60 protein-coding genes and 5 pseudogenes (1 of these 65 running past the window's edge) are annotated in these 57671 nt (G+C 33.0%); 16 read left to right on the top strand and 49 right to left on the bottom strand.

Annotated elements, in window-relative coordinates; translation table 11 throughout:
• The coding region (locus J5Y03_RS08380) for an IS3 family transposase (protein ID WP_209405270.1) at positions 1 to 87 on the top strand (87 nt) is incomplete at its 5' end.
• 118 nt (positions 88 to 205) lie between these two features.
• Here the strand turns inward: J5Y03_RS08380 and J5Y03_RS08385 are convergent.
• The gene (locus J5Y03_RS08385; RefSeq protein WP_209405272.1) at positions 206 to 766 is read right to left on the bottom strand and encodes a class I SAM-dependent methyltransferase; all 561 of its coding nucleotides are present in this window, start codon (positions 764 to 766) and stop codon (positions 206 to 208) included.
• 322 nt (positions 767 to 1088) lie between these two features.
• Between J5Y03_RS08385 and J5Y03_RS08390 the strand changes: the two genes are divergently transcribed.
• Together J5Y03_RS08390 and J5Y03_RS08395 are read left to right on the top strand one after the other, a co-directional pair.
• Positions 1089 to 2978: a S53 family peptidase gene (locus J5Y03_RS08390; protein WP_209404542.1), complete on the top strand. Its 1890-nt coding sequence runs from the start codon at positions 1089 to 1091 to the stop codon at positions 2976 to 2978.
• 320 nt (positions 2979 to 3298) lie between these two features.
• Entirely contained in the window at positions 3299 to 5011 is a 1713-nt protein-coding gene (locus J5Y03_RS08395; protein ID WP_209404545.1) for a methyl-accepting chemotaxis protein, read from the top strand.
• Between the two features lie 142 nt (positions 5012 to 5153).
• On the opposite strand, the pseudogene J5Y03_RS08400 reads toward J5Y03_RS08395, so the two are convergent.
• The 4 genes and pseudogenes from J5Y03_RS08400 to J5Y03_RS08415 all read right to left on the bottom strand — a co-directional run bounded on the left by J5Y03_RS08400 (position 5154) and on the right by J5Y03_RS08415 (position 8298).
• A pseudogene (locus J5Y03_RS08400) lies at positions 5154 to 6241 on the bottom strand (MFS transporter).
• A 157-nt stretch (positions 6242 to 6398) separates the two neighbouring features.
• A complete protein-coding gene (locus tag J5Y03_RS08405) occupies positions 6399 to 7025 on the bottom strand; it encodes a TetR family transcriptional regulator (RefSeq protein WP_209404546.1) in 627 nt (208 codons plus the stop codon).
• Positions 7026 to 7283: 258 nt separating this feature from the next.
• On the bottom strand, positions 7284 to 7667 hold the full coding sequence (locus tag J5Y03_RS08410) for a DnaJ family domain-containing protein (RefSeq protein ID WP_209404548.1): 384 nt from the start codon (positions 7665 to 7667) through the stop codon (positions 7284 to 7286).
• Positions 7668 to 7722: 55 nt separating this feature from the next.
• Positions 7723 to 8298, bottom strand: a complete 576-nt coding sequence (locus J5Y03_RS08415) for a GNAT family N-acetyltransferase (RefSeq protein WP_209404550.1) — start codon at positions 8296 to 8298, stop codon at positions 7723 to 7725.
• A gap of 221 nt (positions 8299 to 8519) precedes the next feature.
• Between J5Y03_RS08415 and J5Y03_RS08420 the strand changes: the two genes are divergently transcribed.
• Positions 8520 to 9701, top strand: a complete 1182-nt coding sequence (locus J5Y03_RS08420; RefSeq protein WP_209404552.1) for a chromate transporter — start codon at positions 8520 to 8522, stop codon at positions 9699 to 9701.
• Between the two features lie 130 nt (positions 9702 to 9831).
• On the opposite strand, the gene J5Y03_RS08425 is transcribed toward J5Y03_RS08420, so the two are convergent.
• From J5Y03_RS08425 to J5Y03_RS08440, 4 genes and pseudogenes are all read right to left on the bottom strand, one after another.
• On the bottom strand, positions 9832 to 10182 hold the full coding sequence (locus J5Y03_RS08425) for a YkgJ family cysteine cluster protein (protein WP_209404554.1): 351 nt from the start codon (positions 10180 to 10182) through the stop codon (positions 9832 to 9834).
• 375 nt (positions 10183 to 10557) lie between these two features.
• Positions 10558 to 11005, bottom strand: a pseudogene (locus tag J5Y03_RS08430) (tetratricopeptide repeat protein).
• Between the two features lie 109 nt (positions 11006 to 11114).
• Positions 11115 to 12905 carry an ABC transporter ATP-binding protein gene (locus tag J5Y03_RS08435; RefSeq protein ID WP_209404556.1) on the bottom strand — a complete coding sequence of 597 codons (1791 nt, stop codon included), beginning with the start codon at positions 12903 to 12905 and terminating at the stop codon, positions 11115 to 11117.
• Entirely contained in the window at positions 12902 to 14641 is a 1740-nt protein-coding gene (locus J5Y03_RS08440; RefSeq protein WP_209404558.1) for an ABC transporter ATP-binding protein, read from the bottom strand. The genes J5Y03_RS08435 and J5Y03_RS08440 overlap by 4 nt, the downstream gene beginning before the upstream one ends.
• Before the next feature lie 237 nt (positions 14642 to 14878).
• On the opposite strand from J5Y03_RS08440, the gene J5Y03_RS08445 reads away from it, so the two are divergent.
• On the top strand, positions 14879 to 16012 hold the full coding sequence (locus tag J5Y03_RS08445; protein ID WP_209404560.1) for an SLC13 family permease: 1134 nt from the start codon (positions 14879 to 14881) through the stop codon (positions 16010 to 16012).
• Positions 16013 to 16063: 51 nt separating this feature from the next.
• Here the strand turns inward: J5Y03_RS08445 and J5Y03_RS08450 are convergent, their stop codons facing one another.
• The 3 genes from J5Y03_RS08450 to rluF all read right to left on the bottom strand — a co-directional run bounded on the left by J5Y03_RS08450 (position 16064) and on the right by rluF (position 17850).
• Positions 16064 to 16387: an MGMT family protein gene (locus J5Y03_RS08450; RefSeq protein ID WP_209404562.1), complete on the bottom strand. Its 324-nt coding sequence runs from the start codon at positions 16385 to 16387 to the stop codon at positions 16064 to 16066.
• 25 nt (positions 16388 to 16412) lie between these two features.
• Complete coding sequence (locus J5Y03_RS08455) at positions 16413 to 16955, bottom strand: GNAT family N-acetyltransferase (RefSeq protein WP_209404564.1); 543 nt, start codon at positions 16953 to 16955, stop codon at positions 16413 to 16415.
• Positions 16956 to 17133: 178 nt separating this feature from the next.
• A complete protein-coding gene (gene rluF, locus J5Y03_RS08460) occupies positions 17134 to 17850 on the bottom strand; it encodes a 23S rRNA pseudouridine(2604) synthase RluF (protein ID WP_209404566.1) in 717 nt (238 codons plus the stop codon).
• A 654-nt stretch (positions 17851 to 18504) separates the two neighbouring features.
• Between rluF and J5Y03_RS08465 the strand changes: the two genes are divergently transcribed.
• The gene (locus J5Y03_RS08465) at positions 18505 to 19230 is read left to right on the top strand and encodes a nucleotidyltransferase domain-containing protein (protein ID WP_209404568.1); all 726 of its coding nucleotides are present in this window, start codon (positions 18505 to 18507) and stop codon (positions 19228 to 19230) included.
• Between the two features lie 89 nt (positions 19231 to 19319).
• Here the strand turns inward: J5Y03_RS08465 and J5Y03_RS08470 are convergent, their stop codons facing one another.
• Both J5Y03_RS08470 and ggt read right to left on the bottom strand, forming a co-directional pair.
• Positions 19320 to 21176, bottom strand: coding sequence for a CocE/NonD family hydrolase (locus J5Y03_RS08470; protein WP_209404570.1), 1857 nt, complete (start codon positions 21174 to 21176; stop codon positions 19320 to 19322).
• A 118-nt stretch (positions 21177 to 21294) separates the two neighbouring features.
• On the bottom strand, positions 21295 to 22911 hold the full coding sequence (gene ggt / locus J5Y03_RS08475) for a gamma-glutamyltransferase (protein ID WP_407648414.1): 1617 nt from the start codon (positions 22909 to 22911) through the stop codon (positions 21295 to 21297).
• Between the two features lie 280 nt (positions 22912 to 23191).
• Here ggt and J5Y03_RS08480 point away from each other — a divergent pair, with 280 nt between their 5' ends.
• From J5Y03_RS08480 to J5Y03_RS08495, 4 genes are all read left to right on the top strand, one after another.
• A complete protein-coding gene (locus J5Y03_RS08480) occupies positions 23192 to 23386 on the top strand; it encodes a cold-shock protein (protein ID WP_209404572.1) in 195 nt (64 codons plus the stop codon).
• A gap of 288 nt (positions 23387 to 23674) precedes the next feature.
• A complete protein-coding gene (locus tag J5Y03_RS08485; protein WP_209404574.1) occupies positions 23675 to 24193 on the top strand; it encodes an AAA family ATPase in 519 nt (172 codons plus the stop codon).
• Between the two features lie 24 nt (positions 24194 to 24217).
• Positions 24218 to 24778, top strand: a complete 561-nt coding sequence (locus J5Y03_RS08490; protein WP_245208826.1) for an endonuclease/exonuclease/phosphatase family protein — start codon at positions 24218 to 24220, stop codon at positions 24776 to 24778.
• Positions 24779 to 25098: 320 nt separating this feature from the next.
• The gene (locus J5Y03_RS08495) at positions 25099 to 26559 is read left to right on the top strand and encodes a nicotinate phosphoribosyltransferase (protein ID WP_245208827.1); all 1461 of its coding nucleotides are present in this window, start codon (positions 25099 to 25101) and stop codon (positions 26557 to 26559) included.
• 70 nt (positions 26560 to 26629) lie between these two features.
• On the opposite strand, the gene J5Y03_RS08500 is transcribed toward J5Y03_RS08495, so the two are convergent.
• From J5Y03_RS08500 to J5Y03_RS08515, 4 genes are all read right to left on the bottom strand, one after another.
• Entirely contained in the window at positions 26630 to 27166 is a 537-nt protein-coding gene (locus J5Y03_RS08500; RefSeq protein ID WP_209404576.1) for a P-loop NTPase family protein, read from the bottom strand.
• 150 nt (positions 27167 to 27316) lie between these two features.
• Complete coding sequence (locus tag J5Y03_RS08505; RefSeq protein ID WP_209404578.1) at positions 27317 to 27784, bottom strand: DUF523 domain-containing protein; 468 nt, start codon at positions 27782 to 27784, stop codon at positions 27317 to 27319.
• Between the two features lie 84 nt (positions 27785 to 27868).
• Complete coding sequence (locus J5Y03_RS08510) at positions 27869 to 28600, bottom strand: hypothetical protein (RefSeq protein WP_209404580.1); 732 nt, start codon at positions 28598 to 28600, stop codon at positions 27869 to 27871.
• 136 nt (positions 28601 to 28736) lie between these two features.
• On the bottom strand, positions 28737 to 29138 hold the full coding sequence (locus tag J5Y03_RS08515; protein ID WP_209404582.1) for a hypothetical protein: 402 nt from the start codon (positions 29136 to 29138) through the stop codon (positions 28737 to 28739).
• A gap of 133 nt (positions 29139 to 29271) precedes the next feature.
• Here J5Y03_RS08515 and J5Y03_RS08520 point away from each other — a divergent pair, with 133 nt between their 5' ends.
• Positions 29272 to 29742: a VOC family protein gene (locus J5Y03_RS08520; RefSeq protein ID WP_209404584.1), complete on the top strand. Its 471-nt coding sequence runs from the start codon at positions 29272 to 29274 to the stop codon at positions 29740 to 29742.
• A gap of 194 nt (positions 29743 to 29936) precedes the next feature.
• Here J5Y03_RS08520 and J5Y03_RS08525 read toward each other — a convergent pair whose 3' ends face one another.
• Positions 29937 to 30539 carry an MFS transporter gene (locus J5Y03_RS08525; RefSeq protein ID WP_245208828.1) on the bottom strand — a complete coding sequence of 201 codons (603 nt, stop codon included), beginning with the start codon at positions 30537 to 30539 and terminating at the stop codon, positions 29937 to 29939.
• A gap of 87 nt (positions 30540 to 30626) precedes the next feature.
• On the opposite strand from J5Y03_RS08525, the pseudogene J5Y03_RS20105 reads away from it, so the two are divergent.
• A pseudogene (locus tag J5Y03_RS20105) lies at positions 30627 to 30722 on the top strand (GNAT family N-acetyltransferase); the annotation flags it as partial.
• Positions 30723 to 30922: 200 nt separating this feature from the next.
• On the opposite strand, the gene J5Y03_RS08530 reads toward J5Y03_RS20105, so the two are convergent.
• The 3 genes from J5Y03_RS08530 to J5Y03_RS08540 all read right to left on the bottom strand — a co-directional run bounded on the left by J5Y03_RS08530 (position 30923) and on the right by J5Y03_RS08540 (position 32306).
• Positions 30923 to 31231 (bottom strand): hypothetical protein, encoded by a 309-nt coding sequence (locus J5Y03_RS08530; protein WP_209404586.1) that lies wholly within the window; start codon positions 31229 to 31231, stop codon positions 30923 to 30925.
• A gap of 123 nt (positions 31232 to 31354) precedes the next feature.
• A complete protein-coding gene (locus J5Y03_RS08535; protein ID WP_209404588.1) occupies positions 31355 to 31774 on the bottom strand; it encodes an NUDIX hydrolase in 420 nt (139 codons plus the stop codon).
• A 40-nt stretch (positions 31775 to 31814) separates the two neighbouring features.
• Positions 31815 to 32306, bottom strand: a complete 492-nt coding sequence (locus tag J5Y03_RS08540; protein ID WP_209404590.1) for a GNAT family N-acetyltransferase — start codon at positions 32304 to 32306, stop codon at positions 31815 to 31817.
• 152 nt (positions 32307 to 32458) lie between these two features.
• Here J5Y03_RS08540 and J5Y03_RS08545 point away from each other — a divergent pair.
• A pseudogene (locus tag J5Y03_RS08545) lies at positions 32459 to 33160 on the top strand (class I SAM-dependent methyltransferase).
• Between the two features lie 91 nt (positions 33161 to 33251).
• On the opposite strand, the gene J5Y03_RS08550 reads toward J5Y03_RS08545, so the two are convergent.
• The 13 genes from J5Y03_RS08550 to J5Y03_RS08610 all read right to left on the bottom strand — a co-directional run bounded on the left by J5Y03_RS08550 (position 33252) and on the right by J5Y03_RS08610 (position 43859).
• Entirely contained in the window at positions 33252 to 34097 is an 846-nt protein-coding gene (locus J5Y03_RS08550) for a hypothetical protein (RefSeq protein WP_209404592.1), read from the bottom strand.
• Positions 34098 to 34136: 39 nt separating this feature from the next.
• Positions 34137 to 34703 carry a DJ-1/PfpI family protein gene (locus tag J5Y03_RS08555; protein ID WP_209404594.1) on the bottom strand — a complete coding sequence of 189 codons (567 nt, stop codon included), beginning with the start codon at positions 34701 to 34703 and terminating at the stop codon, positions 34137 to 34139.
• Positions 34704 to 34881: 178 nt separating this feature from the next.
• Positions 34882 to 35646, bottom strand: a complete 765-nt coding sequence (locus J5Y03_RS08560) for an SDR family NAD(P)-dependent oxidoreductase (RefSeq protein ID WP_209404596.1) — start codon at positions 35644 to 35646, stop codon at positions 34882 to 34884.
• 290 nt (positions 35647 to 35936) lie between these two features.
• Entirely contained in the window at positions 35937 to 36878 is a 942-nt protein-coding gene (locus tag J5Y03_RS08565) for a hypothetical protein (RefSeq protein WP_209404598.1), read from the bottom strand.
• A 29-nt stretch (positions 36879 to 36907) separates the two neighbouring features.
• Positions 36908 to 37390 (bottom strand): GNAT family N-acetyltransferase, encoded by a 483-nt coding sequence (locus J5Y03_RS08570; protein WP_209404602.1) that lies wholly within the window; start codon positions 37388 to 37390, stop codon positions 36908 to 36910.
• Positions 37391 to 37421: 31 nt separating this feature from the next.
• A complete protein-coding gene (locus J5Y03_RS08575) occupies positions 37422 to 37763 on the bottom strand; it encodes a cupin domain-containing protein (protein ID WP_209404604.1) in 342 nt (113 codons plus the stop codon).
• A 516-nt stretch (positions 37764 to 38279) separates the two neighbouring features.
• A complete protein-coding gene (locus tag J5Y03_RS08580) occupies positions 38280 to 39143 on the bottom strand; it encodes a Cof-type HAD-IIB family hydrolase (protein ID WP_209404607.1) in 864 nt (287 codons plus the stop codon).
• Between the two features lies 1 nt (position 39144).
• Positions 39145 to 39924: a DeoR/GlpR family DNA-binding transcription regulator gene (locus J5Y03_RS08585; protein WP_209404609.1), complete on the bottom strand. Its 780-nt coding sequence runs from the start codon at positions 39922 to 39924 to the stop codon at positions 39145 to 39147.
• A 153-nt stretch (positions 39925 to 40077) separates the two neighbouring features.
• Positions 40078 to 41310 carry an MFS transporter gene (locus J5Y03_RS08590; protein ID WP_209404611.1) on the bottom strand — a complete coding sequence of 411 codons (1233 nt, stop codon included), beginning with the start codon at positions 41308 to 41310 and terminating at the stop codon, positions 40078 to 40080.
• Positions 41311 to 41369: 59 nt separating this feature from the next.
• Positions 41370 to 41840, bottom strand: a complete 471-nt coding sequence (locus J5Y03_RS08595; RefSeq protein ID WP_209404613.1) for an ArsR/SmtB family transcription factor — start codon at positions 41838 to 41840, stop codon at positions 41370 to 41372.
• Between the two features lie 251 nt (positions 41841 to 42091).
• The gene (locus tag J5Y03_RS08600; protein ID WP_209404615.1) at positions 42092 to 42349 is read right to left on the bottom strand and encodes a DUF4190 domain-containing protein; all 258 of its coding nucleotides are present in this window, start codon (positions 42347 to 42349) and stop codon (positions 42092 to 42094) included.
• A gap of 27 nt (positions 42350 to 42376) precedes the next feature.
• Positions 42377 to 42850: a GNAT family N-acetyltransferase gene (locus J5Y03_RS08605; RefSeq protein ID WP_209404617.1), complete on the bottom strand. Its 474-nt coding sequence runs from the start codon at positions 42848 to 42850 to the stop codon at positions 42377 to 42379.
• Between the two features lie 49 nt (positions 42851 to 42899).
• Positions 42900 to 43859: an acetamidase/formamidase family protein gene (locus J5Y03_RS08610; protein WP_209404619.1), complete on the bottom strand. Its 960-nt coding sequence runs from the start codon at positions 43857 to 43859 to the stop codon at positions 42900 to 42902.
• 189 nt (positions 43860 to 44048) lie between these two features.
• Here J5Y03_RS08610 and J5Y03_RS08615 point away from each other — a divergent pair, with 189 nt between their 5' ends.
• On the top strand, positions 44049 to 45152 hold the full coding sequence (locus J5Y03_RS08615) for an AbrB family transcriptional regulator (protein WP_209404621.1): 1104 nt from the start codon (positions 44049 to 44051) through the stop codon (positions 45150 to 45152).
• 98 nt (positions 45153 to 45250) lie between these two features.
• On the opposite strand, the gene J5Y03_RS08620 is transcribed toward J5Y03_RS08615, so the two are convergent.
• Both J5Y03_RS08620 and J5Y03_RS08625 read right to left on the bottom strand, forming a co-directional pair.
• A complete protein-coding gene (locus J5Y03_RS08620) occupies positions 45251 to 46294 on the bottom strand; it encodes an oxidoreductase (RefSeq protein ID WP_209404623.1) in 1044 nt (347 codons plus the stop codon).
• A complete protein-coding gene (locus J5Y03_RS08625) occupies positions 46281 to 47069 on the bottom strand; it encodes a DeoR/GlpR family DNA-binding transcription regulator (RefSeq protein ID WP_209404625.1) in 789 nt (262 codons plus the stop codon). Before J5Y03_RS08625 ends, J5Y03_RS08620 begins: the two co-directional genes overlap by 14 nt.
• Positions 47070 to 47304: 235 nt before the next feature.
• Between J5Y03_RS08625 and J5Y03_RS08630 the strand changes: the two genes are divergently transcribed.
• Both J5Y03_RS08630 and J5Y03_RS08635 read left to right on the top strand, forming a co-directional pair.
• The gene (locus tag J5Y03_RS08630) at positions 47305 to 47703 is read left to right on the top strand and encodes an SET domain-containing protein (protein ID WP_209404627.1); all 399 of its coding nucleotides are present in this window, start codon (positions 47305 to 47307) and stop codon (positions 47701 to 47703) included.
• A 120-nt stretch (positions 47704 to 47823) separates the two neighbouring features.
• Positions 47824 to 47964, top strand: a complete 141-nt coding sequence (locus J5Y03_RS08635; RefSeq protein WP_209404629.1) for a hypothetical protein — start codon at positions 47824 to 47826, stop codon at positions 47962 to 47964.
• Between the two features lie 177 nt (positions 47965 to 48141).
• On the opposite strand, the gene J5Y03_RS08640 is transcribed toward J5Y03_RS08635, so the two are convergent.
• The 12 genes and pseudogenes from J5Y03_RS08640 to J5Y03_RS08695 form a co-directional block, all read right to left on the bottom strand.
• Positions 48142 to 48870: a gamma-glutamyl-gamma-aminobutyrate hydrolase family protein gene (locus J5Y03_RS08640; protein ID WP_209404631.1), complete on the bottom strand. Its 729-nt coding sequence runs from the start codon at positions 48868 to 48870 to the stop codon at positions 48142 to 48144.
• Between the two features lie 42 nt (positions 48871 to 48912).
• Positions 48913 to 49149: pseudogene (locus J5Y03_RS08645) on the bottom strand (polar amino acid ABC transporter ATP-binding protein); the annotation flags it as partial.
• A gap of 339 nt (positions 49150 to 49488) precedes the next feature.
• Positions 49489 to 50829, bottom strand: coding sequence for a D-serine ammonia-lyase (locus J5Y03_RS08650; protein ID WP_209404635.1), 1341 nt, complete (start codon positions 50827 to 50829; stop codon positions 49489 to 49491).
• Positions 50830 to 50919: 90 nt separating this feature from the next.
• Positions 50920 to 51234, bottom strand: coding sequence for a DMT family transporter (locus tag J5Y03_RS08655; RefSeq protein WP_209404636.1), 315 nt, complete (start codon positions 51232 to 51234; stop codon positions 50920 to 50922).
• Positions 51235 to 51245: 11 nt separating this feature from the next.
• On the bottom strand, positions 51246 to 51605 hold the full coding sequence (locus tag J5Y03_RS08660; RefSeq protein WP_209404638.1) for a DMT family transporter: 360 nt from the start codon (positions 51603 to 51605) through the stop codon (positions 51246 to 51248).
• A 71-nt stretch (positions 51606 to 51676) separates the two neighbouring features.
• Positions 51677 to 52549 carry a Cof-type HAD-IIB family hydrolase gene (locus J5Y03_RS08665; RefSeq protein ID WP_209404640.1) on the bottom strand — a complete coding sequence of 291 codons (873 nt, stop codon included), beginning with the start codon at positions 52547 to 52549 and terminating at the stop codon, positions 51677 to 51679.
• A 379-nt stretch (positions 52550 to 52928) separates the two neighbouring features.
• Positions 52929 to 53711 carry a DeoR/GlpR family DNA-binding transcription regulator gene (locus J5Y03_RS08670; protein ID WP_209404642.1) on the bottom strand — a complete coding sequence of 261 codons (783 nt, stop codon included), beginning with the start codon at positions 53709 to 53711 and terminating at the stop codon, positions 52929 to 52931.
• A 132-nt stretch (positions 53712 to 53843) separates the two neighbouring features.
• Entirely contained in the window at positions 53844 to 54857 is a 1014-nt protein-coding gene (locus J5Y03_RS08675) for an ABC transporter ATP-binding protein (RefSeq protein WP_209404644.1), read from the bottom strand.
• On the bottom strand, positions 54857 to 55732 hold the full coding sequence (locus J5Y03_RS08680) for an ABC transporter permease (protein WP_209404646.1): 876 nt from the start codon (positions 55730 to 55732) through the stop codon (positions 54857 to 54859). Before J5Y03_RS08680 ends, J5Y03_RS08675 begins: the two co-directional genes overlap by 1 nt.
• Entirely contained in the window at positions 55729 to 56487 is a 759-nt protein-coding gene (locus J5Y03_RS08685; RefSeq protein WP_407648418.1) for an ABC transporter permease, read from the bottom strand. Before J5Y03_RS08685 ends, J5Y03_RS08680 begins: the two co-directional genes overlap by 4 nt.
• A 203-nt stretch (positions 56488 to 56690) precedes the next feature.
• On the bottom strand, positions 56691 to 57524 hold the full coding sequence (locus tag J5Y03_RS08690) for an alkaline phosphatase family protein (protein ID WP_209404651.1): 834 nt from the start codon (positions 57522 to 57524) through the stop codon (positions 56691 to 56693).
• Positions 57514 to 57671, bottom strand: partial view of an ABC transporter substrate-binding protein gene (locus J5Y03_RS08695; protein ID WP_209404653.1) — the 3' portion only. It continues 955 nt past the right edge of the window; only the last 158 of its 1113 coding nucleotides appear in the window; its start codon lies off the right edge, out of view; its stop codon occupies positions 57514 to 57516. Before J5Y03_RS08695 ends, J5Y03_RS08690 begins: the two co-directional genes overlap by 11 nt.

The following is a 57671-nucleotide window of genomic DNA, read 5'->3' on the forward strand; positions in this document are numbered from 1 at the left end:
ACCTATTACAATCATTACAGATACCAATGGAATCTAAAAAAGATGACCCCTGTTCAATACAGAGATCATCTTCTTAAAGTTGCCTAGGCTTTTTTTAATGTCCTTTACAAAGGGTACATTTTATAAGTCCACTAGACACTTTTTACGTTTAATTCTTTATTAGTGTAGTATCTCTTTACAATGTATAATCTCCATACAATTTCAATCAATCTATTTTCATAGCATCCACTATTAATGATACACAGATCAATTCTCCATCTTTATTACGATGATCATAAGGCAAGGAACGGTAAATTACTCCATCTTCAGGCTTCCATGAAACTGCATGAAATTCACCTTGTTCATCGCAATATTCTAGTAGTTTTACTGTAAACCCTGCACTTTCGAACATTGATATAATTGTTTGATAAGAGTAAACAATTTTATGTGATGCCGCTGGATGATCGAGAGGTCCAGGTCCTCCAACTTGAACAACTTTTTGATATTCTTCATTTGGAAAATATGCATCAGGAACAGCACAACGTATATAACCATTTGGCTTCAAAAACTCATAACATATTTTTGCTGCCTCAATTCCTTCTTCAAATGTTAAATGTTCCCATACATGCTCGGCTAAAATAGCAGTTATTGAATCTGGAGAAAACATTTTCTGCCAGTGTTCCTTCTTTAATAAATTTAGCTCATCTTCTTGTGTATACAACCAACCAGGATTATTTATAAATTCTCCAGCTCCAATAACTACTTTTATGTCTTTATCTACAATCATCAAATAACTTCCACTCCTACTATTCATTTGTTCATTATCAAAAAAAAGCATCATCAAAATATGCTCTTCTCTTTCATTGATTAATACTTTCTACCAAACTAGTCAATCCCCTCTAGTATTTAATGTTTTATAAATCGAATTAAAAAAAATGTCTTTTAACATCGAACTTTTCCGAATAAGCAGAATATTATAAATATTTAATTTGTATCTAATGATATTCTCTCTAAAAATAGTATATTTTCATTTTAAATGCTTTGTGTAAACACGAAGTATTTCAGCCACGAGAGTTTTACATAAATAAAATTATTAGGAGGGATTTTTTTTGAAAAATTGGAAAAATAATTTATTGACTGTAGCGGCGGCAAGCTCTCTATTATTTGCCGGCACACCTTCTTTAAAGGTTGCAGCAGAAAAAAATCAAGTAGTTCCACAAGGGACAGGTGCTGCAATTCTTCAAGGAACCAATTATTTTGGCGATATGGATCCAAATGAAGTTGTAACAGTAGATTTTGTCATGAAGCTTCAAAATAAGGATGATTTAGAAAAGTATATTAAAGAAACCGTCACACCAAACTCACCACATTTCCGGAAATACCTCAATGTCAATGAATTTAAAGCAAAATTTTCACCTAGCACAAGCTTTATCAATTCCGTTACCTCTTTCTTAAAAAGCTATGGCATAACTACTAATGTTCATCCCAATAATTTAATTATTACCGCTACTGGAACTGTTGCTCAATTAAATAATGCGTTAAATATAGAATTGCAACATGCTAGTTATAAAGGAAAAAAAATCCACGCGACTAAGAAAAAACCTGAACTTCCAAAAAAAATAGCAAATAATATTTTATGTATTTTAGGATTAAATAATTATTCAAACCTAGAATCAAGAGCTGTCAAACAACCAGTGGCTTTAGATCCTAATGACGTTCCAAAAGGACCGTTAAGTCTTTTACCAAAAGACCTTCAGAATCATTACAATGTTACTCCTCTTTACCAAAAAGGAGCAACCGGGGCCGGCCAAACAATCGGCATTGTAACATTAGCAGAGTTTAACCCAGACGATGCGTATAAATTTTGGGACAATGTAGGGATCCCTACAAAGCCTAATCGGATTAATGTTTCAGATGTTGACGGAGGATCCGGCTTTAATGGCTATGACGAAACAACACTCGATGTAGAACAATCAGGTGCAATTGCTCCACAGGCTGACATACATGTGTATGTAGGACCGAATACTGATACTGGATTCATCGATGCATTTTCAAAATCAATTAATGATAACGAAGCAAAACAAATTTCTGTTAGTTGGGGGCAAAGTGAACTAAGTATCGACTCTTATGTACAACAACAACTAGAAGCTCCAGAATACGAAGAATCCTTTAATCAATTATTTATGCAAGCAGCTGCGCAAGGGATTTCCATGTTCGCATCAGCAGGTGATGCAGGTGCATACGATGAAACAAGAGGAGAAAATCCAGTATATAAACTTACAACCGACTTCCCGGCTTCAAGTCCTTTCATTACAGCGGCAGGCGGAACGACACTACCTTTCCAATTCCATTCTAGTTCTACAGGAATTGATGTGAAGGTAAGTGAAGAAAGAGCATGGGGATGGGATTATCTTCATGATTATTTCACTGCAAGAAATAGACCTGACGCATTCTTATTCAGTGGCGGAGGAGGAGGTTTCAGCAGCTATTTCAGCACACCAGATTATCAAAAAGGTGTAAGTGGTGTAAATACCTTCTCAGCTGTTGATGAATGGAATATTAGTTCCGATTTATCGAATGCTACATTTAAACAGCCTACGAACGTATCAGGAGTTGGAACAGGAAGAAACGTTCCAGATCTTTCAATGGCTGCAGACCCATACACTGGATACGCTGTTTATTTTAGTGATCCTGGTCAACCTGGGACAAATGCTGGTTTTGCTACGTACGGTGGAACAAGTTTTGTAGCTCCACAATTAAATGGGTTATCAGCTTTAATTAATAGTGCAGACAATACACAAGTAGGTTTCTGGAACCCACAAATTTATCGTTTTGCTGGGCAAGCATCTTCACCTTTTACACCATTAAATAAACAAGGCGCAGATAACGATAATCTATTCTATACTGGAACACCTGGTACTATTTATAATCAGGCAACAGGATTAGGAATTCCTGATGTTACAAAATTAGCGGAACAATTTAAACCTGTAAAAAAATAATATTTTCCTTTTTTAAAAAAGTCGCTTTTTGGCGACTTTTTTTATTTTTATTGGAAAATTATCGAAATTATATCCGATAGAAAGAAAGAAGCTTGGATTCTCTGATTTTCTTTTCAATACTAAACATTAAAATTTTTTTAATAATTTAAAAACTTTTACATACTTCGACTTTTTTACTTTATAATGGAAAATGTTGTAAAATTTGGGATTTGTAATCTAGGAGGACTCATAACTTTAACAAGTAAATCATTGCATAATTATTTAAGGTTTAGAATGAAAATGCTCTCTCTATAGAAAACATGAATTGGAGGTTAGAATATATGAAATTTCTACGTAATATTACAATTGGAAATAAATTAACTGTATTAATTTCTATTGCAGTCATCGCGTTATTTGTAGTAGGCTTTTCTGGCTACAGAAATATGAATACAATGGCGCAAAAATCTAATGATATGTATAAAAGTCATTTATTACCTATATTATGGTGGGGTAAAATAGCAACTAACACTCGAGCTATTGACCAATATACATTAGAATTAATGCTCACAACTGATCCGTCTCTTAATAAAGACTTAAATGATAAAATTTCACAAAATATCCAAGAAGATAGTGATTTATATAATTCTTACAAGAAAATAAAGTTAACTCGTGAAGAAACGAATCTATTAAATGAGTATGAAGCAAATATTGATAAACTTAGAACATCTCGTCAAAATGTATTAGACTTGGCTCTTCAAAATAAAAATACAGAAGCTTATTCAATGTATGTAAATATCGTTAAACCACAGAGACAAGAAGTCGAAAAAACGATTGATAAACTAGTTAGTATTAATCAAACGGTTGCCCAAAATTTAAATAAGCAAAATCAAAGCGATTTAACTAATGCTTCTATATTCCTTATGATAATCATATTAGCTTCAATTACTCTTTGCATTACTGTTGGAATCCTCATAACTAGAATGATTGTAAATCCTGTGAAAGACATTCAAAATTTAATGAAACAAGCCGAGGAAGGCGATTTTACTGTTCAAGGTAACTATCAATCTAAAGATGAAATTGGATTTTTAACAAACTCCTTTAATCATATGATTAACGGTGTAAGAGAAATGATTCACAACATTACTTTTACTTCCCAACAAGTTGCAGCTTCTGCCGAAGAGTTAGCAGCAAGTGCAGAGGAAAGTAGTGCAGCAAATGATGAAATGTCAAGAACGATCCAAGAATTATCTGCAGGCTCTGAAGAACAAGCAAAAGGAACAGAAGAAACATCTAGAATTCTTAATGAGATAGCAGTAAGTGTAAATCAAGTAGCTCAAAGTACTAAATCAGTAACAACAACAGCATTACAAGCTTCGGATAAATCAAGTGAAGGTACTAAAGTAATCGAAACCTCAATAAATCAAATGAATAATATCAATGTTAATGTTACTCAGCTTTCTGATGTAATAAAAAATTTAGGTAGTCGCTCAAAAGAAATTAGTAATATTACAAAAGTAATTTCAGATATCGCTAGCCAGACAAATTTACTTGCGTTAAATGCTGCTATTGAAGCGGCAAGAGCTGGAGAAAATGGCAAAGGTTTTGCTGTAGTAGCTGATGAAGTTCGTAAATTAGCAGAACAATCATCTCAATCATCACAACAAATTTCCGAACTAATTTTTGCAATACAAGAAGAAACTACTGTAGCTGTCAAATCGATGGAAGAAACGGCAAAAGAAGTTAGTGATGGAATTAGTCTTGTAGGAACAGCTGGAGAATCGTTTAAGTTAATACAAAACGCTATACAAGATGTTTCAAATCAAGTTGAGGAAGTATCTGTGGCAATGGAACAAATGTCAGCTGGAGCTGAACAAGTAATCGAAGCAATTAACAAAGTATCTCAAATCGCAGAGGAATCAGCAGCTGGATCACAAACCGTTTCAGCTTCTGCTGAAGAGTTGGCAGCTTCATCTGAAGAAGTCACCTCATCTTCTACGAACTTAGCAAATATTGCAGAAGAGTTACAATCGACAATCAGCAAATTTAAAATATAAAGACTCTTAAATAAAAATCGAGGGATTAGGTCACTGCACCTAATCCCTCTTAATTTTTTAATACCATCTTTTAAATCCAGCAAATACCCTAATTTAATAAGGAATGTTATTCTCTAGAGTTTCTTTTTTCACTCGAAATTATCTATTCCAAAGCAACACTCTCTCCCACTTCTGCTTGATGTTTCCGATTTAAAGATGGCAGTACAAGCCAGTAAAATATACCGACTACCAATAGTAATATTCCGATCAATAGATAAAGTACATCAAGGGTGATCAACTTTGGAAAGGCAAGTGCAATTAATCCAAGGGTAGCAGATTGGCCTAACATCATTAGGGGTTCGATCCATGCGCTGACCCTACCCATATTTTTCGATTCCACTAATTCTGGAAGCCACCCTCCAAGGACAACATTAGCATCCCAAGAAAGATTGTGAAAAGTGAGGAATATAACTGGTAGTGGTCCGGGCTTAGTTTGTATTTCATCGTAAAAATTGGAAGTATAGCAAACACACCATTAACCACACCAAAAATGAGAAATCCAGCGATGATCGAACGAAGTAGTTGATGATTTTTTATATAAAGAAAACCCTCGCCAAAATCAGCCACCATTGAACGAAATTTAAGATCACGTAGATGAATTTTTCCATTCGGCTGACGTACTTCAGGAGAAAAATGACAGGACATTAGTAAAATACCAGAGATGATAAAGCTTATTCCATCAATTATCACAGCCCATTCAATCCCGAGATAATGGTAGGTTAAAGAACCTAACCCCATGCCAAAGAGCATAAATAATCCTGTTATTGTTTGGGTTAATCCAGCAGCTTGAACATACTGCTCTGAACTCATAATGCCTTGTAGTAGACTCATCTCAGCAGGTGCAAAGAATTTTGAAACGGCACTTCGCAGAAATAAAAGCACGAAAGCAGGAATGATCCAGTTCCAATGTACAGCAATCAAGAGGAATACGGATAAGCCAGCTCTAATCCAGTCACTATTGACTGTTATCTGTTTCCGGTCAAGTCGGTCAGCTATGACACCGACAAATAAGAAGACCGCAAGAGTTGGTAAAGAATACATCAGTTCAGCTAAAGTTGCATAATATGGTTGGCTACTAAACCGATCTAGCAGATAAAAAGCAAACGCCATATTCCCTACAACAGTCCCAAGTTGAGAGGCAAATGTCGCAAGAAACATTTTAGTAAACGTGACATTTTTAAATAATTGCATTTTTAAACCTCCACTTTCATATTAATTTTTTTATTAAAGTGAATCTTCCATCAATGGTGTTTTTATTCCCACTGATGGCTAGTTGAACCAATTAGGTTTTACAGGCAGTTTTGATCCACCCTTCTTCTTCTCATCTCTGAATCTAGAGGTGAGGGTCTTACTGCTCTGTGCTGTTTACGCCTAGTAGTAACTTGATATAAGAAATCAACGCATCAATCTGACTTTCTGATTCCGACTTTTCTGAACCAACTGCCATTGCGTGTACCATTATCCCTTCAATATGGGAAGCAATGATTTTCGCAAGGAGCGGTAACGGCATAGTAGGTACGAATTCCCCTTTCTCTACACCAATCTGCATCATCTCTTCTAATTTATCGACGGCTTTCTCAAACCGAAGTGACAAATGTTTTCTACGATTTTCATCACGCCAACCAGTAATGAAGTATTCGTAAAGAGCTGGGGCCATGGATTTTGTAATGGAAGGAAAATCCTTTTTTTGCTCAGTAAAGATCGTTTCAATAACTGGCCATATCTTATGTGAATTTTGAAGTAACTCATTTATCGCCTGAAAGTTTCCTTGATCAAATTTTTCCATAAGCGCTAAGAAAATTTCCTCTTTCGTTTGGAAATAAAGGTAAATCCAACCTCGGCTCATTCCAGTCTCTTCTACAATATCCTTAAGCGTTGCAGGTTCGTAACCAAGGCGAATAAAGACGCGCTCTGCTGCCTCAAGTATTTGCTGCTTTCTTTTTTCTTTCAGTTCTTCCGAAATTTTTGGAGACATAAAGACACCACTTTCTCTGTGAATAAAAAATAAATGAACTGTGTGTCATTATTATAAATGACACGCGATTCATTTTACAAGTTTAAATTTAAAAATATTTCTAAAAATTTCAAAAACTGTTTATTGAATTTACCTTTCTAAATAAAAAAAGAAAGTCTATTCATTTTACAGACTTCCTTTGTTTCAATTTATTATTATTCTTATTACGTCTAGATACAAAAGTTCCAGTTATTAATAATAATAGACTCATTAAGTATTCTATTGTTTCCAAGCTGAGAAAAGGTGTTCAATATTTTCCTTATCTACGTTCATTCTCTGTAGAATAGTAGGACACAGTCGATTATATTTCTTTATTTTCTCGTTAATTAATACTAATTGTTCCTCTACTTCTTTCGGTTTACTATTTGTATGAATCAGTGTAAGACACTTTTCCATTTGTTGATGTATTTCTTTTTGAAGTTTAATCCAATCTGGAAGAAATCCAGCTTCTTTTAATATCCCTGAAAATATATCTCCCTTTAAAACACTTTTAGGAAGAGGCTTTCCAAACCAAGATGGCTTCTCATCTCCAGCATTTTTTTCATAAGTTTTATAGACATCATCCATCCAGTGAATATGTTCATTCTTTTTATCTTCAGACATCAACCTCTCCTCCAACCCATTCATATTATGTTTACTTATATGAGCAATTACTTTATTACATACTAAAGTTATTTAGTTTATAATCTTTTTTACTGCTTTGTTCCCATTCTTCACGTAATAATCCCATTCGAATAGAATCATAGTAAACTCCACCATACAAACGACACTTACGGAGTCTAGCTTCCATCGTCATTCCTAACTTTTCTCCAACTTTGATCATTCGCTCATTACCTGACCATGTTGTATATCCGACTCTTACTAATGGTAAAGTAGTAAACAGATGATCGATCCACAGACTTAAAGCTTTTGTACCGTAACCACCATTCCAATAATTAGGGTTATAAATAACAATCCCCATTTCTAACCAATTCGATGCTTTATGCTCCCAATAATAAATAACAGTTCCGATAATCTTCCCGTTTACCTCAATGATTCGTTGATTATCTTCTACGATCATTTGCGTTGAGCTTTCTACATACTCTTCAAATGGAATTTGGATAAGCTCATAATATGGTGCATCCCACTTTTTCCATTCTGGTGATTTTTCTTTATAGCGAAGTTGCCATAATATAGGTATGTCCACTTCTGTAATTGGTCTAATTACTAAATCTTCAACTGTGTCTTTTATCATTTTTATACACCTCTAAATGGTTCTAATTGTATAAATAAATTCGACATGTTTTTTTATTTCCCCTCTTTCTAGTTGTTTTCAAAACAAATGTAAATGTTTTGTAATTTTCTTTCTCTAGTATTGAAAAAATAAATTTCTACATGTTATCTTGAGATTATTACGTTTTATTAGAAACTTTATTCTGTATAGATAATTAAGTAGTACAACAAAGGATAGATGATATGAAAAAAGTAAACATCAAGGCACTTATAGAAATACTTTTCGTTTCGACTAAACTTGGTTTAACATCATTTGGTGGGCCAATTGCGCATTTAGGATACTTCCATGAAGAATATGTTCGTAGAAGAAAATGGATAGACGAAAAGAGCTATGCCGATTTAGTAGCTTTATGTCAATTCTTACCCGGACCAGCTAGTAGTCAAGTTGGAATAGGAATTGGGGTGTTACGCGGGGGCATTATTGGCGGGGTATTAGCATTTTTAGGTTTTACACTTCCTTCCGTAATTGCACTTATTCTTTTCGCACTTCTTATGCAAGGAACGCATTTAAGTGGAGCAGGCCCGATTCATGGTTTAAAAATCGTAGCTGTGGCAGTTGTAGCACAAGCTATATTAGGTATGGCTCAAAAGTTAGTCCCTGATTTACAAAGAAAGTCAATTGCATTATTCGCTTTAGTTGGCACCTTACTATGGCAAACAGCCTATACTCAAGTCAGTGTCATATTACTTTCTGCTTTAGCAGGTTTTTTGATTTATAAACAACATAATGAAAGTGAAGAATCCAATATACAGTTTCCAGTGTCACGTGGTTTTGCCATTTTTTGTTTAAGTCTATTTTTTGGTTTATTAATTATCCTCCCAATTTTGAGGGGAATATCTTCATCTCACTGGATTGCGATGTTCGATAGCTTTTATCGATCAGGATCATTAGTGTTTGGTGGAGGTCATGTAGTATTACCTTTACTTGAACGCGAATTTGTTCCAACTGGATGGTTAAGTAAAGAAACATTCCTTGCTGGTTATGGAGCTGCACAAGCCGTACCTGGTCCGCTCTTTACATTTGCTGCGTATTTAGGTACTGTTTTCAACGGATGGTTAGGTGGTTTATTCGCCACATTCGCTATTTTCTTACCAGCATTTCTTCTTATCGTTGGTACTTTACCTTTTTGGAATACTTTACGTCATAATCCAAAAATTAAAGGGGCATTAATGGGGGTAAATGCCGCAGTTGTAGGGATATTAATTGCAGCATTTTATAATCCAATCTGGACGAGTTCCATCTTCACATCAATTGATTTTGCTTTCGCAGCAGTATTGTTTAGTATGCTTGTTTATTGGAAATTACCACCGTGGGTTATTGTTATTGTCGGGATCATTGGCGGATGGTTATTGAAATTCCTTTAATATTATTGTAGAAAAGGCTACTTTAAGATAATCTGACCCATTACATAGACTACTAGTAACTATTTTTAAAAACAAAGACTTGAGATATCTTAGTCACAAGTCTTTGTTTTAATATTATCTAAATCACTTATTACTTAAAATCTTTCCAAGTAAAGTCCATTGAGAGAATGCCAACATGTGATTCACTGCTTGTTTGATCTAAATTTTTCGTAGCTAATTCTGGTTTTCGAAAACAAACTAATTCTTTGTAATAACCAAACTTACGGCAAATATCAGGTCTAACAGAATGAATTCCACACCGATCTTTCTCTAAATCATAAAAAATACATGTACCATAATATCTAGTTTGATTTTCTAAATCTGATCTCATTTTAGATGGCATTGATTTTATTTTCTTTTTAATTTTCTTTAGTTCCATTTCAGTCACTGGAACTGGACCACAACACAATCCCTTACAGCCCTGGCATGGTAAAGTTTCCAAAACTATCACCACCTTCAATACAAATATTCATTCTACTAGTTTGCTATTATACTTTTCTTTATCTTTTATGGAGCAAGTTTATTCAACCGTTTTTGATGATAAACCAACCATCTCCACTATCTTTTTGTCTAGCTTAAGAAATATCAGTCAGTCCTATCATTTTATCAGTCATCTCCACCAAAATATCAGTCGTTTCCTGCAATTTATCGGTCATTTTTTCAAATATATCAGTCACTTGCTCTATTTTATCGGTCATCACATTTTATATGGTCCACTTTTCATATTATATGGGCCGTTTCCTCACTTTTATGGTCCACTTTCTCAGTTTAATGGGCCATTTTCAAATATGTCCATCCCTCTTAAAAGGTAAATATGTTACTTAAAAATATCATTTAAGTGATGCTGATAAAAACCAATTGCTTTTTCGAATTTATTTACACCCTCTACTTTTACAACGATTGATAGTAATAACTTCATAGCCTCTTCATATTCTTTTAAATTATATTTCGTCATCGCAAGAAATGTTTTTAATCCATCGTTTTCTTCAAACTTTACTAGAGCCTCGCTGAAAACAACGTTAGCTTTCTCATATTGTCCTGTACAACGTAAGGAGCTACCTAACCCAATGTAACAACCTAGTAAACTATCTCCAGATAATCCTAAAGCGATTGCTTTTTCATAATAAACAATTGCATCTGACTCTAAACCATGAATCGTGAGTCCATGCGCATTGGAAAAATACTTCTGGATTAGTTGAAGTTTCAACTAAATCTAATAGAATCCCCTTCGACTCTTCGTATTTTCCTATTTCCCTGCAATCAATAGCATGTTTTTATTTGTTATCCATCAACAAGCCTCCCCATCCTATTTTTAAAGGTTATAGTAAAAAAGCAAACAAAAAGTACACATAAAATTTGTGTACTTTTTATGTGTTAACTGAATGTTTGAATAACATGTTCACCTGTTTCAGCCTCACGTTTAAACAGTCGATTATACACGCCAGTTTCTTCATTAATTAATTGTTCATGTGTTCCTTTTTGGACTACTGCCCCATTTTCGATTACAACAATTTCATTAGCTGATAAGACCGTAGATAGTCTATGTGAAATGATGATAATTGTTTGATGTGACATTCTCTTTTGGATCGCTTCATTAATTTGAGTCTCAGTTATTGGATCAAGAGCAGAGCTCGCTTCATCTAAAATTAATATTGGCGCATTTTTCAAAAGTGCTCTTGCTAGTGATAATCTTTGTTTTTGTCCTCCTGATAGCAAACTACCTCGTTCTCCAACATTCGTGTATAATCCATCTGACAAAGATTCCAAGTAATCTAGTAAACCACTATCTTTTATAGCTGCAATTAGCTCATCGTCAGTAGCATTTTCATTCCCAATTCTAAGGTTATCTGCTAAGGTTCCATTTCGTAATTGAATATCTTGAGATACAACTGCTATTTGTTGACGCAGCCACCCAGTATCAATTTCTTCAATATTTGTACCATCCACAAAAATTGTTCCTCTATCAAGATCATAAAAACGAAGCAACAAATCTACAATTGTAGATTTTCCAGATCCACTTGGTCCAACAATTGCCACTGCTTTACCAGCTTCTACTTCAAAAGATAAATTTTGTAGTACGTTTTCCAATTTTGAAGGATAGCCAAATTGAACGTTTTTAAATGCTATTTTTCCTTTTAGCTCATTTATTTTTATTCCTTCATTTGTTTCCGCTTGTGAAGGCTTTTCAGATAGTAATAATTCAGATCGATCTAATGCTGGACCTGTTCTTCTAACAGATAACCAGTTTCTCAGCATTCTTTGCATTTCATTTGCTGCAATTGTAACAAGGCCGCCCGCTGTCAACATTTTCCCTGTAGTCATACTACCGTTTTGAATTAAGTAGTAACTAATTGAATAAACAATTGCTAACGCTACCCCATTGTAGCTTCCAACTACAACAATAGACTTCATTCTTGCTTTCAACTCATTCACAGATTGTTTCACAAAAGATTGACGAATTTCAGAAACACTTTCTACTTCAAAATCTGAAACCCCTAGAACTCTAGATAAGTGAATACCAGTCACAGATTCTCTTAATCTTTCTAAATATCGGGAGGCTTCCTTTCTTGCCTCTGCAGAAGAATTTCGTGTGCTTTCTCCAACTTTATTCGAAGCCCAATAAAAAATAATTCCTAAAACAATACTCGCTAACATTAAATATGGGTGAATCCACAAAAGTACTACGCTATAGATAGCAACGCCTTGTACTGATGCCATAAAGGTTGAGCCTTCCCATGCAAGAAAATTATGCAACGTATCTGGATCATCTGACACTCTTGCCAGCATTTCACCAGACTGATTTTGATGAAAAAATGAATAAGGTAAAATATGTAGGTGACGGAATAACCTTAGCTTTTGCCAATTTGTTACTGACTTAGCTACATGATGACAAAAATATTCATCGATAACCATTAAAATTAAGTCAAGAACTGCTGCAAATAGCATTAACCACATTAATCCCCATAGCAATGTGCTTGAATGATTTGGTACAATCTTATCTACAAACCATCCCATCGCGAGAGTCGGAATGAGTGCACCACACACTTGACTAAGGGCAATGACAAAGGAATCTGCAAATACCCATTTACGATGAGGCTTCAAAAAAGCTAAAACTCTTCTGCCATCTCTATTTTTATTTGCCTGTGAAGAAATAGATTGACTCATCCTACTCTCTCCTTTTCTAATTCACTATATTGAGCCATATAAAGTTGATAATATTGCCCTTTTAGAGAAAGTAGTTCCTCATGTGTACCTTCTTCAGCGATTACTCCTTGATCTAAGAGAACAATTTTATCTGCATCTTTTACAGTAACTAGTCGATGAGCAATCGTAATCGTTGTTCTTCCAGGGATTAATGCTTCAAGTGACGACTGTACTTTTTCTTCCGTTTCTCCATCTAAAGAAGAGGTTGCTTCATCAAAAATCATAATCGGTGGATGACGAAGAATCGTCCTTGCTAAGGCAACACGTTGACGTTGTCCTCCGGAAAGCTTTAATCCTCTTTCTCCAACAATCGTTTCAAATTTTCCCGGTAACGAATGAACCCACTCTAGCAATCCAGCAGCTTCCACTGCATCTACAAGTTCTTTTTCTGAGGCATTTGGATTTGCATACAATAAGTTTTTTCGTAGAGTACTATTTAATAAGAATGTTTCTTGAGAAACAACTCCTACTTGTCTTCTAAATGAATTACACTCAATTTCTTTTAGATTCTGTCCATCAATTGTGATGAATCCTTCTCTTGGCGGATATAAACCAAGTAATAATTGGATCAGTGTACTTTTCCCACCACCACTAGTACCAACAATCCCAATATGTTGTCCAGCTTTAATGTTTAGGGATACTCCTTTTAAGACATCTTCGTTTGTATCAGGATAGCGAAAATACAAATTTGATATTTCAATATCTCCTCTAATATTTTCAATTAAAGGTAAATTCTCTTCTTGCTCACTTGGCAACTCAAAATATTCATAAATTCGTTGTAATGCTGGAATTGCTTGTTGGATGGTTAATGCATTTTCAGCTAGTGAACGAATAGGAAGGAACATTGTTGGTATGAACCCTAGACAAGCGATAATAGTTCCAATAGAAATGTCACCTCTCCATATTGCAAAACCTCCCAGGAGCATTAATACACCTGGAGCACCATTATTAAAGACATTTCCTAATCTCCAATTAAATTTACCAATTAAAGCAGCTCGAATGGAAAAACTCTTCCAATTTGCTAATTTTGTTTCTTGTTTTCTCATTTCATGATGCTGAGTTTGAAATGTACGAACTAGACGAACAGATTCAATACTTTCCTGTAAGTGATGATACATATCTGCACTCATTTCACGTTGGATTGCACCCATTTTCCGGACTTTTTTACTGATCATAAATGAAGGGATTAAATAAATGATAAATACAATTAACATGAGGACAGCTGCCGGCCAATAAAGTGATATAACGGCTACAAATGCTGCAATTGCACCGATGATTTGCTGCAAGAATCTTGGAATAACTGTATTATTTAAATTCTGAATCGATTCTACATCATGTGTTAAACGGTACAACATATCACCTCTAGGTGTAGTCGTAAAAAATGACATTGGTGTCTTATGTAATTTTTTAAATGCTCTTAATTGCATATCAGAAATGACATCTAGACCAATTTTAACTTGAGTAAATTCCTGAATTGATTCAAAAATAACTTTAAAAAGGAAACAAACCATAATCCCAATAATATAAAGCGATAATCGGTTTATATTCCCTTTATCTAAAATAAGATCAACAATTTTACCTGTTAAAACTGGAGGAATGATTGTAAATACACCCGCGATCCCTGAACAAATAAGTGCAAACAAAAGACCTTTCCAATAAGGCTTAAAATGATTAATGGTTTCTTTAAATAATTTCATCGTGGTCCTCCTTTCGACAGTTTCTATATTTTACCATAAATTCTTAATTTTTTAACTCTTTTAATTTTTACCTATTTTCGCATTATTGTTATTTTACAATGGAACAAAATCTAAGAAGACAATAATCTTTTTGACAAGAGCCTATTTTTAATTTTTCCCTATCTATATATTTTTTGAGAGTGATTAATTTTGAGTATGGTATAATACTGTGTTAGCTTAACAATTCGGAGGAACTATATGGGAGAATTACTTTATAGACTTCAAGAGAAAATCCCACTTTCAAAAATAAATATTTTTAAAAAGGATATTGTTTTTACTTTATCTCTTGTATTAGCTTTGATGAGTTGTATGTTCTATACTCCACAACTTCATTTTATAAATTTTAAAGTACTTGTTAGTTTGTTTAATCTAATGATTGTAGTAAAAGCTTTCGAGGAATTAAAATTATTGGATCGGCTAGCAATTGTTATTCTGAATAAATGTAGTAATAGCCGTAAAGTTTCGATGATGTTAATTTTATTATGCTTTTTTAGTTCTATGTTGGTAACAAATGATGTAGCACTTATTACTTTTGTCCCTTTGACGCTCATTATTAGTAAAAAAACAAACATTTTAATGCTTGAGACTATAATACTTCAGACAATAGCTGCTAATATCGGTAGTAGTCTAACACCAATGGGTAATCCACAAAATCTATATATTTATTCCCATTACAAACTTGAACCGATTGAATTTTTTATGACTGTTTTTTTATTATTTTTCTTTGGGGTTCTATTACTTTTTATTCTTAATCATAGACTTAACAATAAATCATTAGAAATAGAGCTACCAGTTTTAAAAATACACAATCCAAAAAAGTCTATCATATGGATGATTGTATTTTGTTTTATTACAGCTTCTATACTTGGCGTGTTAAATTATAAGTTGGCATTAATCATTACCTTATTAACTGTTTTTATTCTTGATCGAAAACTACTATTTAAAATTGACTATTATTTACTGATTACTTTTATCTGTTTCTTTATTTTTATAGGAAATATTTCCAAGTTAAAAATAATCAGCCATTATATGATTGATCATTTAAACAGTACGACTTCAGTTTATTTTAACTCGATTTTTTTTAGTCAATTTATAAGTAACGTACCGGCATCAATTCTTTTATCTAAGTTTACCGCTAATTGGAAACCATTGTTATTAGGTGTTAATTTAGGAGGGCTGGGTACACTTATCGCTTCTCTCGCTAGTGTAATTTCATATAAACTATTTATTAAGGAGCATCCACAGGAGAATAAAAAATATTTAATAAAATTTAGCCTATATAATTTTTTTGGATTACTCACATTAACATTTCTAACTTATTTAGTATTTTAGTGAATCATATATTAACAAAAGCTACTGATAGATTTCAGTAGCTTTTGTCTTTTATTCATACTCAATTAGTCCTGGATGATATTGAAATAATGAAAGATCAATTTGTCGTTCTCCACTAAATTCAACCCCTTCACTCTCAAGGGTTAATCTTTGAGTATTAAAACTCTCGTCATCTTGTAATCCAATTTGACCTTTTGAATTAATCACCCGATGCCATGGAAGGTTATGCTTTTTACTCATTGAGTGCAAAATTCTTACGACTTGCCTTGCACCCCTAGGACTTCCTGCCAAACTCGCAACTTGACCATAAGTCATTACTTTCCCAGGCGGAATATTTTTAATAACTTTAATCGCTCTTATTGTAAAAGTTTCCATCATGTATTCCTTTTATTTTTAATCCTTAATTTCGATCTTTTCGTAATAGACTATAATTCACTAAATCACAGTATTTCCCATGAAGGAGCTGCGCTTCTCTAGTTATCCCCTCTTCAACAAAACCTATTCGAATTGGAATGCCTCTACTTTTCGTATTCTCATCAACGGCTCTAATCATTATTCGGTTTAACTCAAGTTCTTCAAAACAGTAATCTGTTAATTTTTCAACCGTCTTTGTCATTATTCCTTTTCCTTGGAACTTTTCACCTAGCCAGTATCCCATTTCAGTTGTTTTATTGTTCCAATCTATGTAATGAAGCCCAATCATTCCAGCTAGCTCATCATTAACAAAAATTGCAGCTTCAAACCCATTATTATTTGCAAATTTTTGTAACCAAGTAGGAATTATCTCTTTCTTGTAAACGTCAACTGTTGGCAAATTAACTGCCCAAATTAACCACTGCTTAATCTGTTCTTGATTTTCTTTTAAAGCTGATACTAATATTTCAGCGTCTTTCGGAAGCATTAATTTAAGATAAATAGAATCATTAATTGGTAATCTAAACATTTCCTATTTCTCCTCTCTATATTTAACTTTTAACTAGCTCATAATATATTGAATATTTAAATTATATTGCAAACTAATAAGAAAGGATACTTTTTTAGAATACAAAAAACCGCCATTTGAAGGCGGTATACAGATAAGACTTCAATTATTCAATGAAGAAATGGACTTTTATTCTATTTTACCATTCATTTGGTTCATAGTTTAAGTCTCTGAATAATTGAGTTTTTTCTTTCTTTGTTAAGTCTCTCCACTGACCAACAGGTAAGTTGTTCAAATGAATGTTCATGATTCGTGTACGTTGAAGTCTAAAAACTTCGTATCCTAATGCTTCACACATGCGACGAATTTGACGATTTAGTCCTTGTGTTAAAATGATTTGAAAATCATATTTTGAAAGTTGTTTTACTTCACAAGGTAGAGTTTTTGTACCTAAAATTTTGACTCCTTCAGACATTTTTTTTAGGAATTCAGGCGTGATCGGCTTATCTACTGAAACAATGTATTCTTTTTCATGTTTATTTTCTGCACGTAAAATTTCGTTTACAATATCTCCATCGTTTGTAAGAAGAATTAAGCCGTCGGAATCTTTATCAAGTCGTCCAATATTAAAAATTCTTAAAGGATGATTTACTAAATCAATAATATTCCCCTTAACATTCTTTTCAGTTGTACTTGTTACACCAATTGGTTTATTCAATGCAATATAAACATTATTTCGAGCTAGTCGAATATGCTCACCATTTACGATCACTTCGTCACCAGGCTCAACTGTATCACCAATTTTAGCAACTTTTCCGTTTAATTTAACTCTACCTTCACTGATTAATTTATCTGCTCCACGTCTAGATGCTTTTCCTGATTCACTAATAAATTTATTTAAACGAATGTTAAACAACTCCTTATATTCAAAAATTATATGTTTAGAATAACATAAATCACTTTTTAAAGAGATTATAACTTGAAGATCAAATAAAAATTTGTTTAAGAAGATAGTAATAGAAAGAAATACGACTGTCTAATTTTTTTAGAATGCGTTAGTTTATTACAACTCCAGGTTGCTCGCTTTCCGTGGGGCGTGAGCTGAGCCTCCTCGTCGCATACGCTCCTGCGGGGTCTCAGCCTTCCCGCTATTCCCACAGGAGTCTCGCACCTTCCGTTGTAATCAACTTTTGTCTTTAAAGTTACAAATCTCAAAAACAACAATCTTTTAAAGTATAACCGTTTAAATTAATTTTTATAATAACACAAAGTTTACTCAAAACTAGCATTTAAAAATAGAAACTATTAAAAAATGCCAATGACTTTTGTTGCTATTCATACATAGTTAATTCTAGATGATATTGAAAGATGTTGAGGTTAAATTAGATTCATTGATTGGTAATCTATACATCTGTATTCCCCCTCTTTATATAAGCTTACCTAAAAAAAATAGTACTTATTAAATTTCGAATATTTGAATATTATTATAAATTTATTAATTAAATAAAAAGGGATTCTACGGATTTAAAAAGAATGTATTTGAAAAATAAATTTGAGGAAGGTGAAGGAAATGGAAAAGAGTATGAAATTAAAACCAATTGAAGCAGCTAAACTGTTTATTGAAAAGCACTTTCCAAACTGCCACGGTGCGATATTAGCAGGTAGTGTTGTAAGAGGAGAAGCAACAGAAACGTCTGACCTTGATATTGTCATCTTTGATAAAAGTTTACCCTCAGCATATAGAGAGTCAATGATTGATTTTGGTTGGGCAATTGAGGTTTTTGTCCATAATTTGACATCTTATAAACACTATTTTGACTCAGATTATCAAAGGGCTAAACCTTGTTTACAAAGAATGATTTTTGAAGGGATTATTTTAAAAGATAATGGATTTATAGGCGCTATAAAAAAAGAAGCTAAAGAGATGTTAGAGAATGGTCCTGAAAGATGGACTGAAGACATAATTACGACAAAACGATACTTTATAACGGACGTCCTAGATGATTTAATCGGATGTAAAAGTCGACAAGAAGAACTCTTTATCGCAAACTCGTTAGCAGTGCTTATTCAGGAATTTGTTTTAAGAACGAATAATCGTTGGATAGGGTCTTCAAAATGGTTCATTCGTTCTTTGAAGCATTTTGATATAAAGTTTTCTGAAGAATTTGTTGCAGCCTTTGAAGCTTTTTATAAAACCGGTGAGAAAAACAAAATTATTCAACTGACTGAAAAAGTTCTTGAACCATACGGGGGGCGATTATTTGAAGGTTATTCTTCGGGTAAAGAAAAACTTTAAGAACTAAATCCAAGCTAATATTGCGGAAAATAAATTCACCCCAAATTGTTTTCACGTCAAACAATTTGGGGTGAATTTCTATTAATTAATCAGTTATTTACAATCGGTAATGTAACATACGATGGATGAACAGAATCATGATAAAGTGTATTCAATGCTTTTACGAATACCTTATCTGTCTCAGGACTGTTACCTGTATTTGTATTTCGATCAAATTTTGGATAGTTAGAGCTTGCAACATCAATTCTAATGCGATGTCCCTTTTGTATTACATGACTGATAGCTGTTAAATTAATCTTCACTTGATATATTTTTCCCTTTTGCAGTAAAGCTACCTTATTTTGCCCATTTCTAAATTTAGCCCGAATGATTCCGTCCTCAAGTAAAGTGGATGTTCCTTTAGAATCAACATCTGTTACTTTTACTGTAAAATCTGTATCTAATTTATTCGATGAAATATATAAAGTTGCAGAAGCTGGGCCTTCAATTTTCATCTCTTTTGACATTGGTTTAGATGTAAAGGTTAAGACTTTGTTTTCAACAGGACGTTGATCCATTGGTCCACTTGGGATAATTAAATTATTTCCACCAACAGTCTTTGTTGGATGAGCAGGATCATATTCATACGTATTCGGTTTTTCATTTTTCTTTGGTAAAGTTGTTGATAAACTACCGTCGTTTAAGGATTTAATTGTCCCGCTATGTTCTTGATTAAAGTAAAAATTCGTTTGTTTTACGTTTTTAACTGGCCAAGTTGGACTTGTTTCCCATTTATTTTCACCAGTTACATAATACTTGACTGCTGGCTCTTTCATAATATTGTTATCGATCCCTTTTAACCAATAATCAAACCAGCGAACCGCTTCTTTATTTAAATCTACTTCAACATTTTTTGCTGATAAATAGGTTGGATTTTGACCAACATTTTGATGTACCCATGGTCCCATCAATAATTTTTGGTTTCCTCTTGCGCCCATACCACCATTATTTTGTAACCCTGTAAATGCATTTAATACTCCAGCTTCAAATATGTCATAAAAACCACCTACATGATAAACAGGTACATGAATTTTATCTAATTTATCCATAATATTGTTTGCTTCATATAAATCCCAAATAGGATTTTGTTTATCAATTATGTTCATATTTAACATATCTTGATAGGCTGGCATGTATTTTTCATTTAAATTTGGAAACGATCCTAGTGGCAATTCTAATTTGTTAAATTGTTTCATTAAGTTATTACTATCCAATAAAGAATACGAGTTATTTAGCGCATTAAAGTTAGTTGGATCGACTCTTAAGATTTGATAAATATTTTGTGCATTTAACCAACCTTGAATTAACGCTTGATTTAATACTCCTTGTCTATATACAGCTTCATTAAAGAAATCAGCTGTATGCACTAAACTAAACATAGCTTTTAAATGTGATGGATTTTCAAGCGCTGCTGCATTTTGTGAGATTCCTAATGCAGATGGCCCAAATGTTCCTACTTTCCCATTACTCCATAGTTGTTTTGCTGCCCATTCAATTGTGTCATATCCATCCTTCCCATCATCTTTAAAAGGATAATAATCTCCTTTTGAGTCATAACGCCCTCTTACATCTTGAATGACTACAGCGTATCCATTTTGGGCTAAATATGTCGCTTGCGTTTTCATATCTTTTTTGCCATATGGCGTACGAGCAATTAACGTCGGTAAATCTGTACTATTTTGTGATGGCAAGTAAATATCCGTAGCAAGCTCCGTATTATCTCTCATTTGCACCATTTCATTTTGTTTTACATAAACACCGTCAGTATCAGATGGTTTTTGAATATCCTGTTTCACTATTTTTTGAGTATGTGGAGCAATCTCAATTGTTTTGGCATTACTAGTCTGAAAAGTTAATAAAGTACTAGCCATCGAAACCAATAAAGCTGCTTGAACTAACTTTTTCATGGTTTCCCTCCTAATCTATTAAAAAATAATCTACCTATATTATATGAAAGCACTTAAAGGGTCTCTTGCTATTTCGTTTGACAAAATATGCAAGAACTACGAACCTTTCCCATGATATTTACCAACTAGCAATGGTTCCGTCAGCTCTTGACTCTGTCCCTCCAATTAAAACTCCAGTTTCTTCATCTTTCCAAATAATTTGTCCACGACCAAAACCACCGGAGTTTTTTGCAACTTGAATATCATGTCCTTTTGCTTTTAATTCTGTCACAATATGTTCTGGAAAATTTGGTTCTACTTCAACTGTTTTCCCTTCAATCCATTGCCACCTTGGTACATCCAAAGCTGCTTGTGGATTCAAATGAAAATCAATACTACTCATAATGACTTGAAGATGCCCTTGTGGTTGCATATAACCTCCCATTACTCCAAAAGGTCCAATAGCTTTATCATCTTTTGTTAAGAATCCTGGAATAATGGTATGGTACGTTTTTTTCCCGCCAGCTAATGCATTTACATGTTGCTCATTTAAACTAAAATCATGTCCTCTATTCTGCAATGCAATACCTGTACCAGGAATGACAATCCCCGATCCAAAACCCATGTAATTACTTTGAATAAAGGAAACCATATTTCCTTCTCCATCAGCTGTTGCTAAGTAAACAGTGCCACCGCTATGAGGTTTACCTGGCATTGGATCGCAAGCAGTTTCCGTAATCTCAGCATATCTCTGTTTTCCATAAGAAGAACTTAAAAGCTCTTCAATTGTAAGTTTCATATAGTCAGAATCCGTCACATATTCCTTACCACATGAAAAAGCTAGTTTCATTGCTTCAATTTGTTTATGGTATGTATACACACTCTCTTTTTCTGTAAAGTTATCATTCTTTAACATATTTAACGCCATTAAAGCAACAATCCCTTGACCATTTGGAGGTATTTCCCAAACGTCAAAACCTCTGTAATTTACACTAATTGGTTTTACCCATCTCGGGCGATAGGATGCTAGGTCTTCTTTCGTTAAATAGCCACCATATTTAGTAGAAGAATCTACTATTTTATTTGCAAGCTCTCCAGTATAAAACGCTTCTCCGTTTGTATCGGCAATTTTTTCTAAAGTTATTGCATGATCTAAAGAAGACCATACTTCTCCAATCTCAGGAGCACGCCCTTTTGGAGCAAACGTTTCGAACCAGGCATTAAATTCTTCTCCAACTAATTCCTTTTTAAAAATCCCAAATGCTCTCTTCCAAAACCTTCCTACTGTTGGAGAAACGGGATAACCATTTCGTGCATATTCAATAGCTGGTTGCAAAACTTCTTTTAACGGTAAATTACCAAAGCGTTTTGATAATTCAACCCATGCAGCAGGAGCACCAGGTACTGTTACGGGTAACCAACCATACTTAGGAACTTTATCATATCCTTGATTTTTCAATTTCTGAATTGAAATATTTTTAGGAGCTGGGCCACTTGAGTCTAGTCCATATAATTTTTCTTTCATCCAAACTAATGCAAATGCATCGCCACCAATCCCATTTGAAGTCGGTTCAACAACAGTCAAACAAGCTGCCGTTGCAATAGCAGCATCAACTGCATTTCCCCCTTTTTTCAATATATCTAATCCAGCTTGAGCAGCTAATGGCTGTGACGTTGCTACCATTCCATTTTTTGCATGAATTACGTTTCTTTGAGATGCATAAGAAGTGTCGAGCATTTTCATTTTCGAAATCATCTGATTCACTCCTATTTATTTTGAAGTATGACAATGGTTTGGACATTTTGTTAATTTCTTTACCAATTCGACAATTCCCTTCACTTTCCCTACAAAGAATATTAATTTTATTCTCTTAGGTCTTTTGATTGAAAAGACTAGTCTTCTACGAAATTAGAAACACCACAAAACAAAATAGCTTTTCTTATTTTGTAGAATAAATGATTGAATGATGTGGCATGATAAATAATAATTCGACTTGTTGATGTGGTATAATACAGTAAAGGAGTGGTGAAAAAGTATGTATAATCGAAAAAGGAATGAAGAACCATTACCAAAAGTACAAACATCGATTTGGGATTGTGAGTCTGACGATTGCATAGGATGGATGAGAAAAGATTTTTCTTTTGAAACTGAACCTACTTGCCCTTTATGTGGATCTAAAATGAAATCGGGAGATCGACTTCTCAACCAAATTGAGACAAATCAGTTTTAGTTTATTTTTTTGTGACTTATTTCTTTAAATAAAATAACTCTAACAAATTCTGGGTTTATATTCTTTCTAAAATGAACTACTTTTTCACAGTAACGAAAATAACTATTTATATGAACAACTACAATTCAAACAATATATCTTCAAGAGGCTGACCTAAAATAAAAATACATTTTTGGGTCAGCTTTTTTTCTTGTAATGAATTGTGCTTTAACTTATGAAGAAGCTGGGCAAGCTATTGAAGGCCCGATTCTTCATTGAATTGATAGTAGAGATAGGGAGAATAGTTCAATGAAGGGGAAAGTATTTATCATTTCAGGACCAGCAGGAGTTGGTAAATCAACAACAGCAAAAAACTTCGCTGAGAGGCTGAAAAAAAGTGCATATATTTCAGGGGATATTATTAGTCATATGCCCGTTTCAGGACGTAAGAAGCCTTGGGAATCCGATATTGCGAGGGAGCTAGTTTGGAAAAACATCGTGTCGTTGTGTAATAATTTTTTAGACGCTGAGTATGACGTCATAATCGATTGGGTTGCATTTTGGGATGACGTTAAGAAGTACACTACACAGTGGATTAAACAAGGTATAGAAGTTCGTTATGTCATTTTATGGGCTGACGAAGAAATTCATTTGAATCGTGACCTTCAAAGACCAACTGAAAAACAAATGGGAGAAAGAGTACAAATACTCCGAAAAGAGTTTCTTCATTCTGATACTCCTTCTTATCTTTTTCTTGATAATACATCCGTTAATCCAGAAAACATCATTCAGCTCATTCAAGAAAAGAGCCAGTTTTTACTAGTTTGATATTGGTAAAACGGGAGGAGAACAATGAGAATCGCTACTTTTAACATTTGGAACAATCAAACATTGTGGGTTGAACGATTAGCAGCAATTTGTGAATTAGTTAAAGATATTGATCCTGACGTTCTTGCGCTCCAGGAAGTCAGAAGTTCTATTGATGTTGAAAAGGGAATAAATGTAGCCCAACACATCGCGAATCAAGCAGGTTATCCATTTTGCATTTTTAAAGAGTACCCCGATTCTCCAGATGAAGGACTAGCATTTTTAAGTAAAATTCCAATTTCTACTGAGGATGTTATTTGGCAAAAAAATACTAAGGAATCAAATTACTGTGCAATTAGAATCACTTTCAAAAATGGAGATTATGAATTTGGCATAACAAATGTTCATTTAAATTGGAAATCTACTATGATAAGAAAAGAACAAATTAGAGCAGTACATAATTGGATTTTTGGAGAAAATAATACTAAACCCTATGAAATTCTTTGTGGAGATTTTAATGATGAACCAAATTCAAGTATTCATCACTATTTAACAGATCATCATTGGATGGATGTAGCGCAGTCTAAAGAAAACCGAAAACCATAATAATATTAAAGCTCAACCCACTCTAGACTATATAAATAATATTAATATAAAAAGCGAATCAAATTTAAAGTTACAAGTCCGATTTGATTGGATTTTAATTCATAAAAACACGAACTTGAATCTTCCATCAATCGATAATGTGGAAGTGTTTGGGAATACTCCACTTACAAAAGCGTTAATATTACCAAGTGATCATTATGGGGTTTTGATGGATATCACATAGATATATATTTATTTTATCCAAAGAAGAAAACTAGTCTTTAGGCCAAGTTATAAAATACATTAGGTGCGATTGTTGTTACAAACTGGGAGGAATTTCAATGAGAATGAATACCAAAAAAGTAATCTCTTCTTTACACACAGATTTTTACCAAATCAACATGGGAAATGTTTACTTTAATGATGGAATACATGAAAAAAAATCGGTTTTTAATGTCTATTTTCGTAAGCTGCCATTTGGAAATGGATATGCCGTTTTCATGGGGCTTAGGCGTGTTCTCGAATATTTAAAAAACTTCCACTTCACAGATGAACAATTACATTATTTACGTGCCCTTGGTTTTAAAGAAGATTATTTATCCTATTTATCAACAATGAAATTCACAGGTACTGTTCGAAGTATTGCTGAAGGTGAAATTTGTTTTGCAAATGAACCAATTTTAACGATTGAAGCACCTTTAATTCAAGCTCAGTGGGTTGAAACAGCCATCTTAAATATAGTAAATTATCAAACACTTGTTGCTACAAAAGCATCTCGAATAAGACATGTTGCTGGTAATGACGTTGTGATGGAATTTGGAACAAGACGTGCTCAAGAAGAATCCGCATCACTTTGGGGAGCTCGAGCAAGCGTTCTTGCAGGTTTTGATGGAACAAGTAACGTACAAGCCGGTTTTCAGTTTGAATTACCTCTTAGTGGTACTCACGCTCATGCGCTTGTGCAAGCTTATGGAGATGAATTAACTGCATTTCGTAAGTATGCAGAGACTCATCAAGACTGCGTATTTTTAGTAGATACATACGATACTCTGCGTAGTGGTGTCCCAAATGCAATTAAAGTGGCTAAAGAATTTGGTGAAAAAATCAAGTTCAAAGGCATCCGATTAGACAGTGGTGACCTTGCCTACTTATCGAAAGAAGCACGCAAAATGCTAGACGAAGCTGGATTCACTGAAGCAAAAATTGTAGCAAGTAATGACCTTGATGAGGAAACCATCATTCATTTAAAAATGCAAGGTGCAAAAATAGATGTATGGGGAATTGGAACAAAAAACATCACATGTTATGATGATCCAGCACTTGGCGGTGTGTATAAATTAGCTGCCATCGAAAATGAAGAAGGAATAATTGAAGACCGTATTAAAATTTCAAGCAATCCAATAAAAACAAGTACACCTTCGTCCAAAAACTTATATCGTTTATACGATAAAGACAATGGTCATGCATTAGTTGATGTCATTACAACTATTGATGAAAAAATAAACGAAAATGAACCGATCACTTTATTTGATCCAACACATACATACTTAGAGCAAACATTTGAAAACTTTACCGTTCGTTGTTTATTGAACGAATATGTAAAGGATGGCGTAGTTATTGAAACATATCCATCCAACGAACAAATCAAGAAATTCAATCAAGATGAACTCACTTGTTTTTGGGAAGAAATAAAACGTACTCAAAATCCACATAATTATTATGTAGATTATAGTGCTCAATTATATGAACGAAAAATGAACGCAATTAAGGTAGAAAGAGAAAAAATTCAAAAGAAAAAATAAGATAAAGTATACATAGGGGCTTAGTAAAAAAGACTACGGCCCCTTTTATTTTTACTAACCCAATAAAAAATCAATTTTTATTATATTCCAAAGAAAGTTTATCTAAGTAGTCTTGTATTTCTTTTTTCGATTTTAAAATAACGATTTTGTTTTGAGCATCTTTTTTCAGAAAATAATCTAACCGCTCTCTCATTACAATTTTCCGATTTTTATACGTAGTCAGGATAAACTTAATAAACTTCCAATCTAGCTTTTCATCACATCCGATTGTCATATCTGGTCTTGTTTTACCAATATGTTGAAAAAATCTTTTGAAAACTCGATAAAGGCAGACGTAAAGTGGTAATTCTAAATAAATAATCGTATCCGCTTTTTCAATCCTTACTTCATATGTATTAGTATAATTTCCTTCAATAATCCATTGCCGGTTTTCAACAACTTTTTTCTGAACACTTCTAAACTCATCAAGCGAAGTTTCAATCCAACCTGGTTTCCAATACATCGTATCTAAGTGATAAACATTTATTTTTATAATGTCACTTAGCCTCCGAGCAAACGTAGATTTTCCAACACCAGGTGATACACCAAGTACCATAATCCGATTCAAATTTATCCCCTCCTATTTAAAAATTAAACAGAAAGAGATTATATCATGTGTTAATCAGAAATTTCAAACTTATTAAAATTAAAAGACTACATTAAATTTGTAGTCTCCGCTTTGTCTATCTTATTGACCATTCCGTTAACTTAAGTAAATTTATATTTTCCCAAGAAGATAATCAGCAAGCCCTTCTTCTGACATTACTCGAATCCCGTTTCTTTTAAGTAAAGCACTTGTTACTCCATCTCCAACTATTTTCGTACCTTTAAAATCCCCATTATAGATCATTGAACTACCACAAGAAGGGCTAAACTCTTTAAGAACAACCACTTTAGCATTCACTTCTTGAGCAATTCTTAAAGTAGAATAAGCCCCTTTTACATACATTTCTGTAACATCTCTTCCGGATTTCTCGACCACTTTTGCTTTACCATCTAGGACATCTTCTCCGTTTCCGCCAACTATCTCAGCAGGTTCTCTCGGAGTTAAAAATCCACCAAGTAATTCTGGGCAGACAGATATTGCCTTGTTTTCTTCTATTAGTTGACTTATTTTTTTATCTAAACAGTGTGTACCATTGTATCTTACTTCTAAACCTGCTAAACAAGAGCTTACTAATATCATTGTTATCCCCTCAATCTATTAATTTCCATTTCCCTTAATTCATCTGTTACCCCAACCAAAAGGAACAAAATATAAATAGAATTACTACTTCCATTCCCCATGTAAACTCCATTTTTTCTTTTCGTAATTTAAATATAAACTGTTCGAAAAAACATTTTTCTTCCTATTAAATACTTCATGAATGGTATCATAATTTCGATAATCACCTATCTTAAATAAGCTGACTCCTGTGCTACCGTGGATATTAATAACATTCTCAAAATCAATATAGAGTCCATATTCAGCTCCTTTAAAAATTACTTCTACTATTTCATCTGGAATATCCTCTATTGTTCTCTTCCGACCTTTTAATTCTTTTAGAATTTTACCTTTAATCACATTTCTATAGTCACTAATATCTTTCATATACACTCTTGTCCACCAAAAATCATCATGAGCTATATAAGTGTAACGATTATTAAGTTTTGACGAAAAAGGTGATTCTAATGGTTCATGTCTATGTACTAAGTAAAGTAATTCAGATAATTCTCTTGGTGTTATATTGTCAATCTGGTTCTTACTTTTATAGTCCATCCAACAAAAATCCCCATAATTATAAACATTATCATTTATCAAATCTTCTAAATTCTTTTTTTCAACATATTCAAATCCCGTTTCCAAATGATATTCTCCACCAAAATATTCCCCATCCATCAATAATATGTTGTCAGGTTGTACTGATATATTCCTCATAAAATCCTCGAAAGGCATACCGCAGCTAAAGATCATATTTTCTTGTTTATTAATTTTAATATAACAAAGGTTTCTTATTTTCATTGTTTCTCCTTCAACCATTCTTCATAAGCTATAACAATATTTTTAAATTCTACATGTGATTCACACATCTTGACTTGTTAATGTACGAAAATGTTTAGACATACTTTCCGATTTCATCTATTAAATCCTCCATTTATTACTTTGATAACAATAGTTTAACTAAAGTTCGTGCATCTTCTTTTGAAATATCACCCAGACCTTGGGCCATGCTTAAAATATTACTTACTTTTGAATTGTACCAAAATTGATATTTATTACCGACTTTTGCCCCTTCTACATGTACCCAAAATTCAACGTCCGGATATCTCGCCATTTTTGGATATGCACGAGTCCATTCTATTGATTTTAAGACTGCTTGAATTGAACTAACTTCCTTTTTATCTTTAATCACCTTCGTTTCACTTAATGAGCCATCCTTTGGATTCACCAATTGAAACATAATTTCTGTTTTTCCTGTTTCCTCAGTTTTCTTGTTAATACATCCAGAAAAGCCTGCGATTATTGATAAAGCAATCAAAAAGACAATCGCTCGTTTCATTTCGTAACCTCCTAGAAAATTAGTTATCTCAAACTAAAGTTGTACATTCCCTCAGTCAAAATTCCGGTTTCAAAAATTCTTTTATTTTTTACACTAGAAATATAGAAAAAGAGATTATAGGAGGAATGAATTTATGAAAAACGCTAAATTATATGAAACGCATGTTTATACTAGAAACTTAGAAAATGCAATTTCTTTTTATCAAAAGTTAGATTTAGAATTAGCTTATGTCATTAACGAAAGAAGAGTAGCTTTCTTTTGGCTAGGTGATGAAGCTATCAAAGAACAAATGCTAGGTGTTTGGGAAATTCCAGCTGAAGAATTCAGAAGATCACATTTCGCATTTTATGTAACATATGAAGAGTTAGTAAAAGTTCCTGAATTTTTAGCTCAGAAAGGAATTCAATTAAATCCTAGTTTTGGATTAGATCCAACTGAGCCAATTGTTCATACTTGGATGCCAGCTGCAAGCTACTATTTTTCAGACCTAGATGGAAATTCCTTAGAATATGTCACTGTTCTTGATGGTGAGCCTAAACCGGAAATAGGCGCAGTACACCTAAGTACATGGAGAAATGCAATAAACAAAGTAGGAAATAGATGAATATAAAATTAAACACACGAAAGCCAGGTAGATACATCTGGCCTTTATTTGTACATTTATAAAGTTATTTCCTCTGTTCCTCCATCTTTTAACCCCTACTTACCTACAGTCATAGAAAAAGTAATCGGAAAGGATGGCATACTATATTCCATCCTCTCTTATTCTTCTATTTACATCAAAATAACTCTTTATAGTCAACCTATTATTTGTTTTTTCCTTACGTTCATGTTATTTTCAGGTCGAGAACCAAAAAGATAAAACAATCCAGGCAAAACTATTATTAACCCAATAATTCCATACGTTTGTCTTTTGCTTAAACCTAAAAATGATAATGAAGCAAAAGCAATTCCAAAAGGCATGCTAACTCTAAAGAAAAGCAATCGAACTGCACTTAACTGGGCCAAACGTTCTCTAGGAACCTCTCGTTGAAAGATTGCTGCACTTCTAGCATTGAAAAAAAGAAACAGGATTCCACCAAATAACTCACATAGCCATGCAAAAGGAATTGAGTGAACAAAAAATAGAAGTATGAATGAAAGTCCTCCCCCTATCAAACCAAAATGCATAGTGTAATAGTTTTTTTGTATTTTAGTAAGTAGTATCATTCCAACGAAGTACCCTATTGAAAAAGCTCCTGAAAATATTGAATATTCCCATGAATGACCTTTAAGATTTCCGCGTATAAATGGCACACCTAAAACCATTGTTGCTCCAACAGCAAACTGAACTGTAGATGATAGAAGTGTAAGTCGTAAAAGATATGGATAGTTAAAAAATGTACGATATCCCTCTTTCATTTCTGCCCACCAAAACTTTTTCGTCCACGTTGCTATTCTTTGTGTACTTGATTGAGGAATTCGCGAAAGTGAGAGAAGTCTGGCTAACGCAAAGAAGGAACATTGAGACAGAATAGACTTTTAATAGATACATATGAAGACGTTTATGTTTACGGAATTTTAAAAACAGAATATACGTTTTGAATCCCAAATAAGATTGGTAGTATGATGACAAAAGGAAAACCTTCAGAACTTGGTTTCCTTTTGTATTTCTCAAAAATCAACATTGTAGTTTATTAGAGTCTTGATAATAAAAAAGAATGGTTGCCAAAAATAGACAGCCACTCTTTTTTGTACTTTATAAACCTCTATGTTCTCTTAGTTATGTATTCTGATTGAATTCATTAATAATTTCTCCAACCACTTTCTGAATGAACTTGAGTTATTTTACTATTATTCACAAACTCAATCTTTTTTCCATCTACTTTGTACTTTGTTACTTTATATTTAATCTTAGCTGAATCGTACTTAGGATGCTCAAACATAAAAGAAAAGTTTTCCCATAACTTGTCAGATTCACTCCCAATTTCTCTATATAACCAAAATATTTTCCACTCTTTAAATTTTTCAGAAAGTTCATTTTGCTTAACTAGAAGGTCCAAAATTTCATTTGCAGTTAAAGTTTTTGTAATAGTTGACTCTTTTTTCGTCATTTGAACAGTAAATTTATTATACTCATTTTGAATTGAACGAAAGTTTGCTGCTAGAAAGAAAGCAACAATAACAAATATAAAAATCAGTAATTTTTTATATTTAATAATTATTCTCCTCCATTTCTATTGCTTTTGATAATTTTTTTCTTGTATGAAACTAATTAAATATTCTCTATCCTCAGGAAAGGATAAATCCAGTTCCTTTAATTCATTAACAGATTTCCATGACACCTCATAAATCAATCCATCTGGATCTTGTATTTTACATTCCCCACCAACAACCTCAACTTCAAAATAGTGAACTATTACGTCAAATCCATATGAATTGCCTTCTTTTACAAATAAGGATTTAACAATCCCAACCTCATATCCAGTTTCTTCACTAATCTCTCTAATGCAACATTCTTCATATGTTTCATTTAACTCTTTTCCTCCAGAAGGAATAGACCATACCTTCTTCTTATGTGGCTGTCCTTGTAAAACCATTAACATCTCATTTTTCTCATTTACACAAATACCCGCTGAACCTATCCATTTCTTCACTTTTATATCCCCACTTTTTCCATCTAGAATAATAGTATTCTTAATTAACAGTATTTATTTGCTTAAATAACACTTTTTGAGGACCACTTCTTCCTTCTGCTTTTTGACCTCTATCAACGAACCCTGATTTTAAATAAAGACTAGTTGCTACATTGTTTCGATCATTAACAGCTAGGACAATCTCTGTATAGTTAGGCAATAATTTTGAAACAAGCTGATCCAATAATTCCAATGATTGTTTCCCGAACCCTTTTCCTTGTTGATCTGAATTTATTGAATAAGATCGAAGTAGAATTGCTCTTTCATTTTCTGTATACTCTTTAACTGATTCTCCGATTTGTAATACAAAATATCCCACAGGTAAATCATGATTTAAGATGACAATCCTATAGCAATCAGGATTGTTTATTGAAACTCGTATTGATTCAATTGGTAATCTAGTAAACTGTTCCTGTCCTTCTACTAATTTAAATAATTTTAGTTGGTCATAATACTCTGGTTTATATAATGAAAGACTAACTTTTGAATCCATAAAAAATCCTCCTAAAAATGGAATCTCCGTCTCTTTGTAAAATTCCACAGAAACAAAGATTATCCTTTTAGACCTTTTGCTAAGGTAGGAAAAATGGGATTAGATAAAGAAAACTATTAAAAAGATATTTTTTAATAATTAGGGGGAAAACGTTGAATAGAATAGAAATGATTCGAAATGAGGAGAGAAAATATCACGATTTTTGCTACGAAAACTATCGTTTATTTGAAGAAGGCTCTTGGTTATCTAACCCTGTAAAAACTGTAATAGATTTACTACCATTATTTAAAAACAATATTAACTTACAAGTTCTAGATATAGGTTGCGGAGTAGGGAGAAATAGTATTCCGATTGCCGAAGTGATTAAACAAAAGAACGGGAAAATTGCATGTGTTGATCTATTAGATTCCGCATTAAATAAGTTAAAACAGTATAGTAAAAAAATTAAAGTGGAAGATGTCATTCAACCGGTAAAAGCTGACAACGGGAACTACGAAATAAAACCAAATGAGTTTGATTTTATTGTTGCAGTATCAAGTTTAGAACATGTTGATTAAGAGGATACTTTCGAAAAGGTTATCTATAAAATGGCAAGTGGCACAAAGAACAAAGGGATAAATTGTATTATAGTGAATTCCGAAGTTGAAGAAATTGATATAGAAACGAATAGAAAGCTAGAAGCCCAAATGGAAATAAATCTATCCACAGAGAACATGTTGAATAAATTGAGCAGTATTTATGTAGGATGGGAAGTATTAACTAAACTTGTAAAACCATTAGAATATAATAATACTCGAGGCGGAAAACAAATATTACTAAAAACAAATGCCGTCACGTATGTTGTAAGAAAATAGATTGAATCCTTCTCTACTATATTCATATATTAGGTAAACTTTTGCAAAACGACTGTCAATTGACAGCCGTTTTTTACCTAACTCCTTTCCCCTAGACTGACTTCCATTCTTTCCAGGCCTCTAAATACATAGGTAAATCAGCCGGATGATGTTTAATACAAGTTCCAATTCGACAATACAAGTTAACAATTACTTCTTCTTTTAAAGATTGAGCACAATCTAATATTTTTGCCGCTTCAACAATTGTTTCCATATTTAATAATTCTGGTGAAGAACAAAATGCAAAGCTAAGTTCATGTATCACTGGACCAATCGTAGGGATCGGATCAATCACTCCAACTAGATCAGACGATTCGTTAAATAAAAAATTATGGAACCCACAATCACCATGTAATAAGTAAGGTTTATAATTTTGCGTAGTACAAAGTCTATTGACTATCTCCATTACCATCTTAAACTCTTTTTCTGACAAAATATCACCAATTGTGTTTCTACTATAAGTTATTCGCTCTTCCTGAAAATCAAACCAAGATGAAAAAGGAGTATCTAAGTTTCCCCATTGAGAAATATCACTGACAGGCTTCAATTGGCTTAGCACTTTTGTAGCCAGTTGATTTATTATTTTCTTCTTATTCTCTCTTTTAAAGTCTCCACTTCCATTTTGGAAATCATAAACAAGAAATCCTTTATCCGAGTCAGCATAGACAAACTTAGGAAAAAGAGAGATAGATTGATACTCGTTCATAAAATTCTCGACTAAATTGATGTATTGACTATCATCTGTTTTAACAATGACACTCGGCTCTCCCTCATTATTGAGAAGTACACCTATCACACTATCAGTCGTTCCATTAAATTGTTTAAAATTATCATATTCTCTATTTATTAATTTCTTATTATGTAAAATTTGAATAATTTCTTGTATGTTTCCCCTCATATTATCACCCATAAGTCTTTAACTGATTTTAAAACAGTATTATGAAAGTCCCTTACAAAATTTCAGTGCATTCTCTTTTTGATGTTCACTACTCCACAGTTTAAGTGTATCTCCTACTGCAATTGTAAATTCTGCAAATGCTGTCCCTTTTGCTGTAATGAGTCCATCTGAAACACGGATTAGTTCTCCAGTATAATTAGCATCTAAAAATACATCTTGAAAGCTTTCAACTGTATTAGGTAAACATGTAAAACTCTTTCTTTTTAATAAACCCGCTTTCCCTAAAAGAGCCGCTGATGCACAAATTGCAGCAATCGGAATTTTTAGACTAAAAGCATTTTGTAGCAGCACTACCAAACTTTGTTCGTCTAACAGCTCTCTAATTCCATCTCTACCTGATATTAAGACTAAATCATAATCCCTAACATTTACTTCTTCAATCTTTACCTGCGGGCAAGTAATTAGCCCTCCTAAGCTAGTAACATTTTCTCCTAAAAGGGTAGCTGTTTCGATTTCATACTTCCCTACTTTTTTAACAAAAAATAATGTATTTGCAATTTCAAAATCTGCATATTGATTGTATGCAATGAAAAGGATTTTTTTCATTTTTTGATCTCCTTCTATATAAAATGACATGAATGATATGAAGTTTTTCATTACTCTATTCTATATTTACATTGATTTCCCTTCATTTGAACTTTCTTTGTATCGAGACCTAAACAAAAAAGCTAACAGTCATCGTTAGCTTTCTTATGTCACATATTTAATTTATTTATAAAAGGATTTACTTTTCCTGTCCCACATACTTAGCAATCTTTGCCGAAATGCTTCTTGGGAAAAATTTTGCTGCATATGCACCTAAAGAATTTAGTGTTCCAGTAATAATAACTCGTTTTCCTTTAAATAGAGCACTATATCCTTGTTTTGCTACAACTTCAGAAGACATAGCTTTACTAAACATTTTTGTATTCTCAACATTTGCAACTGAACCAAAGTTTGTTTTTGTAGCACCAGGACACAGCGTTGTTACAGTTACATTGCTACCTCTCAATTCCTCAACTAATGCTTCTGAAAATGATAAAACATATGCTTTTGTAGCGTAATAAACTGCCATTAACGGCCCTGGCTGAAATGATGCTGTGCTTGCAACATTTAAGATCCTTGCTGACTTTTTCTTTTTCATTTCATGTAAGAAATAATAAGTTAGCTGAGTAAGTGCCGTAATATTTAATTGAATCATTTCCGTTTGTTTTCTTATATCTAATTGATCAAAATTGCCTAATAATCCAAATCCAGCATTATTGACTAATATATCAATGTCAATGTCATGCTTTTTTACCTCTTCATAAACTTCTTTAGCTGAATCTGGTAAACTTAAATCCTTTGGAATTATTGTTACTTCCACATTTTGAAACTTCTCTTTTATTTCCTTCATTTTTTGCTCATTTCGAGCAACTAATACAAGATTAAATCCATCATTTGCAAACAACTTTACGAATTCATATCCTAAACCACTAGTCGCACCAGTTATCAATACAGTCTTAGACATTATTTATCACTCCACAAGTTTATATGTTTAAATGTTTAATCATATGATAACAATAAACTATTTTAGATTCAAATAATTACTTCTAAGTTGAAATTTTTAGAAATACAATGGTTTCGTTCAAACGAATTGCAAAACTGGAGGAATGAAACATGTTACATGATAAAAAAATTGTGATTATTGGTGGAATTTCTAGAGTTGGTTGAGAACAGCTAGATTGGATTTTGAAAACTTAAAACGACTGTCATAATGTGAATTAACAATAGACAGTCGTTTTATGATTAAATCCTACATTATTTTGTAGCAGATGTATTTTTTACATAGTTTGGAAATTTATTTGGAAGATTTTGTTGGTATTGATCAAGTTCAGCTAGTAATTGGTCAATGGAACTATTAGCAATTTCTAGTTGCTTCATAGCCAGTCCAATGGCAAGTTTAGCTTTTCCAACGTCTCTTTTTTTAATCGCATCAATTAAATCGTCATTTTTAACGGTGCTTACTCCCAATACAGATTGATATTTTCCCATCATTTTTTCAATGTCATCCTGTATTTGCATTTTAATAGTGAAGTTCATATTTAATACTTGATATGCTTGATTTAAAATATCTTGTTCTTTCAAAAACACATCCATCATTCGTGAGAAGGTTTTTATTGATGCTGTTTGATAATTCCCATATTCAGTTGGAATCATACTTTGGATATAGCTTTCATTTTCTTGTTGAAATTGAAATTCAACTTCTTGTGTGTATTCATTAATGGCGTTCTTCAGTTCATCTTGTTGATCTAGCACTTTGAGTAAGAATGATCTTTGTTTTGTATAATAAGCATTCGCATTTTTGGCATCATTTTTTTTGAGATATGTATTAAAAGTTGCAGTCACCTTTTTCATATCGACCAAGCCATTATCTTTTCGCGTTTTATCAATTTTTGTTTTAAATGTAGCTGTTTTATATTTTAACTCATCTACTCCTGTATAGTTATACTTTACGAAATCTTTCACATAGGATTGCAATTTAGTATAGTTTCCGTACAAAACCGAATCATTTAAAGCAAATTCTTTTTTTAATATGTTTAATTGTTTTATATAAGTACTAATTTGATTTTTTAAAACACTTTGCGTATTCGTTAGTTTGGATGATGCTGCGAATATCGAAGCAGGTGTTGATCCAAGTAATAGAACCCCAGTTAATGTACTTACCAGTGAAAATGAAACAATTTTCCGATTAATTTCCATAAATTATCTCCTCATTTCATATTACTATTTTAGTTTATTAACCTTGTATCAAATTCTTGAATTGACTTTCTATTTTCGTCATATCTTTCTTTAAAATGGTCATTCGTATAGTTTGAGATTGTACTTCTCCAAAATCCTTGAGCAGGGTAGTTCTTTTCAACTTGAGTAATTCGCCATTTCCCTGGGAACATATTAAATAATTTTGTAGCCACTATTTTTCCATATCCCCTCCCGTTATACTTTTGAATGATAAAAAATTCCCTTATTGAATTAGGAGAGGTCTCAGTTTCATTTTCAACAAGTGTAAAACCAATGTACTCTTCTTCAAGTTTAATAAAAAATGCATGAAAATTAGGATTCGTCCAATATTGATCTAATTCAAAAGGCTTATAGGATCCATTTTGTTCAAGCTTAATTTTCTGCAAGTATTTACTAAACTCATAGATGTAAAATTGCATGAGATTGTGTAATATGGCTTCTTCATCTTGTGAAACTGGAAATAAATTTACCAACTATATTCCCCCAATCATTTATATTCTTAGATTAACTACTTAGAACTCTATCTCCCCTACTATTTGGCTGTGAGATAACTAAGAATTCTATCTCTTCATTTGACTCATTTTTCATTTGATGCAAAGTAAATGGTGGAATTTCTACACCTTCAAATTTATTTAATAAAATGACCTCACCATTTATTTCTATTGTTCCACTCCCAGATAAAACAAAGAAAAATTGTTGAGACTTTGAATGAAAGTGCCTTACTTCCTTCGTGTTAGGAGGCATTTTTTCAAGGATCACACTTAATTCTTCATTTTTTACTAAATCCCAACCATCACAACTTCCTCCCCATATATAATGTTCAGCATTCTTATTACTAATTTTCACTTTTAAACCTCCATGTGTAATACTTTCAAATGTTCATAGCTACTATTTCTAGAATTTGCACATATTTTCCTTTAGTTATCAGATTTAATATACTGTTACTTTTTCGAAAGGCTCCTCTTTTACATCAAAATATTTTGATTAAGGAGCTGTTAAGTCATGTTTTATAACGAAATTGAAATGTATGCAAAATTAAAAAAAGAAGCTACTCAACATATTTCTAATAATTCATGGAATTTATCTACTATTAAAAAGGATAGCCTCCTGAAAAAGGCACTAATGTACCTGAAGATGAAAAAAGGAAGTAAAAGATTATCCCCAAAACTTGATGATTGTGTGTGTTCTTGTTAATAAAAAGTAATTGGTAATGTAGTTTGATTAAGGCTATAAAATAAGGTAAAAGATCTCAAACCACAGACCTTTTACCTTTTATATGAAATCACTGATTGTCACGCCGCAAAAAGCATCATGCGTAACGCCAATCTATGATTTTATATCTCCTTTAAATTACGGATGAAATTAATTCGTATTATTAATCAATTTATAAATAAAATGAGCTACTCCATCTTCATCATTCGTGAGTGTAATTTCCTTACATGCATTTTTTATTTCCTCATTTGCGTTTCCCATCGCTGCACTTCTTCCTGCAATTTTCAACATTGATAAATCATTGAAACTATCTCCTACAGCAGCTGTTTCAACTAATTCAATGTTAAGCTTATTTGCAAGAATTTCGAGTGCATTTCCTTTTGAAGCATTTTTGTGTTCTAATTCGAAATTATGATTAGCAGACTTAACAATTGTTAGCTCTTTTTGTGTCTCAAATTTACTCCAACCTTTTTTAAGCTTTTCTTCATGAAACGAAAAAGCCAGTATATTATAAATATCTAGATCTTCTTCTATATCTTTATATGATTGAATAAAAGAGAATCCAGCTTGGCTATTTTGTTTCTCAGCTGCAGATTGAAGTTCTTCTATATTTACATCTGGGTTAGCACTTTTTATTCGGTCCATTTCAATTACCAACAAATCTTGCCCTTTTTGAGGCGAATAGATTGAATGATTGCTAGATACTTCATAATAAAAACCTTCTTTTTCAAGCCAACTTAACGCGTCAATTGCCACTTCTTTATTAATTGGTATGGAGTGAAACAGTTCACCATTTGGCTTATGAATCGTTGCACCATTCGCACTAATTATCCAAGTAGTAATTCCTGTATCTTTAAATATTCTTTTAACATCAAAGTGAGCACGACCCGTTGCAACTACTACTTCAATGCCATTTTTTTGTGCATCTATAATCGCTTCTAAATTCTTATCACTAATACGATTTTCTTCATTTAGTAATGTACCATCTAAATCTACTGCGATTAATTTAGTCATTTTACTCGTCTCCTTCATCTTCTATGTCAGCTATTAAAAGTTCAACATTGTATTTTCGCAATAAATCCAAGAAAGATTTCTCAGGTGTTTTATCCGTAATCAAAAGATCTATATCCTGTAAATCAGTAAACTTAAAGAAATGTGTCTTTCCTAATTTTGTATGATCCGCTAAAACAATCACTTGATTAGCTTGCTGAATCATTTTTCGTTTCACCATTCCATCCTCTTCAAGGGCATTTGTTAATCCTCGTTCAGATATTCCTGCTACACCTATAAAAGCCTTATCTACATGGTATTCTGATAATTTTTCTATAACGGATGTTCCATAAAGAAATTTATGTTCCTTTTGTAGCTTTCCACCTAATAGTTGAATAGCTATTTCTGATTTGGAAGATAATATTTCTGCTTGATTGATCGAATTTGTAATGACCGTACAATCAATATTTTTTATGTGTTCAGCACATGATTGAACTGTAGTTGATACATCCAAAATAACCCGATCATTCGGGTAAATTAAAGAAGCTGCGACTTTCCCGATGCTACTTTTCTCTTCCGATACAATTTTCAAACGGTTCGAATAATCTTTTATTTCATGAGGGTTTGATGGAAGGATTGCCCCACCTCGAGTACGAACAATTCTTTTTTCTTCTTCAAGCCGAACAAGATCCCTTCTTGCTGTATCTCTTGAAACATCAAATAAAGCACATATTTGTTCTACAGAAATTCGTTTATTCGTTTTTAAGAAATCCACTATTGCAACTAAACGTTCCTCTTGAAACATCAATATCCATCCTCACTTACAATCACTTAAGTATTTATAAGTTATTATATACTATTTTTAAGTAAACACAACCAAAAGCACAAGTAAAGGTAAGTAAAAATAGCAAAAAGAAAAAAGAGTCTGTTTGACTCTTTAAGTTTTCAACTTTATAAATTAGCCTTCTAGTTGTTCACTAAGATATTTCTCATTTACAGGTTTCATAACAATGACTAACAAAACTACCGATAAACAAAAAATGATCAATGTCCCACTAATAATCGTTATACGTAAAGATAAAATCTGCCCGAAATACCCTATTACTAATACCATGCAAATTTTTAATAAGCTTTGAAACAAACCAAAAATACTATTAAGCCTACCCATCATATCAATCGGAAAGCTTTGTTGAAAAAACGTAACAAATCCAGTGTTTGAAGCTGCTGAGAAGAATCCTAACAAGATAAAACCTACTGAAATAGTGTAGAACGAATTAGAGAAAGCATAGATACAATATCCTATAGAAAATACTATGCTACCTACACCCATTAGGATTTTAGTAGAAAGTTTTTTTGAAAAGATTGAAATTAAAAAAGACGAACTTACGTAACCAATCCCGGTTATACTTACTAAAAAACCAAAATCAGATTGAGTTAATCCGACTACTTTTTGTGTAAAAACAACTTCTTGTGTATCTAATGAAAATGCAAACACCATCATTAATTGAAATAAGATATAGATAGACATGATCGAAGTAGATGTTTTCACAAATCCCCCGACTTGTACCCAATCCTCTTTTAACAACTTGATTGAGAACTTTGTTTTCTTAGCTTCTTCACTGACATGGTCTGACGGTAAAAATAAAAAAACAATTCCAGAAAGAAGAAAAGAAACTGCGTTAATATAAATAGCTACTGAAGGTGTATTATTTATTAACAATAAACCTGCAAATGCTGGACCGACGATAAACGCACCTGATGTTACAATTCCTTGATAAGCATTAAATTGTTTTCTTTGTTCTTTTGGAATGTGTTTTGCGATATATGTTGATGATGTAGGACCGAATATTGAACTTGCTATATTGACAGTGAATATAAAGATGTAAGTGAGTGTAATAGAAGATAAAAGTGGGATAAATGCAATAATGAGTGCCCGAATGATATCCATTGTAATTAAAATTGTCCGTTTATTTAAGCGATCAATAAACATCCCCGACCAAAATTGTGTACATAACGAAGCAATTGGACCAATAATCCAAAGCCCAGCAACTGCTACAGCTGAATGTGTACGTTCAAAAATAATAACATTTATAGCTACTAAATAGACAAAATCACCTAAATTAGAAATTCCTGAACCTAGTAACATTAAAATAGGATTTCTCCAGGACAACCGTAATTGTTGATTTTTCATAACTTTCCTCCTTTTTCCATTTCATACTTACATAAAAAACTCCCAAATTACAAAATGTTCTATTCTAAATGTTCCTTTGATTCTTCAGCAATCTCACAGGAAACAGAAAATTCCTTCTTATCCTCATCTGTACTCTCTTTCTGAGCAATGCCTTCCCATCTAACGAGCAGTTGTTCCATTTCCCATAAAAATTGTTTCTTTTCACTTTCATTTAGCAATAAGTTTGTCGCCATTTTGATTCCATTTCTCTGACCTTCTCCCTTTTCATGAATCTCAAAACGTGTTGCTTTCGAACGGTAATATTTTTCAATTATTCCTCGATTTTTAACTTCTTTCGTAAGCTCTAAAATGCCACCTTCATACAATTGCTGAATATGGTAATGCACACTTCCATTAGATTTCCCTAAACTTGTAGCTACTTCTTTCGCTGTCATTTCTTTGTCTTTTAATAAATAAATGATTTTGATTCTTGTTGCATTTGCAACTAACTTTTGCTGGTCTGCTGATATTTTCAAACTATTATTCTCCATAATATTCTCCTTTTTTATTTTATAATCTAACTTTATAGAACATTCTATTTTTTTAGAACAATATCCTCTTTTTTCTTAAAAATTTTTTCATACTAAAAAGATCTGATTCAAAAAAAACACAATACGTGTTCTTTCCGAACCAGACCAACGCCAAGTCTACCTATTTGTTTTCATTTTTTTACAAATAACTTCTTAATTTAAATTAACCAACTAATAAATACTAAATACTATCTTTTATCAGATTTCGTTTATTAGTTAGACACTTTAATACTAAAATACGAAACATAACTTAAAATAAAGAATAATTGAATGCATATTCCTAAAATACTTATAACCATTCCAGATATAGCTAAACCCATGCCTTTTTCTTTTAAATTATTTATCTCTTTAATAGCTTTGTTTGATATAACAACTCCAACGATCGCTCCGATTAAGCCAATAACAGGAATAAATATTGATACAATACTTAATATTATTGAAGTTATAGCTTTACTATTCGTTTTTTCCACTTTACAACCTCCTGAAAAATGTAATTGTTAAACTAACTCTTTCACAAATAAAACTCGATCTTTATTTGAACCATCATAACCAATATGGACTGATATACCATCAACAAATCCATTACCATCTTCAATCTTAAATTCCATTTTCGTATGGTAAGCAATAGAAACTTTGTTAACTGGAGAAGTTACACAACGAACAATATTTCGACCATTTTGTTGAACAACTTTAAAAAATTCTTCGTATAATTTTTTTCCGAGATTTTGTTTTCGATACGCTGGATGGACTCCAACAAAATGAATATAAGCTTCATTAGAATGCGTTTGTGATAAGAAGCCAATCAGAAAGCCTACAATTTGCTCATCGTCTTCAACAATAAAGCTTGTATTTGTAAAATGGTCAAAGAATAACTTAGGAAGCATATCGGACATATTTCTTCCTCCCCACCACTCATTAATTAATGGAGATATAGCATAGTAATCAGAACCTTTTACAAAACGTAACTTCATTTGTTTCCCATCCTACTCTTTTATTTGAAGTTTTATATAGTTTACTTGGTTAAGATTGTATAACTCCATGAGGTAATACAGCGTGTACACCTTTTACGGAATTTACAATTTGAGTAATTCTTAAATCTACAAATATACTTGCTAACGCATTAGCTTCTACTTTATCAACATGATACAAATCTTGAATCAACTCTAACATTCCTTCAAGGGCCATAATGGTAGCTTCGTTTAAGTCTTCATGTAAACCAAACGTAATCCATCCAACTGGTGTATTTGCTCTAGGCATTTTCAAATGCATATCTTCTCTTACAACAAATGTAAGATCCACCATTTCCATAGGACATTCAATCGCTGTACCAGAGACTTCTCCATCACCTTGAGCAGCGTGTCCATCGCCAACAGAGAATAATGCATTTTCTACAGCTATCGGTAAGTACAAAACACTACCTTTCACTAGCTCCTTACAATCTATATTCCCACCACAATACCTTGGTGGGATAGTAGAATGAATCCCCGGCTCACTTGGAGCATTACTCATTACGCCCATAAATGGTTTAAGAGATACAGAGAATGTCTTATTTTTATAATGACATGTTCCTATTTCATTTTTACTATTTAAATCCCAATCTAGGATAACTTTAGGAACTTCAGATAAACCCAATTTGTTATTATGCCATTCTTTGGATCCACCTGCACAATTCCTACCATACCAACTAGGTACAATCTCATTTATAGTAATTTCTAAAGTCATACCAGGTTTTGCATCTCGAATAGCAATAGGTCCAATCATAGGGTGTCCCCATTCCGTTTCATTTTCCTTTTCCCTTGATTCATAATGAACTCTATTACCTTCTTTTGGAGAATATCCCCAACCTATATCAATCGTACAATATTGAACAGAATCCCCAGAGTTAATGGTTAAAATCGGCTTATATTGATTACTAAACGATCCATGTAAGTTCGAATTTTTCACTTTAATCGTATGTATTTCATTTAGATACTCTTTCATATTTCCACCTTATTTACACCTTTAAATTATTTTTTATTTTCTTAATAGTATGTCTTGAACTATAATAAAAGAATAAATATTCAGATAATTAACTAGTTATTATTAGCTATATTCGCTCTTTAGAATTATTTTCCTTTCTAGATGAGCAGACTTAAACCAAATGTATTGTTATAGAGAGAAGGGTACGTCATGTACAAACATTATCTAAATATTAATAAACAACCAATACAATTATCTATTACTTTTTTAATCGCTTTTGTCGGTGGAATGATATTTGTTTTTCTTCACCTACCGATTCCTTGGCTTCTAGGACCAATGATAGCTGTTCTCGTTGGGTCAAAATTAGGAAAACTAAAATTATATTGGCCAATTTATCTAAGAGAAACAGGATTAGTAATAGCTGGTTATTCAATTGGGTTATCTTTCACAAAATCTGCACTCATTCAAATTTTTTATCAATTGCCATTAATGTTGATCATGACATTCCTTCTTTTAGGTTTCTGTGTTTTAATCGCTACGATTGTCTCAAAACTGTCAGGAATTAATTATCCAACTATATTAACAGGGAGTATTCCAGGTGGATTAACTCAAATCATTACACTTGCAGAAGAAATGAAAGGAATTGATTTAACTACAGTAGCATTTTTTCAAGTTGTAAGATTAATGATGATCATTATTTTTATTCCATTTATCATCTTCAGTCCGTATTTTGGCGTTGAATCAAACAATTCATTGGAAATTATCCATAAAATATCCGGACATTGGGATACTTTATTTCCTAATATCATTTTATTTATAATGGTTTCTGTGCTTTTTGCTTTTATTGGAAAAAAAATAAATTTGCCGACACCTTTTATGTTAGGCCCTATCATAGCAACTGCTTTGATTAATATAACTGGGTTTCATGGTCCTGCATTACCTTCATCTTTATTGAGTTTATCTCAATTTATGCTTGGGGGATATATTGGATTGTTATTAAAACCCGAAGAAGTCAATCACAAATCAAAAATCATACCTCTTGCTTTAGTCAGTTCTGTTGTATTAATTATTGGTTCTTTCTGTATGAGTTTACTATTAATGAAACTACTACCTATTTCGCTTGCAACGAGTATATTAAGTTTAGCCCCTGGTGGAATGGACCAAATGGGAATAATTGCACAGGAAGTCCACGCTGATTTATCCATTGTGACTGCTTATCAGCTATCTCGAATACTTTTTATTTATTTCGCAGTACCTCCGATTTTAAAGGTATATTTTAGACACCTTAAAAGGCAAAAAGAACATGTAGCTTAATTAAAAAAACTCATTATCTTGACCAATTTGAAAGATAATGAGTTTTTATTTTTTTGCTTTAAATATTAATTGATTCGATATTCACTTTTTCCTAATTCCTACTCTAAATAAATTGCTCTTTTTTCAACACTACTTTTGAGCGCCGCTTCAATAAGTCTAATCACAGATAATCCTTCATGAGCAGTAACAGTAGCCTCTTTGCCCTCAAGTATACTCTCAGCAATTTCTTTATAATAAGTTACATATGAACCATTTCTTGTTGGAATGATTTCGTGATGTTCTTTTTCACCTTCAACCGTAACCAATTTACCGTAAAGCTGAGGTTCGTCTGCCCCCCATGAGTCATCAATAGGCTTTTTCCCTTCTTTTAGAGCCACTTCTTGTCCATCTATCCCGTATTTTATAAAACTTCCTTTGCTACCATGAATTTGGAAACGAGGCCCATTATTTGGAACAATTGAACCAGAATGTAAAATAACACGAAGCTTTTCGTACCCTAAAACAACATGGAAATAATCATCCGTTTCTCCATTTTCTCTTTGTGCAAAAACATCTGCTTGAACAAATTGAGGTAAGCCAAAAAGGTGTAATGCTTGATCAATTAAGTGCGATCCTAAATCAAATAGCATACCAGAACCAGGCCCTTGTTTCTCTCTCCATCGGTCTCTTACAACTGGTCTAAAGCGGTCAAAATGGGCATGATACGTATTGATTTCTCCAAGAGTACCATCATTTATAAGCTTTTTAATTGTTAAAAAGTCATTATCCCATCTTCTGTTATGATAGACGCTTAAAAGTAAATTCTTCTCTTTAGCAATTTGAATAAGTTCCTCTGCTTCCTTCGTTTCAACAACCATCGGCTTTTCTAAAATAACATGCTTACCTGAATATAAACTTTGTTTTGCCATTTCGAAATGCAATCCGCTTGGTGTTGTAATTACAACTAGTTCAATTGAGACATCTTCCAGTACTTCATCTAAACTGCTTACTACTTCAACATCTCCTAAATCTTTCTTTACAACATCTTGTTTGGAACTAACAACTTTTACAATTTCAAACTCATCTAACACGCTTAGAAGCGGTGCGTGAAATGTGGCACCTGACAGTCCATAACCAACTATACCAACCTTAATTTTTCTCATTGTATTCACTCTCTACTTCTTCATTTTCTTCTACAAATAGACGAATATTATGTTCTTTTATTTTTTCCATAACAGTTTCATTAGGGGACTGATCTGTGATAATCAGATCAATGTCAGCTAGATCACATACTCGATGTAAGAATTCCTTCTCAAACTTCGAAAAATCAGCTAGTAGGATGACTTGCCTTGCACAACTAATCATTTTTTTCTTTAAAAAAGCTTCCTCTTCATCTGGAGAAGTAACTCCTTCACCACTGATTCCACATGCCCCAAGAAATAATTGATCAACTTTAAAGTCATTCAGTGTCTCAATTGTTCTCGGACCTGTTAAATTTCTGTTTTTCCGATTAAATTTTCCTGGGAGTAAAAAAGTATTTATCTCCGTATGTTCTCCTAATAAATCAACAAGATCAATCGAATTTGTAATGACATTTACACGTTTGTTTTCTATATATTTAGCTATCAAAGCGATTGTTGAAGATGTATCCATTAATAAATCATAATCATCTTGAACAAACAACGCTGCTTTAAGTGCAATCTTCTCTTTACTTACTGTTGTTTTCCGCTCTTGATATTCAATTAAATTCCGATTAGCTGATGGAAGAGTTGCTCCACCCTTTACCCTTATGATTTCTCCACGTTCCTCAAGTTTTACAAGATCTCGCCTTGCTGTATCCTTTGAAACACCAAACATTTCACATATTTCTTCTAACATAATACTTTTATGAGAAGACAAATACGTTTTAATTGATGCAAGTCTATGTTCTTGATACATTCTCAATATCTCCTTAGAAAAAAATGACTGCCTTTTAAGTATCTTTGAATCATTATATAACATTACAATGTAAAAAACCCAGAAAAACACTTAAAAAACTTAAGTTTTTTAAGTGTTTTTCTTCTATATAACATACATACTAATAATAAATATGAAATTAGTTGCTTTCATCCTTATCAAATGGCAAACTAAATAAGAATAAAACTTCCTTGAAAGAAATGCATAGGTGACAAATATGATTGAAATAAAAACTTCTAAACTTAGTAATGGAGAATTCAATAGAGGAGTATTTGCAAAACGTGATATAGCAAAAGGAGAACTGATCCATGAAGCACCAGTTATTTCCTATCCGAATGCAGAGCATGAACACATAGAGAAAACATTACTTGCTGATTATGCTTTTGAATATGGTATTAACCATTCTGCAATTCTATTAGGTTATGGCATGCTGTTTAATCATTCTTATACTGCCAATGCCACATATGATATCAACTTTGATAATCACACGTTTGACTTCTTTGCTTACACTGATATAAAAGCAGGAGAAGAGATTACCATTAACTATAATGGTGAGATGGATAATATGGATCCGCTATGGTTTGATGTAGAGGAAAATGATACAAAAAAAGAATAAGGTAATTTAAATGAGGGTGTCCAAATTGTTGGATACTCTCTTTTTTATGTTTAATTCTTAACTTTTATCGAATTTAATTAAATAAATAGGTAAACCCTAATTTTGATGGAGGTGAATTACTTGGACAACAAACCAATTCATTATGACGGTAGTGGAAACAGAATTGAAGATAACAACCTCGAGGAAATACTGAATGATGCTTTCCTTGTGACTGATGAAATGAGACAATATATTAGCGGAACGCCTTATATTTTTGATTAGAAACACTCAAATTTTAATAAAAAACTAGCCAAAATGGCTAGTTTTTATTTCTTATGTAGGTGTTTTATATATCTGTATTTAAATACTGTGTAAAAATAAAGCTACTTGTCTTTTTTAGAAATTGAAACAATGATTTGAAAAAATGGGTTCACAAGTAATCCTGACATAAACCGCTTTTTAGACTATTGTACTGATTTTTATGAAATGATCGAAAAGTGCTTGCATCTCTTTGTATGTTTCACTCATTGACTCAGGGTGCCACTGGACAGCCACAAGGTATGGATGTTCTGTTCCTTCGATTGCTTCAATGACGCCGTCGTTCGCGCGAGACGTCACAACAAGGTTTCCACCTAACTTATCAATTGCTTGATGATGAAGCGAATTCACACGTAAACGAGTTTTTTCTGTAATCAGGTGTAACCGACTTTCTAATTCCACACAGACACCGTGGAATGGCATCGCTCTTGGGATAGTTTGTTCGTGCCTGTGTACAGTGTGTCCTTCTTGTTTGTGTAATGCAAGGTCTTGAATGAGTGTTCCGCCACATGCCACATTAATCAGTTGTAACCCTCTACATATCCCGAAAATTGGCTTTAATGTTTTTATGTATTCATTGAACAAGTTGATTTCAAATTCATCACGTTCGGTTCGGAAAAAGCCGATACTCATATGTGGATCATTCCCATAAAATTGTGGATCAACATCTTCCCCACCACTGAAAATGATTCCGTCACACATTGAAACATATCTTTGAATCGCTTCTTCATCATTCACAACGGGGAGCATGACTGGAATCCCGCCAGCACGTTCTATTGCGCGATGGTAATCTTGATGGACATAAACTCCTTCCATGTTATCGTTATGTTTCAAATAAGAAGTTGTAATGCCTATGATTGGTTTTTTCATTTTTTCACTCTTTCTATTTTGTTTTTCTTTTCTTTTTTAAATTTATAGAACTTTTTCTAAAAATGAACGAAGTCGTTCACTTTTTGCCCTGCCAAACACTTCAGTTGGCGAGACATCCTCTTCGACTAATCCTTGATGCAAAAATAAAATACAATCTGCGACTTCATTTGCAAATCCCATTTCATGCGTCACAATTTCTCCGACCGTATCTGGATCAAGTGCACTCGTTGGTTCGTCAAATAACATCACTTTTGGTTTCATCACAAGCACCCTTCTAATTCTTCTAATGATTTTTACTTACCTATTGTTTTCGACAAATTCTCTTAAAAACCTTCGTATTTTTAGTATTTTCAGAAAATAAACCAAAAGTGCTTGCCTGTTAACAGCAGTACTTGAAAAGTGGGTAGGATATCACTCTATTGTTCTGTACAATGAAATATTTTGGAGAACTAAAAGCGCAAAACTATTTAACGAATAAAACAATACAAAATATGGGGAAAATAGGAAGTTGAACGAATTCGAAATAAGATTACTTATTGTGTAAACAAAAAGCATCTGATTCATCAGATGCTTTTTACTAAACTATTTTTTAAATAATCATATCTTAAAAATAACCATTTAAAGCGATAAGTTCTTACCTTTTCGATAATATTCTTCCATCGTTTCTTTTGGAACCATACTTCCACCAGTAGCCCACATAAGATGTGTAGCATTTTTCATTTTATCTGTTAAATGATGATTTTGAATATATTCTTTTCCTTCAGCCTCAGAAATTAACTTTACGGGTCCGAGTACACCAGCTAATGCAGAAGGCTCTAAGTAAATATTTTCTGAATCTGCCATTGTACTTAAAAGCCTAAATAACTCATCATCACTTACAGAATAACTTCCACTTAATAAAGGTTCGATTGTTCGGCCAACGAATCCGGAAGGTCTTCCTACTGCAAGGCCATCTGCTGATGTTATGTTATCAATTCCAAAGTCCTGTACAGAAACCTGGTCATGTAGACCTGTCACTAAGCCGAGTAACATACATGGAGAATGCGTTGGCTCCGCAAAAAAGCAATGTACTGAATCTTGGAAAATTAGTTTGAGTCCGAATGCTACTCCTCCAGGTCCACCACCTACCCCACATGGAAGGTAAACAAAAAGTGGATGGTTTTCATCAACTGTTATCTTTAAATCTTCTAATTGTTTTTTTAGTCGAATAGCTGCTACTGCATAGCCTAAAAACAAATCATGTGAATTTTCATCATCAACAAAATAACAATTCGGTAAGGAAAGTGCTTGCTTTCTTCCCTCTTCTACAGCTTTACTGTAGTCTTCTTTGTACTCAATAACTGTTACTCCCTTGCTTCTAAGAAGATCTTTTTTCCATTTCTTTGCATCAGCTGACATATGAACAGTCACTTTAAAACCTAATTTGGCACTCATGATACCAATACTTAATCCTAAGTTTCCAGTAGAGCCAACTGCAATTGAGTATTCAGAAAAGAAGTTTTTAAATTCTTCACTATCTAAAACGGCGTAATCAGTCTCATGCGTTAACAAACCTTGTTGAATTGCTAAATCCTCTGCATGTTTAAGAACCTCGTAAATACCGCCTCTTGCTTTAATCGAGCCTGAAATAGGAAGGGCATTGTCACATTTTAATAAAAAATTTCCCGGCAATGAAGCACCATACATTTGCTCTAGCTTTTGTTTCATATGTGGAATATCTGCAATAGGTGATTCAATAATTCCATTCTGTTTACTTGTTTCAGGAAAAACCTTTGCTATATAAGGAGCGAAACGATTTAATCTTTCCTCTGCATCCTTTACATTTCCATCATTAAGTGGTAGATTTTTTATCCCCGCTTGAAATGGTTCATATTTTGGATTTATCCATAATACTTCTTTTAAATCAATCAAATCTTTTATTAAAGAATTTTCGTCTGTCCATTCTTGGATAGTCTTCATTACTCTTCACCTCTATAGTGATTGTACATTTTTTTTAGCTTCTTAACAGCTTATAATATTCTCATTTTTTAAATTTTTCTCAACCTACTTTTAAGAAGTCATTTTTATCCCAATTGCCCCTACAATAATAAACATAATCATTAAAATTCTTAATAAGTTTCGAGATTCATTAAAGAAGATCATTCCAATGATTACACTTCCAACAGAGCCAATACCAGTCCAAATTGCATATGCAGTCCCTACTGGAAGAGAAATTAATGACAATGAGAGAAAATAAAAGCTTAAACTTCCAAAGATAAGACAGGAGATAGAAGGAAGCAGTCTTTTAAAACCTTCAGCACGTTTTAAACTTATAACACTACCAATCTCAGCAAATCCGGCAATCAGAAGAAAAATCCATGACATCGAATCATCTCCTAACATTGTTCATATCGTTTTATATTCTTTAATTCTTTCGGTTCTTCTGGAATAACTCTCAGTCCAATGATCCCAACAATTATTAATGTCACAAAAAATACTTTCCATGGGGTAATTGTCTCTCCCCAAAAAATAGCACCAGTAATGACAGTCCCGACCGTACCTATACCAGTAAAAATGGCATAACCTGTCCCTATTGGGATTGAATGTAATGCTTTCGAAAGTAAATAGAAACTGAAAATTACAACAATAATTGTTGCTATACTAGGAATAAGAATGGTAAAACCATGTGAATATTTTAGTCCGATCACCCATACAATTTCTAAAAATCCTGCTATTAAAATGTATACCCATGACATACAATCATTCTCTCCCTCGATATTACCGCTGTTACATTTTAAAAGTTAAAGTCTGTTAATTTCATTAAAATTTATTTTGAAGGCGCAAACGTCAACAAATAGCGATAGATTGCATGGGCTACTCCATTTTCATCATTACTTAAGGTTGTTGTTGTACATACATCTTTAATAACATCTTTCGCATTTCCCATTGCTACACTATATGGAACTTTCTCGAACATAGGTAAATCATTATTGCTGTCACCGATTGCCATTGCTCGATCTAATGAACCATTCATTAGAAAAGCTAATTTTTCAAGAGCTAAACCTTTTGATGCACCATTACTAGTAACTTCAATATTATGATCAGCAGATGAAACAACCCTCAATTCTTTAAATTGATCGAATTGATTCCATGCTTCTGCTAATTTCTTTTTATCAAATGAACCGACTAAAATATTGTAAAATTCTTCTTCATTTTTTAAGATATCACGGTAGTTTTCTACTAAAACATATCCAAATTGATCGAACTGTCTTTCAGCTACCTCAACAATTTCTTGCATTTCGATGTCTAAATCCATACTTTTGAATTGATTTATCTCTTTTTGGAATTGTTCTTGTCTTTGTCTAGTGGTAAAAATACCTTTATCTGTAAACACTTCATAATAGAAATTTCGTTCTTCTAGCCATTCTATAATCGATTCAACACGCTCTTTAGCTAGTTTAATAGAGGAGATACATTTTCCTTCTTTTGAATGAATAGTAGATCCATTTGTGCCGATAACTGGTAGAGAAATCCCAGCTTTTTCACAAATTGATTGAACGTCAAAGTATGCACGTCCTGTTGAAATAACAACTTCAATTCCTTTTTCTTGTGCATATTTAATCGCTTTAATATTTTCTTCACTTATTACATTATTGTCATTTAACAAAGTTCCATCTAAATCTATCGCAATAAATCCCATGGTGCAGATCTCCTTTATCAATCAATCTATTAAATTCTTAGTTCCTACTTGATATCAATATAATTTTGCTGTTTTCGTATACTTTGTTGCATTTCAGTATGTGTAAGTTGATTTCCACTCCAGGATGCTCGCTTTCCTAGGGGCGTGAGCTGAGCCTCCTCGTCGCATACGCTCCTGTGGGGTCTCAGCCTTCCCGCATCTCCCACAGGAGACGAGCATCCTTCCGTTCCAATCAACTTCTATCATTTAAATTACAAAACTTAAAAGTAACCCTCTTTAAAATAAGAGCCTTAAAAAAATAACAAACTTTTAGAAAAGACCTTAAAATTTAATTAAAAAAGAGAGAATCTTCTTTTCACTCTCTCCCTTTGTCGAATATCTATACTTGAATCCAATTGATTTCTTCTAATTTTGAATGATTTTTCCAAGAATCTGGAAAAGGTTGTTCACAAATAATCACATCGACTTTATCAAGAGGACAAACTTTACAAAATGTATCGACACCCATTTTTGAGTAATCAGTTAGTAGGATAATTTGCTTTGAAACTCCGACCATCTTACGAGAAACCAAAGTTTCGTGTAAATGATAGTTACTAACACCGTTTTGAAGAGATACGCCACCAGCTGAAATGAAAGCTTTATCAATATTAAATTGACTTAACATTTGTTCTGTGAGACTTCCGCTAATGGACTGCTGCTTCGGATCAATTTGTCCACCAAGTAACAAGACTTGACCTGTAAACTTATTTTGATTTAGCGTTTCAGTCAACACAGATGACACAGGAAGAGAATTTGTTATGATTGTAATGTCTTCTTTATTTTCAACACACTTAGCAAATTCAAGCATAGTTGTCCCTGCATCAATGACAATGACATCTCCGTTAGAAATAAGGTCAACTGCTTTTTTACCGATTTGAACTTTCGCATCTTGATTCACAGTTGTACGATGCGTAAATGGTGGCTCTTCAAATTGAAAAACTGATTTAATCGCTCCGCCATAAACTCGCTTTAGCAGCCCTTTTTCCTCTAATATCATCAAATCACGTCGAATCGTTTCCTCTGAAACCTGAAATTGGTAAACTAATTCCATGACTTTTACTTTTCCTACTTTGTTAAGTTCTATTAATATTTCATTCTTTCTTTCTTCTGGCAAAACAGACATATTTCTCCCTCATCCTCTTTTAATTATTTATCCCGCTATTTGCGGGCAGTAAGACCCCCACCTCAAGATTAAGAGAGATGCGAAGAAGATAGGTGAGGGATAAAGAAAACCCCCACTGATGGAAGTTTCACTTTATAAAATAATACATTCTTTTTTCGGTACGAGAATATGCACGAATGCTCCTTGCTCAAACATTTCTCCTCTATGGTGTAGATAATCGACATGGAAAACTTCTTCTTCTGTTTCAACCTCATATCTTAAAACATTCCCTGTCATTGTTACATCTTTTACGATTCCTTTAATTCCAAAGTTATCTTTTAAATCGATGCTTTCCTCACCAGCAGACACTAATTTTATAACTTCAGGACGAACAGCGACATCATTTCCTTTTAATTCTGTGCTGCGAACAAGTTTATTGAAAACCTCTATATTATAAACATTATAATTTCCGATAAATTTTGCAACAAATGTATTGGCAGGAGTAGTATAGATTTCTGATGGAGTACCAGATTGTTCAACGTTGCCTTTATTCATGACAAAGATGCGATCAGACATTGTCATTGCTTCTTCTTGATCATGTGTAACAAAAATCGTTGTGATATCTAATTCCTTCTGAATTCTCTTCAATTCTTTTTGTAAACTTTTTCTAATTTTCGCATCCAATGCACTTAAAGGCTCATCTAATAATAGTACTTTCGGTTCCATAACTAGCGCACGAGCAAGAGCAACCCTCTGCTGTTGTCCACCAGATAATTGATGTGGATAAGACTTTTCTTTACCATTTAAATCGACCATTTCAATCATCTTTTTTACTTTTGCATTTATATCTTTTGCTTTCTTCATTTTCAGTCCGTATGCAATATTATCAAAAACAGTCATATTCGGAAAAAGTGCATATGACTGAAACACCATTCCAACTTCACGCTGACGTGGTGATAAATTCGTTATATCTTTTCCATCAATTAAGATTTTACCTACATCTACATCTTCAAGTCCGGCGATTGAACGTAATAATGTACTTTTTCCACATCCACTTTGTCCAAGAAGTGTTACAAATTCTCCTTTTTGCAATGTTAAAGAAATATTATTTAAAACAACTTGATTGTCATATCCCTTTTTCACTTGATCGATGGTTACAAAGCTCATTAATTTTCACCCTCTAATGTAGTAGTATTATTGTGCTGATATTTTTTATTAAAAATAGTAAGAAAACCCTTCTTTTTTGACCCAACATGTTTTTTTTCATTTTTATACGACAGTTTTAATACAAAAGCCGTTAAAATGATAATCAAGATATAATAAGTGATAACAATCGCACTTGTTAAATGGCCACTGCTATTCATTTGGTTAGCTAGATAAATTTGAATGGTTTCAAATTGACCACCGACAAGTAAATTCGCAAAAGCAAATTCACCAAATAACATCGCAACTGATAGTAAGGTAGAAGCTAGAATACCAGACATAATATTTGGAAGCACTACTGTTCGAAATGCCTGAGGTTTTGTAGCTCCTAGTAATTCCGCTGCATCAACAAGTTGAATAGCATTAATTGTACGAAGACTATTACGGATACCTTGATACATAAATGGAAGTATGGTTATAAAATATGCCCCAATTAAGATCCATGGTGTTCCAGAAATTTGAATTGGTCCATCTGAATAGAGTTTTATTAATCCGACTGCTCCAACAATTGGAGGAATTCCATATGGGAGCATAGCAATTGCTTGAAGCAATCCTTCCCATTTACTGAAATAGATTGTGACGATGAAGATTGTCGGAACCATAATTAGAACACTAAGACCTACAGTTATAACAATCAAAATTAGCGTTCTTCCAAGCGCGTCCCAAAAACGTGAATCATGAAATAAATCACTATACCAATGCAAAGTATAACCGTCAGGTAAAATAGTTGTATCCCATTTATCTGCAATCGAGAATAAAAATGTTCCTACAATCGGGATCAATAAATACATTACTAGTAATCCAATAATAATTTTATATACGAGTTTAGAAGACTTCATCGTAAATCCCTCCTAATACGACGCATCATTCGTTCGTTGAACCACATTGCTGCAACCATTGTCGATGCTAGAAGGACTCCAAGCGCACTACCCAACTGTGGTTGTAATGTAACGTCACTTGTAACTAAAGAGGCTATTTGTAATGACATTAAGTTATAGTTGCTGCCGACCAATGCATAGGCTGTACCGTAAGCCCCCATCGCACTTGCAAAAAGAATACTAAATGTCCCTACAATACTAGGTAGAAGTACCGGAATACCTATACGAATCCAAAATGATAATTTTGATCCTCCTAATAATGCGGAAGCTTCTTTCCATTGTTGTTTTATCCCTTGAAAAGAAGGATAAATGAGCATAATGGCAAGCGGAATTTGAAAATAAACATAAACCAGAATTAAGCCAGTCCAAGAATATAAATTAAAGTTTCCTAATACATCGAAACCCATCTTGTGAAAAAGTAACGTAAACAATCCGTTGGTTCCAAGCAAAATAATATATGAAAATGAAAGGGGAATTCCCTCAAAATTCGAAGTCACATTTGATAACATTAATAATCGATTTTGTGTATTTTTCGAAAACTTAGTAAATGAATGTGCTGCAATTAACCCTATAATCACAGCGACTACAGAAGAGAATATGGCTATCATTAGGCTATTTTTAATGCCTTCCATGTAAAACTTACTATTAAATATTGTTAAATATTGATTAATTGTACGGTGAATTCCATCGTCTGCAAAAAAGCTATTATTAATCATTGCCACTAATGGTCCTATTTCAAATCCAATTACAAAGATAATAAATGGCAATAAGAGAGCTAATAAGTAAATTTTTTGTTTTTTAATTTTACGCAACACTTCTCGCTCCTCTATTTTTTACAATTTTGGAATTGGTTTAACAGTAAGTCTATTAAACCAATTCCAGGAAAATACTATTCTTTAACTATTTAATGTACAAACTATTAAACTATACTGTTTTCTTTTAGACCAGGTAATCGATATGAAATCATCTTATTAGATGGTTCAATATTTAAAAGCTCACACATTAGAGGTGCAATCGCTAATTGTGGAACCACTTCACTGTAGACACCTGGCTCAACTTTTGGACTAATGACGAAAAGTGGTACATCGCGCTCACCATCAGTTATGCCACCATGGTTGCCTGTTTCACTCATACCATGATCAGATGTAATTAAAATATGGTAACCTTCTGAGATCCAAGTAGGTAAAAGTTGTGCTAACAAGCTTGCCACTTTTAAAATTTGTTCACGGTATTCTTTTGATTCTGATCCGAAATTTTCACCTTTTACATCAACTCCCATTGGATGAATGTACAAAAAGTGTGGATCATACTTTTTACGTAATGCTTCTGCATCCATTATGACATGACTATCTGGGTAATCATCATCCCAATAAAATGATCCATGTTGAATTGGTTTAGACTCATCATGTTGATGACGGTCTTCAATATAATTGAAAGGTGCGCGATTATAAAGCTCGCTTACCCAGTAATAAGATGCCGTTGCATTTCTTAGTCCATTTTCTTGCGTAAGATGGAAAATACTTTTCTGTGAAGAAAGACGAACAGCTAGATTTGATGTAATTCCATTCATTGACGCAGGCGTACCAGTTAATAACACTTCGTATAATGGACGAGAAAGGCTTGGAAGTTCTGATTTTACTTTATAAAGTGCTGCTTGATTTGTTTCTACTAAATGTTGAATAAATCCAAGTGCCTCAATTCCTTTATCGTATCTCATTCCATCAACTACAATTGTGATTACTTTATTTAACATTTGATAACACCTCTTCTTGCCATTTTTGTGGTAAAGTACTTGCCGTTTTTTCCCAAGGTTTTTCGTCTATTGGTTTTACATTTTTGTATTCTTCTATAGGAATTAATTTGTTCTCTACATCTTTTGGAAGTTTTACATCACTACGAA

The organism is Gottfriedia endophytica (genome assembly GCF_017814275.1).
In the GTDB taxonomy this organism is placed as follows: Bacteria; Bacillota; Bacilli; order Bacillales; family Bacillaceae_G; genus Gottfriedia; species Gottfriedia endophytica.

Bases quoted from the DNA above. Each gene is read 5' to 3' on its own strand.
- J5Y03_RS08675 (WP_209404644.1), bottom strand. From the start codon at position 54,857: ATGAGCTTTGTAACCATCGATCAAGTGAAAAAGGGATATGACAATCAA.
- J5Y03_RS08655 (WP_209404636.1), bottom strand. From the start codon at position 51,234: ATGTCATGGATTTTTCTTCTGATTGCCGGATTTGCTGAGATTGGTAGT.
- J5Y03_RS08515 (WP_209404582.1), bottom strand. From the start codon at position 29,138: ATGAAACGAGCGATTGTCTTTTTGATTGCTTTATCAATAATCGCAGGC.
- J5Y03_RS08610 (WP_209404619.1), bottom strand. From the start codon at position 43,859: ATGAAAGAGTATCTAAATGAAATACATACGATTAAAGTGAAAAATTCG.
- J5Y03_RS08670 (WP_209404642.1), bottom strand. From the start codon at position 53,711: ATGTCTGTTTTGCCAGAAGAAAGAAAGAATGAAATATTAATAGAACTT.
- J5Y03_RS08630 (WP_209404627.1), top strand. From the start codon at position 47,305: ATGATTGAAATAAAAACTTCTAAACTTAGTAATGGAGAATTCAATAGA.
- J5Y03_RS08395 (WP_209404545.1), top strand. From the start codon at position 3,299: ATGAAATTTCTACGTAATATTACAATTGGAAATAAATTAACTGTATTA.
- J5Y03_RS08450 (WP_209404562.1), bottom strand. From the start codon at position 16,387: ATGGAAACTTTTACAATAAGAGCGATTAAAGTTATTAAAAATATTCCG.
- J5Y03_RS08525 (WP_245208828.1), bottom strand. From the start codon at position 30,539: ATGAAAGAGGGATATCGTACATTTTTTAACTATCCATATCTTTTACGA.
- J5Y03_RS08405 (WP_209404546.1), bottom strand. From the start codon at position 7,025: ATGTCTCCAAAAATTTCGGAAGAACTGAAAGAAAAAAGAAAGCAGCAA.
- J5Y03_RS08520 (WP_209404584.1), top strand. From the start codon at position 29,272: ATGAAAAACGCTAAATTATATGAAACGCATGTTTATACTAGAAACTTA.
- J5Y03_RS08410 (WP_209404548.1), bottom strand. From the start codon at position 7,667: ATGTCTGAAGATAAAAAGAATGAACATATTCACTGGATGGATGATGTC.
- ggt (WP_407648414.1), bottom strand. From the start codon at position 22,911: ATGATTTCGAAAATGAAAATGCTCGACACTTCTTATGCATCTCAAAGA.
- J5Y03_RS08530 (WP_209404586.1), bottom strand. From the start codon at position 31,231: ATGACGAAAAAAGAGTCAACTATTACAAAAACTTTAACTGCAAATGAA.
- J5Y03_RS08540 (WP_209404590.1), bottom strand. From the start codon at position 32,306: ATGGATTCAAAAGTTAGTCTTTCATTATATAAACCAGAGTATTATGAC.
- J5Y03_RS08505 (WP_209404578.1), bottom strand. From the start codon at position 27,784: ATGATATTAGTAAGCTCTTGTTTAGCAGGTTTAGAAGTAAGATACAAT.
- J5Y03_RS08485 (WP_209404574.1), top strand. From the start codon at position 23,675: ATGAAGGGGAAAGTATTTATCATTTCAGGACCAGCAGGAGTTGGTAAA.
- J5Y03_RS08680 (WP_209404646.1), bottom strand. From the start codon at position 55,732: ATGAAGTCTTCTAAACTCGTATATAAAATTATTATTGGATTACTAGTA.
- J5Y03_RS08555 (WP_209404594.1), bottom strand. From the start codon at position 34,703: ATGAAAAAAATCCTTTTCATTGCATACAATCAATATGCAGATTTTGAA.
- J5Y03_RS08650 (WP_209404635.1), bottom strand. From the start codon at position 50,829: ATGAAGACTATCCAAGAATGGACAGACGAAAATTCTTTAATAAAAGAT.
- J5Y03_RS08580 (WP_209404607.1), bottom strand. From the start codon at position 39,143: ATGACTAAATTAATCGCAGTAGATTTAGATGGTACATTACTAAATGAA.
- J5Y03_RS08490 (WP_245208826.1), top strand. From the start codon at position 24,218: ATGAGAATCGCTACTTTTAACATTTGGAACAATCAAACATTGTGGGTT.
- J5Y03_RS08440 (WP_209404558.1), bottom strand. From the start codon at position 14,641: ATGAAATTATTTAAAGAAACCATTAATCATTTTAAGCCTTATTGGAAA.
- J5Y03_RS08385 (WP_209405272.1), bottom strand. From the start codon at position 766: ATGATTGTAGATAAAGACATAAAAGTAGTTATTGGAGCTGGAGAATTT.
- J5Y03_RS08640 (WP_209404631.1), bottom strand. From the start codon at position 48,870: ATGAAAAAACCAATCATAGGCATTACAACTTCTTATTTGAAACATAAC.
- J5Y03_RS08465 (WP_209404568.1), top strand. From the start codon at position 18,505: ATGGAAAAGAGTATGAAATTAAAACCAATTGAAGCAGCTAAACTGTTT.
- J5Y03_RS08565 (WP_209404598.1), bottom strand. From the start codon at position 36,878: ATGGAAATTAATCGGAAAATTGTTTCATTTTCACTGGTAAGTACATTA.
- J5Y03_RS08470 (WP_209404570.1), bottom strand. From the start codon at position 21,176: ATGAAAAAGTTAGTTCAAGCAGCTTTATTGGTTTCGATGGCTAGTACT.
- J5Y03_RS08560 (WP_209404596.1), bottom strand. From the start codon at position 35,646: ATGTCTAAGACTGTATTGATAACTGGTGCGACTAGTGGTTTAGGATAT.
- J5Y03_RS08595 (WP_209404613.1), bottom strand. From the start codon at position 41,840: ATGGAGAATAATAGTTTGAAAATATCAGCAGACCAGCAAAAGTTAGTT.
- J5Y03_RS08455 (WP_209404564.1), bottom strand. From the start codon at position 16,955: ATGTTTAGATTACCAATTAATGATTCTATTTATCTTAAATTAATGCTT.
- J5Y03_RS08625 (WP_209404625.1), bottom strand. From the start codon at position 47,069: ATGTATCAAGAACATAGACTTGCATCAATTAAAACGTATTTGTCTTCT.
- J5Y03_RS08445 (WP_209404560.1), top strand. From the start codon at position 14,879: ATGGGAGAATTACTTTATAGACTTCAAGAGAAAATCCCACTTTCAAAA.
- J5Y03_RS08480 (WP_209404572.1), top strand. From the start codon at position 23,192: ATGTATAATCGAAAAAGGAATGAAGAACCATTACCAAAAGTACAAACA.
- J5Y03_RS08495 (WP_245208827.1), top strand. From the start codon at position 25,099: ATGAGAATGAATACCAAAAAAGTAATCTCTTCTTTACACACAGATTTT.
- J5Y03_RS08435 (WP_209404556.1), bottom strand. From the start codon at position 12,905: ATGAGTCAATCTATTTCTTCACAGGCAAATAAAAATAGAGATGGCAGA.
- J5Y03_RS08685 (WP_407648418.1), bottom strand. From the start codon at position 56,487: ATGATTAATAATAGCTTTTTTGCAGACGATGGAATTCACCGTACAATT.
- J5Y03_RS08415 (WP_209404550.1), bottom strand. From the start codon at position 8,298: ATGATAAAAGACACAGTTGAAGATTTAGTAATTAGACCAATTACAGAA.
- J5Y03_RS08420 (WP_209404552.1), top strand. From the start codon at position 8,520: ATGAAAAAAGTAAACATCAAGGCACTTATAGAAATACTTTTCGTTTCG.
- J5Y03_RS08585 (WP_209404609.1), bottom strand. From the start codon at position 39,924: ATGTTTCAAGAGGAACGTTTAGTTGCAATAGTGGATTTCTTAAAAACG.
- J5Y03_RS08690 (WP_209404651.1), bottom strand. From the start codon at position 57,524: ATGTTAAATAAAGTAATCACAATTGTAGTTGATGGAATGAGATACGAT.
- J5Y03_RS08550 (WP_209404592.1), bottom strand. From the start codon at position 34,097: ATGAGGGGAAACATACAAGAAATTATTCAAATTTTACATAATAAGAAA.
- J5Y03_RS08605 (WP_209404617.1), bottom strand. From the start codon at position 42,850: ATGAAGTTACGTTTTGTAAAAGGTTCTGATTACTATGCTATATCTCCA.
- J5Y03_RS08590 (WP_209404611.1), bottom strand. From the start codon at position 41,310: ATGAAAAATCAACAATTACGGTTGTCCTGGAGAAATCCTATTTTAATG.
- J5Y03_RS08620 (WP_209404623.1), bottom strand. From the start codon at position 46,294: ATGAGAAAAATTAAGGTTGGTATAGTTGGTTATGGACTGTCAGGTGCC.
- J5Y03_RS08660 (WP_209404638.1), bottom strand. From the start codon at position 51,605: ATGTCATGGGTATACATTTTAATAGCAGGATTTTTAGAAATTGTATGG.
- J5Y03_RS08615 (WP_209404621.1), top strand. From the start codon at position 44,049: ATGTACAAACATTATCTAAATATTAATAAACAACCAATACAATTATCT.
- J5Y03_RS08510 (WP_209404580.1), bottom strand. From the start codon at position 28,600: ATGAAAATAAGAAACCTTTGTTATATTAAAATTAATAAACAAGAAAAT.
- J5Y03_RS08665 (WP_209404640.1), bottom strand. From the start codon at position 52,549: ATGGGATTTATTGCGATAGATTTAGATGGAACTTTGTTAAATGACAAT.